The following is a 57,671-nucleotide window of genomic DNA, read 5'->3' on the forward strand; positions in this document are numbered from 1 at the left end:
CGGCTCGGCGCTGGCGGGCCTGGCAGGGGGCGCTGAGGACGCGGATGGCGGCGCGGGTCATGGGGGCGGCGCGTCCGGCGCCCGGCCCGGGGCGTGGGTGCCGCCCGAGCCGCGCGGCGCCGTCCGGCTGCGCCTGCTCGGTGAGCACGGGGTGGCGGACCTGACCGGGCCGAACGCCTGCGAGGTGCTCGACGCCGAGGGCGTGGCGGCGGTGCGCCGTCGCCTCGGCCCCGACCCGCTTCGCGCCGACGGGGAGCGGGAGGCCTTCGTGGCCTCGGCCAAGGCGCGCCGCAAGGCGATCGGCGAGTTGCTCATGGATCAGTCGGTGCTGGCCGGCGCGGGCAACATTTACCGCGCCGAGACGCTGTTCCGCTGCGGCATCAGCCCCTTCAGGGCGGGCAACCGGGTGAGCCGGGAGCGCCTGAGGGCGGTGTGGGACGATCTGGTCCCTCTCATGGAGTACGGAGTGGCCACGGGGTTCATCACGACCGTCGACCTCGATGACGTCCCCTCACCGCTGCCCGAGGATGATCCGGAGGCCGCCCGCTGGTACGTGTATCACCGCACCGGGCGCCCCTGCCTGCGCTGCGGGACGCCGATCGCGGAGCGGGAAGTCGCCGGGCGCCGTCTCTTCTGGTGCCCGGCCTGCCAGCGCGCCTGAGGCCGCCCCGCTCTGCGCGGGGCGGAAGGCGATCAGATGTGGAGGGTCCGGTCAGATGTAGATCGTCGGATCGGTCATGAGCTCGGGATCGACCTTGGGGTCGCGCACGCGGCTGGGCACGCCGACCGCGACATGCCCCTGCGGGACGTTCTTGATGAGCACCGCGTTGGCGCCGATCTTCGCCCCGTCCTCCACGGTGACCGGCCCCAGTACCTTCGCGCCGGCCCCGATCTGCACGTTGTTGCCGATCGTGGGGTGGCGCTTGCCGGGGTTCATGGAGACCCCGCCGAGCGTGACCCCGTGGTACATCAGGACGTCGTCGCCCACCTCCGCGGTCTCGCCGATGACGACCCCCATGCCGTGGTCGATGAAGAAGCGCTCGCCGATCTCGGCTGCGGGGTGGATCTCGATGCCGGTGAGGTTGCGGGCGGCCTGGGACAGGGCGCGGGCGGCGAAGCGGTGCCCGCCGTTCCACAGCCGGTGCGCGGCCCGGTAGGCCCACACGGCGTGAACACCTGGGTAGAGGAGGGCGACCTCGGCGCTCGTACGGGCGGCCGGGTCCCGGCGCCGCGCGGTGGCGAGGTCCTCCTTGGCCTGCGCCAGTAGGGAGCGGTGGCTGTGGGACATGACTCTCCTCGGTCGGTGGGGCGCTCTGATCGGGCGCGGGGAGCGGCTCGCGCCGTCGGCTCATGCCCCAACGCCGACGGCGGCGATCCTGTTCCCGGGACCACCGCCGTCGGCGCTGGGGCGAGCCCTCGGGCGCCGTCGGGCGACTGGTGGCTCAGTTGAGGTACTCGGCGTACAGCGGCGTGGAGAGGTAGCGCTCGCCGGTGTCCGGCAGGACGGTGACGATCGTCTTGCCCTCCAGCTCCGGGCGCTGGGAGAGCAGGTCGGCGCCCGCCAGGGCGGCGCCGGAGGAGATGCCCACGAGCAGGCCCTCCTCACGCGCGGCGCGGCGGGCGTAGGCCAGGGCCTCGTCGGAGGAGATGTGCAGGAGCTCGTCCCAGATCCCCTGGTCGAGGACCTCCGGGACGATGTTCGCGCCCAGGCCCTGGATCTTGTGCGGGTTCCAGTCGCCCTCCTGGAGGAAGGGGGACTCGGCGGGCTCGATGCCGAATACCTTGACGCCCGGCAGCTCCTCGCGCAGCACCGTGCCCACGCCGGTGAGCGTGCCGCCGGTGCCGATGCCCGCGACGAAGGCGTCGATCCTGCCGTCAGTGGCCTCGAGGATCTCGCGGGCGGTGGTCTCGCGGTGGACCTTGGGGTTGGCCGGGTTGGTGAACTGGGACGCCAGGATCGAGTTCGGGGTGGCGGCCTGGATCTCGGCGGCGCGCTTGGCGGCCCCGGCCACGCCGCCCTCGGAGGTGAGGACCAGCTCGGCGCCGAAGGCGCGCATGAGGGCGCGGCGCTCCTTGGAGAAGGTCTCCGGCATCGTGATGATGACCTTGTAGCCCAGGGCCGCCCCGACCATCGACAGGCCGACGCCGGTGTTGCCGCTCGTGGCCTCGATGATCGTCCCGCCGGGCTTGAGCTGCCCGGAGGCCTCGGCCGCGCGCACGATCGACAGGGCGATGCGGTCCTTGACGCTGCTGGCGGGCTCGAAGGCCTCCACCTTGGCCAGGACCGTGGCGGGGCCGGAGATGATGCGGTTGATGCGGACCAGCGGGGTGGAGCCGACGAGGTCGGTGACGTTCGCGGCGATGCGGGATGCGTGGGACATGGGTTCTCCTTGAGGTGTGTATGGCGCTCCGGGCCCACCGCGCTGGTGCGCTCAGGGGCGTCCGGGAGACGGAAGAGGGTGAAGGATGACGGGGCGGTTCGCGGCCGCGATGGTGCAGGGATGGTCGAGGGGCCTGCGGTCCCGGAGCGCCGGGCATGCGCGCAGCGACGCGCGCACGTCTTGAGGAGCCTGGCGCTCTATCGACACAGGCTGCAGGAGGTGGACATCTCGCGCATGAGGCACGTGGCCGGCACGGGCATCATGGGGGTCCTCCTCTCGCGAATGGCGCCGTGACTGGGAAATGCCAACGGGCGCTGTGGAACAGACCCTAATGCCGCCCCGGTGGGTGACGTCAAGCGGCTCGGACCGTGAGCCGGCCCGATCCGCCGTCAGCGGAGCGGGGAAGCCCCGGACCCCGCTCAGGCCGGTGGCCGGAGGGGCGACTCGACCAGCCTCGTGCCGGCCGGGGACGGCCTGGCACTCCCCGAGGTGAGCGAGGCGATGAGCTCATCGGGGGAGGGGGCGCCGACCGGCGTGGACAGGAGGACGACGGCGTCGCTCGCCCCCCAGGACGTCCCCTCCACGGCCAGTGCGCCGTCGGCCGCCCCCGCGGCGCGCAGCTCGGCCTCCAGGCGGCCGGCCCGCGCCACCGGCACCCGCACCTCCCACAGCGCCCGCTCGCTGATGCTCACGCGCGCGGCCGCGGCGAGGGCCTTGGAGGCGGCCTCCGAGTAGGCGCGCACGAGCCCGCCGGTTCCCAGCAGGGTCCCCCCGAAGTAGCGGGTGACGACGACGGCCGCTCCGGTCAGCCCGCTGCCCCGCAGGACCTCCAGGATCGGCTGGCCGGCAGTGCCCGAGGGCTCGCCGTCGTCGCTGGAGCGCTCGATCGCGGGGGAGCCGGGGGCGGCGCCCGGTTGGGGGACGATGAAGGCGGAGCAGTGGTGGCGGGCATCGGGGTAGCGGGAGCGGATGCGGGCGATGAAGGAGCGGGCGGCGTCCTCGTCGTCGGCCCGCTCGGCGCGCGCCAGGAAGTGGGATCGCTTGACCTCCAGGTCCGTCTCGGGCTGCTCGCCCGGTGTGAGCGTGATCCGGCAGGGCGCTGCGCCGTCGGCGGGGGCGGGGGAGGCGGGCGCGGGGCGCTCTGCGGGCATGTTGGGCACGGCAGTATGGTCCCATGAGCGCCCCGGCGATCGCCGGGCCGGTCGCGGGCTCGCGGTGGGGAGTCGCGGAAGGGCCGTGGAAGGGCCGTGGAGCAGCGGCGGTGGAGGGCTGACGGGACCGATGTCACAGCTCTGGGCGCCGTTGCCAACTGGAAGCGGCTCGCGCTGACTGGCTATGGTGTCCCCTGGTCCTGTTTGCCGGGATCGGAAGATCCCAAGGAGACTTTGAGAGGAGCGGGCCCATGGCAGTGCCGAAGCGGAAGATGTCCCGCAGCAACACCCGCAACCGCCGCTCGCAGTGGAAGGCCGAGCTCCCCCAGCTCGACACCATCAAGGTGAACGGCCGTGAGATCAGCGTGCCCCGTCGTCTGGTGAAGGCCTACAAGACCGGTCTTCTCGAGCACTGACGTGCGCGGAGCGGGCGGCAGCGCCGTCCGCCTTCTGCGGGTGTAGCTCAATGGTAGAGCCTCTGCCTTCCAAGCAGATTGCGCGGGTTCGATTCCCGTCACCCGCTCGATGAGGCCAGCGGGGCGCCCTTCACGGAGGGCCGCCCCGCTGCCGCATCCTCGGGCTGTAGCGCAGCTTGGTAGCGCGCCTGCTTTGGGAGCAGGAGATCGCGGGTTCAAATCCCGCCAGCCCGACCATTAACCTCACACTCAAACCCGCGTCATTAACCTCACACTCAAACCCGCGTCATGGTTGACCCATGACGCGGGTTTTTGCTTGCCAAGGGGTGTTTGAGAGGTCTGCGGGGTAGGTTCGGGCATGGTCTGGCGGGTCTGGTGGCGGGGCGAGGCTCGACCCGGGCATCGATGGGCCCGTCGTGAGCACCGCAGGGCCAGGACCATCGAGGACGTGCCCCGGGGTTGCCGACGTGCGGCGGGGTTGCCGACGCGCCCCCGGGGTGCGTCCGCAACCCCCGGGCACGTCCATAACCCCAACGCACGTCGGCGACCGGGCGACGACCAGCCCGGCCAAGTCACCCTTGACCAACGGAAAACGCCCGACGATCCCAACGCTCGGGCGGTGGCTGTTCGAGGTGTCGTGGGCCACTCGCCCTACTCATCCGCGGACGCCCCTCCCCACCGCCCGGTCGGTCGGCGTTGGGCTCGCGTGTGGCCCTGCCGCGGACGTTGAAAGCGCTTCCGGAGTGCGTCCTGGGGGCCTCCAAGCCGTCACACAATATTGAGTGAGCATGACTCAACTTCTGGGAATACCTGCCCGGGCGGTCCTGTTGTCACGGGTGTCAGCGGTCAAGGACCTGGCCGGAGGCCCTCAGCGACCCCCGGGCCGGTCCGAGGCCGCGAACCATCCGACAACAACCGTGAGCTGCCGCAGGAGGAACATCATGGCTCGCACCCTCAACCCCTTCCAGGACATGGACCGTCTCTTCACGGACCTGACCCGCACCCCCGCCGCCGTCGGCATGCCGATGGACCTGTTCCGCGAGGGCGACACCTTCTACGCGGAGATCGACCTGCCCGGTGTGGACCCCGCCAGCGTGGACGTCGACGTCGATGACCGCACCCTCACCGTGCGCGCCGAGCGAAAGGCCACCACGGGCGAGGGCGAGCGCTCCTGGCTGACCCGTGAGCGCCCGACGGGCACCTTCGCCCGCCAGCTCACGCTGGGCAGCCGGGTGGCCCTCGACCGCATCGAGGCCGAGTACTCCGACGGCGTGCTCCGCCTGACCATCCCCATGGCCGAGGACGCCAAGCCCCGCAAGATCAGCGTCGCCCACGGCGACAGCTCCAAGGTCATCGAGGCCTGAGCGAGCAGCGGTCCATCAGGTCCGGCAGGGCCCGGGACCGATGATGGGCCGCGCCCCGGCGCAGGGGGCGCGGCCCACATCGTCGCGCATCGCCGAGGGGGCCCGGTCGGCGGGTGGACGGCCGAACAGGTCCTCGCCCCGTCTGGTCGGTGCTAAGTTGAGGCGGACACTTGTCCCATCCCTCCACCTGCGTCAGGAGCCCTGCCATGGCCACTGAGACCGAACGCCAGTCCGTTATCGCCACCGCCCACCGCCGTTACGCGACGAAGGCCTTCGACCCCGACCGCCGCGTCTCGCCGGAGGACCTGCGCGCGATCCTGGAGGCCGGGCGCCTGGCCCCCTCGTCCTTCGGGTACGAGCCGTGGAAGTTCCTGGTGGTGCGCGATGAGGACCTGCGCGCCGAGCTCGCGCCGCTGGCCGTGGGCGCCGGCGCCGTCCTGCGTGGCGGGGCCGAGCTCGTCATCGTCCTGTTCAAGAGGGGCGTAGTCCACGACAGCCCCCACGCCGCGCATATCGTCAACGACGTCCTCGGCGTCGACTTCGACCCCGACTCCGAGCTGTCCCAGATGTTCAAGGGCTTCCAGGAGCAGCTGCTCGGCCTGTCCTCGCCCGAGGACGTCGACCACTGGGCCCAGAGGCAGACCTACATCGCGCTGGCCAACATGCTGTCGGCCGCCGCCGCCCTCGACATCGACTCCGTGCCCATCGAGGGATTCGCCGTGACCGCCGTCACCGACCTGCTCGCCGCTCGGGGCATCATCGACCCCGCCGAGTGGGGCGTGTCGGTGATGGCGGGCTTCGGGTACCGGGCCGAGGAGATCCACCCCAAGCGCCGCCGCGAGTACGACGAGGTCGTCCAGGTCATCGGCTGAGCCGTGGGTCTGGACGGTGAGATGAGCGGCGCGGCGGTCGCAGCGCCTGCGCGGGCGTGCAGGTCGACGGCGACGGGTGCCTCGTACCGGGCTCGGGGGTGCTGTCCTCCTCCCTGTGGGCTGTCGCCAGGCTCGCCGTGCAACCGCAGAGGCCGAACCCGTCATGGGTCACCGAGTTCGACGCCACTCAGCAGAGCTTCGCCGAGATGGCTGACCGTAGTGATGTCGCACCGTCCGTGCTCACCACTCTCGCGCACCGCGTCTCGGGGATCGATGCCGTAGCCGAGCTGGCGAGCCGGCGCGTGGTGATCGAATCCGTCCGCGTGCGCGAGACTGACACTGGGGACGTGGATATCGACTTCCTCAACAGCTTCTTCCTCAAGGACCTTGCCGCCGTCCGCGCGGACGTCGCGACCGGGCGGTGCCCGACGGCATTGGCCTCATACCTTGCCGACTCCGGGCATCGCCGCCCGGAATCGCCCAGCGACGCGAGGATCGACGTTATGAAGGATGACGACGTCGTCAACGCAGGGGTGGGAGCGGACAGGATTCCCGCGGGCCGATGGCCCTCGGCACCGCAGCACACGCTTGCTCTCAGGCAGCAGTTCGCCGTCAACCGGGCCCTACTCGACCTCGGCCCGACGCACGGCCTCATGGGTGTCAACGGCCCTCCCGGGACGGGTAAGACGACCATGCTGCGCGACATCGTGGCGGGCAACGTCGTTGAGCGGGCCCGGCGCCTGGCTGCGCTGGAACGCGCAGAGGACGCCTTCGTCGGGGAGCCGCTGCGGTGGATCTCGGGCAGCTACCCGCGCATCGTGCACAGGCTGCGTGAGGAGCTGACCGGTTTCGAGATGGTGGTGGCGTCGGCGAACAACATGGCCGTGGAGAACGTCAGTACCGAGATTCCCGGTGCCAGCGCGATCGACGAGCGGTGGCGGGGCCGAGCCGACTACTTCTCGGATATCGCGTCAGCGCTACTCGCGGCGTCCGCGCCGCGGCGCGAGGACGATGACGAGGGACCGGAGAACCCTGGTGCCGACTGGGGCGGAGTCAGGCGACACCTGGATGACGAAGGACGAGACGACGAGGGTGCTCGTAGCCGGTCAGGTGGTAACCCTGCCTGGGGGCTCGTGGCCGCGCGCCTGGGCAGTAAGAGGAACCGGGCGGCGTTCCGTAGCGAGTTCTGGTTCGACAAGATCGACCGGCGAACCGGGCAGCGCCGATTCGGCACCGTGCCGCGCATGCAGTCACGGCTCAGGGACTGGAGGGGAGGAGCGGCGCACCCGACCTGGCAGCAGGCGTGCGCCTCGTTCCGGTGGGCCGAGCAGCGCGTGGCCGACCTCGTGGACGTGCGGCGCGAGGCCCAAGCCTGCCGTGAACGCCTCGAGCAGCTCCGCGATGAGCAGGTTCGGGCCGATGACGAGATGCACCGCCTGAGCGGTCTCCTGGCGGAGACCGCCGAGGGGCTGCGCAGATGCGAGCAGGCCCTCAGTGAGGCCCGGGCGCAGCGCGACACGGCCGCGCAGGCCCGCAACCGGCACGTGGAAACCCGTCCCGGTCTCCTCGAGATGCTGCTGACCCTGGGGCGTTCGACCCGCGAGTGGAGGAGTGCCCTGGTCCCGCTCGAGCAGCGTTTACGGGCCGCGGAGGAGGCCGAGCAGGGCCTTCGGGAGCAGGCGGCGCACTTGAGCCGGCAGGAGGAGGCTCTGCGGCGCGAGATGCTGGGCGCCCAGGACGTCGCCGAGCGGGTCCGTTGCGAGGAGAGGGAGCTGCGCGCCCGATTGGCTGACCTGCGTGAGCGACTGGGACAGGCGTACCCCGGCCCGGAGTGGGAGGGGGAGCAGCGTGAGCTGCGCGCTCCCTGGCTCAACGTCGAGATCGACGAGGCCAGGTCGGAGCTGTTCCTCGCAGCGTTGCGGTTGCACGAGGACTTCCTGGCGAACGCTGCCGGGAAGATGCTGGAGGGGCTGCGTGCTGCGATGGACGTCGTGAGTGGTGAGGCCCCGAGAGAGCTGCCTCGGGAGGTGGTCCGTGCCGCCTGGCAGACCCTCTTCCTCGTCGTCCCGGTGGTGTCCACGACTTTCGCCTCTTACGGTCGTATGTTCGCGGCGCTCGGCCCGGAGGACCTCGGGTGGCTGCTGATCGACGAGGCGGGCCAGGCCGCCCCGCAGTACGCCGTTGGAGCGATCTGGCGCTCGAAGCGTGTGGTGGCCGTCGGCGACCCCTTTCAGCTCGAGCCGGTCGTGACGATGCCGCGCAAGGCCATGCTCGACATCGCTGCCGCCTGCGGTGTTGATCCGCTGTGGATCCCGCCACGGGCGTCGGTGCAGACCCTCACCGATCGGGTCTCCCCCTTCGGGACAACCCTTCACCAGGCCGAGCGCCCCGTATGGGTCAGCTCCCCGTTGACGGTGCACCGGCGGTGCGATGAGCCCATGTTCGGGCTGTGCAATACGATCGCCTACGACGGCATCATGATCAGCGGGGTCGGGTCCCGCGCGAGCCGGAACGACCTCTTCGACGGCCCTGACGGCCCTCGCGTTCCGTGCAGCCAGTGGATCGATGTCCCTGCTGACAAGCCCGGATCGCACGCCCAGCCAAACCAGGTCAGGAAGCTGCGCATGCTCATCACCGACCTCGGGCGTTGAGACGTGATCCCGTCCCAAATCATCGCGATATCCCCGTTCCGGGAGATGGCCGGTGAGCTGGAGGCCCTGAAGCGCCAGTACCCGGGGTTTCGTGGCGGCACGATCCACACCGCGCAGGGGCGGGAGGCCGACGTCGTCTTCCTCGTCCTGGGAGGCGATCCCGATCGACCGGGGGCGAAGGCGTGGGCGGCGCAGACGGTCAACCTCGTCAATGTCGCCGCGAGTCGTGCGAAGCGACGGCTGTACGTCATCGGGGACCGGGCCGCGTGGGCGCAGCACAACTACTTCTCCCAGCTGTCGGCTGTGCTGTCAGAGGGAGGGGGCGGAGCCGGCATGACCGTTCGACGCAACGAGGCGTAGCCAGGTGGAAGAATGAGGCGGTGGACACACAGGGACGTGAGTCAAGAGCGTGTATAGACGCGAACGAGACGACGATCGACAGCGGCCCCGCGCACGACGGCGCTCTGGTCGAGCCGGAGCCCACCGGGGCTCTCGTCGAGGTCCTGCCCGGACTGCTGATCGCCTACGGCGGGATCGACCTGAAGGCTCTCGACGGCGCCCAGCTGCTCGACGTCGATGTCATGGCCGTGCCCGGCCTGACAGATGCGGCCGCCGGCGCCCTCACCGGGGCGAACCTCGTGGTGCAGGGGGCGCGGTCGGCGCTGAGCGCTCGCGGGCTCGTGAGGCTGGCGCCCGAGACCATGCGGGCGTTGAGGACCGCCCAGCCCGTCGTCTCGGGCGGGTGGAACCTCGGAACGCTGGCCGGAGGGGGAGGGCGCTTCGTGCAGTCCGTCCGGTGGCTGCCCGCCACCAGTGCGCAAGCGGTGACGATCCTGGCGGGCATGGGACCGGCCGTGGCGCTCGCCGCGATCAGCGCCCAGGCCTCCGCCCTCGCCTCGACGGCGAAACGGATCGAGAACAAGCTCGACGCGCTTCGTGCCGAGCAGGAGCAGCGGGACCTCGACAAGCTCCGAGCGCTTCTGCTCAGAGTGCATGAGGTGTACGACGAGGTCTTGCAGTGCGGGCTCGAGAACGGCAACACACGGCGGAGCATCGAGGCGCTTGCTGAGAACCGCGACCTGGACGAGATGTACAGGCGTTTCCTCCGCAAGACCCGTGCGTATCCGACCAAGGACATGCAGAATGCAACGGAGCTGATCGACGCGCGCGGTGGGATCGCCTCCGACCTCAGTGCGCTTATCGCGGTCTGGCAGGCGCGCGATCTTGTCGGGATCATGAGCATCGGTGCGCTTCTCGCCGAGGGACCGGAGGAGAACCTGCTGAACCATCGAGCCCAGAAACTGCAGAGGGATCTGCACAGACGTGAGGCTGAGGTGACGAATGCCGTCTCCTCCATCCACTCGCGGGCCCACCTCCTCATGATCGAGGAGGAGAACCTGGGCCTTGTCGATGAGGCGAGGAAGCGTTTTGAGGGCGTCGTGAAGAGTCTGCCGTTCGGAGGGGGCTCCGACGCCCCATCGCTTGGTGACGCCGTCGGCATGATCGACGAGGCCGTTGACGCTTTCGACGACGTGCGCCTCGCTGCTCCCGAGCCGCTGGCCCCTGAGATCCAGGACGGCGAGGCCAACGCGGCGCAGAACGTGCGCGAGGCGCTGCGGTGGCTGCTGGAGGCGGGCGAGGAGCTCCTCGCCCTGGTGGAGGTCGGCCAGGAGGCGCGCCACCTCGTCGTCACCACGAGCCGGTGGGGGCGTATCACGCTTCATGACCTGACGATGACGCGCGACGCTCTCAGGCCTCTTGAGGACCTGCGGTACGTCGTCGACGACGGGCTCAAGGACTCCGTACGAACCGTGCATATCGTGACGCGAGCCGATGTCGTTTCCGTCACGTTCAAGAAGGCCGAGGCCGGGACCAGCCGGGAGACTGCCGTCGACCGGACGCTCTCGCTGCTGCGAACCGCGATGAACCTGCCCGACGACGAGCGCGAGCACGACCCGCTCCTGAGCCTGCCGCGGCCGGCTCGTGCCGCGCTAGGAAGCCGCTGAACTGGGTGGCGGGAGCCGATCCGCTTGACTGGAATCATGTGAGACTAGTAACATCTCGTACGGTAGTTTAGTCCGCCCTGACTCCGGTTGGGAGTGGGCTGGATCTCTTTCTGGCGCAAGGAGCGCGACGGTGACGAGGCCGCTCAAGTCAGCTATGACGATCGCCGACTATTCACTATGAGAGGCAATATCCGTCCTAGGTGCTTGCGGTTCATGTATGGCGAGGATGCTGGTCCGGGTCGGCCGGGAGTTCCTTCGGTCGCATTGCAGTTTCTCGCCCATGGCTCAGCCAGTTGTGCGCAGAGATCTGGTGATATCGAGCGCTCCTATGACCTGTGAGAAATTGACGTCTGGCAGTGCGTCGAAGTGACCGGTGAGATAGCGCTTGTTATCGCCGACGCGGATGTCAGCGCCTACCAATGAATGATCGCGCATCCGTCTTCTCCTCCAGGTGAGGGGCCTCAGTAACGGCCGAGGCCCTCCTCGTTGGTGCTTCGTCCTCTATCGAGCTCGTTGAGGGCGTTGCGCGCGGTCTCTGGATCATCGCGCACGGCTGAGGCCAGTTGGAGGTGCCGCCATGCGATGCGTCCTGTGGTAAGAGCCTCTTGCCAACCGTCGACCGTGTCTACTCCGAACTCGTTGATGATCAGTTCGAGAATGTCCTCCAGGCATGGGCGGAAGCGCGTTCCACCGACGGGGAAGTGGATCATGCCGACTCCCCGAGGAGAGGACGGGTCGAGATCCTTCCTCCGGGACGGCTTTGATTTTGCCCGATTGGAGATGTACATGGCATGGAGTAGATCGTCCCGATGGCCGTAGACCTGCAGGTGCGCCGTCGGGACGGTCTTTGAACGGGGTGATGCCAAGAAGTCGTAGCGGAAGAAGGGCTCGCGCCGAGGGACCATGCCTCTGACCTGGAAGGATGATCGTGTCGTGCGAAGGTACTTGCCGTCATTCGTGAGCTCGAGCTGGTAGGACAGGTCGAGGCGCAGTAGCGGTCGGCCGTTGACATGCGCGGTGACCGGCCTGTTCTCATCGGTCCTCAGCGTCACGCTGCGAGCCTGGTCGTCCTCGCGCTGGCGCGCGATAAGGTCAATCTCCCTTCCGACACCGTCCAAGGTGCTCGTGAGGAGATCCACGATCTCGGAGGCGAAGGTGTCGGTCTGGTTATGAAGCGGCCCGCGCGTCATGGCTCAGGAACTCCAGATCCTCGAGTTCGTCGAGAAGGGCCTGCTCCCGGGGGAGAAGAAGATCGCTGTCCCGACGCTCCTGAAAGTCCGGCTCCGCTATGAGCCGCCTGATCTCCGCACGGCGCTCATCCAGCTTCTCGTCGGTATAGGTCTCGTATCGCACCGTCATTCTCAGTCCCCTCTCGGAGAGTCCTGTGCTGTCCGTGCCAGGATCTCACACGTTCCGGTCCTGTGTCATCCCTGAGGCCCGGGCCTGATGGGCTCGCCCGCAGCGGGTGGCGGGAGGGCATGGGCGGTCGGTTTCGCTGGTGCTCCCGCAGGTCCGCCGCACCCGCTCCGTGACCGAGGCGACCGAGGGGCTCGCCGACATCGAGGCCGCCGAGGCTGCCCGCGCCGGGATTGCTGAAAACGGCACCGTCCCCTGGGACGAGGTCAAGGCGGAGCTTGGGCTCGCGTGACCTGCAGGATCACGTTCAGGAGCTTGTCGGCGGGGTCGTGGCCCACACCGCTGCCCCTGGGCGTCACGGATGAGTGATGTCGAAGCGAGGGGAGCCGCATGAGTTGGCTGTGCCGTCAACGAGGTGGAGCGGGAAGCAGGTGCCCGGAGTCCCTGTCGTGGATGGGCCCGATGTTCGCGTGTCTGTGATGCGTGGCATCTGGCTCTCTTCTGCTTTCCGCCGCCCGATCGTCGACCGCCCAGAGAAGGTCTGAGGGGCGGGTGCTTTGCTGAGGAGGTCGGAGACGATGACTAAAACTCGTTGAGATAGTGTGGGCGAGCCTTCATGGCGTGAATGATCAACTCATAGCCGTCGTCGTAGACGAGGGTGACGAGCTCCAGGAGGCGACCGGCAGGATCGACGGCGATCATGAGCCAACGACGTGGGTCGTCCTCGTCGTCAAGCGGGCGTGAACTCAGCACGTGGGAAGCAGCGTAGCGAACGGCCTCGTCGTCGAGATGATCACGGCGGTAGTGCTTGCGAGCCGAAGAATGCAGGTCAGGCACTGTGCGCCCACTCGCGCACGGCTGCTCGGACTGCGTCTGAGCGAGTGGCCAGGCCCTCGGCCTCGGCCCTCGCCATCAGCGCCGCGAGAGTGGCCTCGTCGAGTCGGACCGGAACAACCACGCCAGGCCCCTCGCCCACCGGTGGGCGGCCCCGACGCGCTCTGGGCAACTGGGACAGGTCGTAGCCGGCCTCGGCCTCGTCAGCCCAGGTCTGAATCTGCTCGTCGCTCACGATCCTGCCGTGAAGGAGGTGCTCACCCACACACATAGTGTATACGAAATACCTTCGAGGTGCGGTGCGGCGAGCACGTCATCCCTACCCCGCAATCCCCTCCAGCAGTGGGCTGGCCTGCCCGCTCCAGGAGATGGCCAGCTGGTCGCGGGCGCGGGTGGCGGCCACGTACAGCAGGGAGCGCTCGCGCAGGAGGGCGTCGGCATAGTCGGCATCCGAGTACTGCTGGTCGCGCAGCGCACGGGGGATCGAGGCCTCCGAGACGTCGAAGAGCAGAACCTTGCGGAACTCCAGGCCCTTGGCGCGGTGCATGGTCATCACCACCGGGCGTCCCCGGCCCATCGCCTCCCTGTCCACCGGGCGCACGTCGACGCCCCGCTCAGCCAGGCCGGTGACAACCGCGTCGCGCTGATAGCGGTCGCGCACGAGGACCGCGATGGTCTCCGCGCCCGCCTCGCGCTGCTCGCTGTCCTCCATGAGCCAACCGCGCAGCAGCTGCGCCGCGAGGTCGAGCTCCTCGGCCCGGGAGCCGGCGCGCAACAGGACCGGTTCCGGCCCGGATCGCGGTGAAATGTATCGGTGCTCCTCGGCGTGACCCTCCAGGTCCTCATACGACCCGGCGTCGAGGATTTCGAAAGCGGCGCGCAGGTTCTGGCGGGTCGTGCGGTAATTGCGGGTCAGTCGCCGTGACCGGCCGCGCACCTGGATCCCGTAGTGGCTCAGCGTGATCTTCTTGCCGTAGATGCGCTGGTGGGAGTCCTCGGCCAGGAAGAGGTCGTCCGGCCCGGGCTCGACCAGTGCGCGCAGGAGCAGCAGGTGCGCCGGGGTGAGGTCCTGCGCCTCATCGACGAGCACATGATCGAAGGGCCGTGGCCTCTCCTTCTCCGCCTCGTCGTCGAGCCAGGCGGCGGCCAGGGCGAGCTGCTCGGCGAAGGAGGTGACGTCCAGTTCCGCGCTGCGGTCCCGGTAGCGCTCCATGACCGCCCACACCTCAGCGCGCTTGCGACGGTCAAGCGCCACGCCCCTGCCCGGACGGCGCACGCGCAGATACTGCTGGAGAGTCGTCACGTGCTGCGGCAGCACGACGAGCTCGTACTCGGAGGCGAGGAAGTCCGCCGACTGGAGGTCGGCGGGCAATCCCTCACCAGTCAATGCGAGAACGTCGCCCCATAGGTTGTTCCGGGCGTAAGCGAGGACTCGGGCGCGGCGCCGGCCCAGAACGCGCTCGGCGACCGGCGCGATGTTCTCCCCGGCCCGCTGGAGGATGGCCCGGGCCACCCTGTCCAGGCCGGAAACGAGCACACCCGGTTCACCGATCTTCTCCGCGAGGGCGAGGCCCGGGGCGAGCTGCGCCAGCTGACGGCTCAGGTCGTCAGCGAGGTTGCGCGTGTAAGTGGTCAGGAGGATGCGCGTCTCGCCCGCTCGTTGGCCGTCGTGCTCGCGCCCGGCATCGCGGGTGCGGGACAGGCTCATTCCGGTCGCTCGCCCGGCCAGGGCGGCCGTCCGGTGCACGGTGACAACGGTCTTTCCCGTCCCCGCCCCGCCGGAGATCCGCATCGGGCCGTTGGAGCGCCGCTCCACCAGGTGGCGCTGCTGGGGGTGGAGGAAGAGCTGCCATTGCGCGAAGGTGAGGCCCTCGATGGCTCGGCGCAGGTCCTCATCGGTCTCCAGCCACGTGAAATCAGCGCGGGAGGCCCTGCGGCGCAGGCCCGCGATGACCTCAGCGTCGGTGGGCTCAGCGGTGACATCCCGCGGGTGGAGGAGTTCGAAGTCCTCACGCACGCCCTCGATGCTCGTCCCCGTGGCCAGTGCCAGCAGCGCCTCGCCCTGCCAGGAGGGGGAGGTGGTGGCCGCAAGGTCGAGCAGCTCGGACTCGCGGCTGGCGGCGAGCGCCGCGGCGGCGAGGCGGACGTCGATGCCCAACTCGTCGCGCAGGGACTCCACCGTCAGCCCATCCGGCCACACCGGACGATCGTCGCGCGTTGCCACGACGACGCCGGGCATCGCCGCCTTCACCCCAGGTGCCGGTGCCCCACTCTCAGTCCCGGGCCGCACGGGGCCGGAGAGCGCAGGGGGAGCGGAATCGGCCTCCATACGGCGGCGCGCCTCGGCATTGCCGGCTTCGAGGCGCGCGGCCTCGCGGGCGATCTCCTCGGCTTCCCGCCGGGCGGCGTCCAGTCGCCGGCGGGCGTCGCGCCGTGCCTGATCAACAGCATGATCGTCCTGGCCCGTGGCGTCACGGAGATCGGTGATCTGGGCGGCGCCGTTGTACGGGTTGATGCCGACCGTCACGGTCCTGGCGATCTCGATGGCCTCGTCATGCGGCCAGATCCCGTGGATGACGTAGACGGGCTCCCCGTCGCCATCGAGCTCGAAGAGCACGGCCCGGTAGAAATCGGTGACCCGAGCGGTGCGCACCCTGCGGTCCGCCGACTCCCGGATGGGCTCCACATGGAGACCTGCGCTCGTGGTCCCAGCGGAGAGCTTGGTGATGAAGGGGCCGATCTTCGAGCGCAGGGACGGATCCTTGTGAGTGGCGTCCTTGGCCTTGTTGCCGGGCCACACGATGGCGGGCATATTAGCGTCCTTCCAGAAGCGAGCGGATCTCGTCGGCGGTGACGGCAGCATCATGCCCCACCCTCACGACACGCCAATCGGCCGCGGTCAGGGCGGCGACCTCATCGTCGCGGGGATCGACGACGACGGCGACGCGCTTGTCCGGCCACGACAGATCGGTCATGACGCCGTCGGCCTCCTCCTGGCCCTCCCGCCCGAAGCGCACACCGGCCTCGGCCAGGTGGGGCAGAAGGTCGAGGACCTCCTGGGCGGCGAGATTCCGGTCGACGCCGTCCCAGCCGAGAGCCGTCATCGCCGAGTCATCGGAACCCGGCCCGCCGGCGACGGCGGCGCGATCGTGCAGCTCCGTAAGGGCGAGGCTCGTCGTCGTGATCGTCACGGGGGCGCCGGAGAACGGAAGGACGTTGCTCAGTCGCAGCCAGCTCAGCCAGGCGTCCCGGTGCTCGGGTGAGGACAGTGCCTCCTCGGAGTCGTCGATGACCAGGGCCATACCGGTGGTGCTCGTGCCGCTCAGCTGGATGGCCAGGGCCAGGTGCGGGCCGTGGAAGACCGATCCTGAGACTGTCGTCGTGGGGGCGAGCGGGGCGGGCAGGGCCTGGGTGGGCGCGAGCGCGTGGACCGCCTCCCACAGCGGATTCGCCTCGGAGCGCTCAGCAGGGGAGTACCGGAGCGTGGCGTCGCCGAAGAAGGCGGCGTGCCCGGCGGCGCCATGGATGAGTGGCACCCCGACCGAGGCGGCGAGGGCGGATAGCGCAGTGGATCGGGCGCGAAAGCCACTGTCATCATCGCGCAGCATGGTGGCCAGCAGCGCCATGGGCCCGCCGCGCCAGACCTCGATCGCCTCATCGGTGATGGCCGCGGTGCCGGCTGCGACCAGGTGGCCGTTCTTGAACGCAGTAGCCGTCTCTTCTCCGAGCCACTGCGGGTTCCAGGCGCCGTCGAGATCCTCTTTGGCCACGGAGATGACGCGGTATCCGTGGGCGCGCAGGTCGGCGCGCTTGGCGGCGTCGTCGGCGAGGCGATTGTGCCGGCGGCTCGCGTGATACCTCAGACCGTCGGTGTAGATGGCGATGGGGGCGCGCCCGCTGACATGCAGCGCGGTGAAGTCGGGACGGGTGCGTCCCACGTCGAGCTGAGGCCGCAGCCGCCAGCGACCGCCGTCGAGCTCGAGGGCCGGCGCCCCGGAGGCGTCGCCGATGACTCGCACGCTCATCCGGGCCGAGAGCAGCTCCTTGAGTTCGGTGCGGAAGCGCGCCTCCAGGGGGCTCTCCCCGGAGCCGGCGCGCACGGGCTCTTCGGTCACTGTCCAGCGGGGCGCGGCCGGGTCGAGGTCCGCAGCGGGCTCGTCCGCCTCCAGGCCGAGGATGAGGCGCAGGGCGTGCAGCGCGGAGGCGCGGGATACCTCGCCGGGGGTGCCGCGCATCGGGTAGGGCTGGAGGCAGCGGTGGCACATGTCCTTGCCCTCGGCCGCGCAGGGGCAGGTCTCCAGGCGCTGGGCGGCGCGCGTCAGTAGGGTCCAGATGACGGCGGGATCCTCGAAATCGGTGAGGTAACCAGTGCCTCCGGGGACGAGGTCGTGCAGGAGCAGAGCCAGGCGAGTCTCCCCGGGGGAGCCGTGGGGCACGGGGTAGGGCACGGGGATCACGCCCAGGTGGTCGGGGGCGCCGCCGGTGGCGATCTCCAGCCCGAGCATGAGGGCACTGGCCAGGGAGGCGGCCCCGATCGGGTCGGAGGCGAACTCCTGGGGAAGGATGAGAGCGAGGGCCTCGGTGACGAGGTCGCGCATGAGATCGATCTGGATGACGTGCTCGCGCGGGTCGCTGCGGTGCTCGCACCAGGCGCGGTGCTCCCTGGCCGAGGAGGTCCCGGTGCTGGTGTCGAGCTTGCCGCAGGCCTCGCACAGGCGGAAGCCGCGGGCGCGCACTGGTTCCCCACCGATCTGGTCGACGGTCTGACCGGGGAGGGTCCGGCCCGTGTTGAGCCAGCGCAGGCTCAGTCCCCGGAAACGGCTGAGGCCGAATCCGGTGGCGCCCACGCTCCACTGCCGCTGGGCGCGAGTGGGGTCGAGGTCGGCCAGGGGGAGGACCTCGAAGCGCGTGGACTCCCGCTCGTCGCGAGCGTCGCCGATCCGGGCGTCGTCCTTGGCGACGTCGGCGAACACGCGGGTCAGGCGCAGGACGCGGCGCGCCCGACCGACGTCGGCGATCCCGGTGTCCCCGCAGCGCGGGCACCGCCCCGGGGCGGCCGGTGGACCCTCCTGAGGCTCGTGGGTCTCGACGTAACCGCAGCGCTCGCAGGTCAGCCACCATTGGGCCTGCGCGGCCAGGCCGGCGGAGTCCACCCCGTCGATGCGCATCTCCATGCCGTGGGTGTAGAAGGCGGCGCCGGGGGCGAGCTCGCGCAGGGCATGGGTGGAGGCGCGGTCGAGGTCGTAGGGCTCGGTGGTGAACTCGTCGGTCTCCGGGTCGCGCCAGGACACGCGGGCGGACAGCCGGACGGTGTCGTCGATGAGGGCGTAGTTGGGCAGGACGCCGTGGCGCTCCAGGGCGGCGATCCAGGGCTCGTTCTCCAGGTCGATGAGTCGGGCGTTGATGGCCTTGCGGGCACTATCAGCGGCCCGCCAGGCGCGCTCGTCCTCCTCGGTGGCGTTGGGGCGATCTCTGGCGGCGATGAGTTCGGGCAGGGCCGCCTCGATCTGCTCGTGCTGGTGCCGGAGCTGCTCCGCCTCAGCGCGGTGCTCCCCGGCGGCCTGCTCGAGCATGAGGCGGGGGCCGGCCCCGCCGTCGTCGGATGCCCAGGCGGTCAATCGCTTCAGGGCCGGGGCCCGATCGGCGAAGGTCGCGGTGAATGCTGCGGCGAGGAGGGCGCCGTCGCGGGCGATCCGCTTGATGACGGCGGTGAGGAAGGTGCCCTGACCGCGTGTGTCGAAGACGGTTCGGGCCGTGGCCCGGCCCCTGCCGCCACCGGGGACGGCGGGGTGGCCCTCACGGGTGAGGGTGTCGATGACGTAGGCGAGGAACTGGCGGCGCAGGATCTCCTCGGCGCCCAGGTAGGTGGATGGCGGGGCGACGGCGCCGTCGAGCAGGTGGGCGGGGTCCTCCAGGAGGCGGATCTGGTTGGGGCGCCCGGGCACGTAGGCCAGGGCGAGGGCGGAGCCGGAGCGGCGGCCGGCGCGACCGACCCGCTGCACGTAGGAGGCGACCGTGCTCGGCAGCGAGCCGAGCATGACGGTGGACAGGTCCCCGATGTCGATGCCCATTTCCAGGGTGGGGGTGGCGACGAGGACGTTGGGGTCTCCGGGTTGCTGGATGGGGCGCTTGAATCCTTGCTCGACGGCGGCCCGCTCGTCGGCATCGAGCAGGGATGTGTGCTCGTGGGCGTCCACCCGCCGCACGTGCGAGGCCTCGTACATGCTGCGGTAGAAACTGTCTGCGGGGTGCCGGGTGGCGACCAGGTGCCCGGGGCAGCGGGCGACCATGCAGGGGGCGGCGTCGAGCAGTCCGACGGTGGCGCGCGCGGCGGGCAGCTGACTGCGGCAGGTGTCGCAGACGAGGAGCAGCTCATCTGTGCTGTCGGTCGGCAGCGGGGTGACAAGGATCCGGTCGGCGGGGATGCCGTAGACGGTGCCGCCGGAGGCGGTGGGGGTGGTGGACAGGACGCCGGCCTCGGCGAGGCGGGCGAGCAGCAGGGCGGCGAGGCGCGCCGAGTGGGAGCCAGTGACGCTCAGGCACGCGCGGGCCCAGGCGGCGTACCAGGACTTCGGGGAGACGACCGGTGTGAAAGCCGAGTAGCGAGTATTGATATTCCCCTTGACCTGCGGGAAGGAGGGTGCGGAGCGCCCGGTGGGGAAGGCGGGCTGCCCCTGGTTGCGGCGTCGTTTGTACCAGATCCACAGGCGCTTGCCGTCCTCCTCCTTGTAGCGCGTCAGCCACTCGTGGTCGATGGCGCCGTCGCGGCGCATGCGCTCCACCGTCCCGCGCACCCAGGCGAGCAGGTCGGCGTCGGTGAGGGTGCTCAGGCCGGGCAGGGCATCGGGGGCGCCGTCCTCACCGAGAGTCGCTCGGGCGATCCTGATCAGGTCCGCGGGCCGGCCGGCGTCCACGTGGACGGTCAGGGATCCGGTGGCCTCCAGGGTGCGGCCGTAAGTGGACTGGAGGCCCACCTCCAAAGCGATGTCGAACAGGAGCCGACGGCGCACGTACTCGGCGGCTCGCCGGCGCTTACTGGTGGTGGCATCGGGGTCCCAGTAGGGCTTGAACCGCGGGTGCTCGGCGAGGGCGGCGGGGACCAGGCGGTAACGGTCGAAGGCGTCGTTCGCCGCGTCGTCGAGGGTGGCGTCGGCCCAGTCGGACAGGGTCGTCTCGGCGTTGAGGGCGCCGCGCAGTGCGGAGCGCAGGCTCATGGTGTGGGAGCGCTGGTCGACGAAGCCTGCCCGGTGGGCGGCGTCCTGGACGGAGTCGGTGAAGATGAGGGCGCGCTTGTCGGCGTCGTCGAGGGCGTCGTCGCCGAAGAGGGTGGTGAGGCTGACGGACAGGAGGGTGGCGACGGCGGAGCCGAGGAATCGGATGGAGTCCGTGGCCCCGCAGGAGGGGCAGACGTCGTGGGTGGTGTCGTCGGCGATGGCGCGCTCGTCGCCGGTGAGGACGAGGACGGGCAGGTAGCGGCCCTCGCGGGCCTCCAGGGAGCCCTCCTCGGGGATGCGGGTGAGCAGCTCGCGGTCGGCGACGGAGTACCAGCGCAGTCCGGGGTGGTGGCGGGCCGTGTCCGGCTCACCGGCCTCGAGGCGGCGGTGGTAGTCGGCCTCCTCCCCGGGGGCGGCGAGCAGCGCGCGGAATCGGGTGTCGCCGGTGAGTCGGTCGCGGCGCACCTCGCTCTGGTCGACCTTCTCCCCCTGTCCGGTGGGGGCGAGGCTGATGCCCCATCCGGATCGGCCGCAGGAGCGGCAGTACAGGGCGGGCCGAGCGGGGACGGTCTGCGTGATGTGCTGGTCGGTGGTGTCGGACCAGCGGAAGGAGGGGCGGGTGTCGAGTAGCCGGTCCACGCGGGTGACCTCGCGGATCCACAGGGTGACCTCGACGCCGACGGCGCTGCGGTCCGGGGCGCCGTCGAGGCCCGCCCGGATGGTGGAGAGCGCGGCGAGGAGGGCGGCCAGGGCTTGGCGGCTGACGGCGGGGTCGGTCAGCTGGGCGGGGGAGAGGAGAGAGGCGGCGAGCCCGGCCAGGGGCGTGGCCCGGTCGGCGAGGCGGATGAGCTCGACGACGTCGGGGTGAGCCTGGATGGCGTGGGCGAGGTCGGGGGCGGCGAGGCCTGCGATGGGGTCGGCGGGCCGGCCGTTCTGCGGCCGGTAGAGGATGGCGGCGACGTCGGCGAGGAGCCGCTCGGGGGCGGTGACGGGTTGGCGGGCGAGGCCGGCCAGCTGGGTGAGGTCAGTGGGGGAGAGTGCGGTGAGGCGGCGGGCTGTGAGGCCGAGGGACGCGGTGGCCGCCTGGTGGGGCTCGGCCCAGGTATCGAGGCCGGCGCGGGTCTCGGTGATGACGGCCTCGGTGGGCAGGTCGGCGCCGAAGACGTCGCGGGCGAAGGTGAGCATGCGGGTGGGGTCGCCGCCGTCGCCGAGGGTGGCGGAGGTGGCCACGGGGCAGACGGGCCCCAGCGGAGAGCGGGCGTAGTCGGCCTGGCGGGGGTCGTCGTCGGCCAGGTGGGCGCGCAGGGTGAGGCCGAGGCGGCGCAGGAGCATGGCGACGTCGGTGCCCTGGGCGCCGTCGTAGGTGTGGAACTCGTCGAGGACGAGGTAGGTGAGGGATGAGGCGGAGGCGCTCCACAGCTCGCGGTCCTGTGGGCGCAGGAGGAGCTGGTCGAGCATCTTGTAGTTGGTCAGGAGGATGTCCGGCGGGTTGTCGCGGATGGCGTAGCGGTCGGTGATGAGGGAGGCGGGGGTGACGCGCGCGGTGGGGGTCTCGGAGGCGTCTCCGGTGTAGAGGCCGGCGCGGATGCCCGCCAGGGCGGGGTCGGAGGTGAGGAGGCGGGCGAGGCGACCGGCCTGGTCGGAGGCCAGGGCGTTCATGGGGTAGAGGATGAGGGCCTTGAGTCCGGTGATGCCTTCGGCCCGGGCGCGCAGGACGTGGTCGAGGACGGGGTGGAGGAAGGCCTCGGTCTTGCCGGAGCCGGTGCCGGTGGTGATGAGGGTGGGCTGGGGGCGGTGGCCGCCCTTGGTGGTGAGGCGCTGGTAGGCCTGCTCCTGGTGGTGGTAGGGGGTGAGGCCGGGGTCCCAGTCGAGGGCCTCGGAGCGGGCGCTCGCGGGCACGTAGGGCAGGCGGAGGCGGACGAAGGGGCCGACGAAGACGCCGTCCTGCTCGTCGACGAGGAAGTCGGTGAGGGCGCGCCGGGGCTCGGCGTCCGTCAGCGCGAAGGTCGTCGACAGGTAGTCGACGACGGCGGCGCGGATGCGCTCGGCCTGGAGGCTGGGGAGCAGGAGGGGCATGGTGCTGAGGTGTTGGGCGGAGGGTGGCAGGCGGGCCGGGGCTGGTGGGCGGGCTTGTGGCCCTGAGGTGAGGCTAGCGCAGGGTCACAGCAAGTGCTGGGCGTGCGGTCGGAAGCGGCGCATCGGGCGGAGACTTCGCCGTCGACGCGTTGACGTTCGGCAGTTGCATAAAATATCATCAGTTTCGTCTGCCGAATAATCGGAATGCGTGCGGTGGGGGCGCGTGAGAAATTCCTTCTTCGGAAGAGGTGAGATGCTATGGCAATCAACATCGATGATATGGATGACGCTGAGATTGCAGCATGGTTCGAGAATGCCGAACCTGAGGACTTTGATTCCGTCGTCGACGGAGAGGCTCTCGTTGCCCTGGCGCGCGCGAAGGCTCTCGAGGTTCGGGCTAGGGAGAGTATGCGAGGCGCCGTTGATCTGGCGAGAGAAAATGGGTTGTCCTGGCAGGAGATCGGGCGCGTGCTAGGTATGAGCCGCCAAGCAGTGAATGAGCGCTTCGCACACAGGTGAGTGGTTGTGAGACCTGTTGAGGCGCTGCTCGACGAGGCCGTAATGGCCGCGCGCGAGTCCGGTCTGGTCGCCCCTGGCCAGCACGATCGTCTTTGGATGCTTCAGTAGAATGGTCTGGGAATGTGGGGAGGGGCTCGCCGTGGCGGGAAATCGTGAAAGTGAGGAGTGTGGCATGATCGACGACGCGAAGAGCCGCAATCGTTCTGTGCCGACGGCGTCGCGGTAGCGGATGTTCTTCTCCGACGTGAAACCGTACGAGGTCCCGGAGAAATTGGATGACTTGAAAGGACCGATTTCTGGTGTCGTCCACCTGCCGCACAGGGTGCTGTGGACGCCGGGCGGTGGCCGCGTTGATCTTGATGCGGAGGGCGGCGTCGAGTTGGCCTATCGAGCAGTGCTGGCTGAGGGCACTGCTGCGGATCAGGCAGCCGTTGTCAATCGGGGTCGGCTTGTGGAGGTGTGGCCTGAGCTGCTTCTACCGCACCGGGTGCGGCAGATGTGGGAGGAGCGATTTCCCGAGCTACGTACTGGGGTGAGCGCATGAGTGGGAGGAAGGACGTGCAACCGGGGCTCTTCCGGTTTGAGGATGAGGATGGGGTCGGGTGGCTGGTGGCTTGGCGGTAACCGGTGAGGGGTGTTGAGGCACTGCGCTGGTTCTTCGCCCGATGTCCTGCGCACTGTTGCCGGGGCCTCTGCCGTGCTGGCCCGGTATGGCATGCGTTGGGTCTGGGGTGCATGTGCTGGATCACCCTACGGTCGGTGAGTCGTCTCGGTGGTACTCTGTCGGAAACGAAAGTCGGGCGCGTTCCGCGGTGCGCCATGCGGCGTCTCGTTCGCCCCGTGGGGTCGCCTTGCTGACGATCTGATCGAACATGTCGCACAGTGGTCCGAAATCCCGCTGCTCGGATGCCGCTCGGCTCGCCTGATCGTTGGTTTCGCCGCGCACTGTGCGCCAGTCGAGCTGCCAGCCGGCGTCGCGGGCGACGCGGTTCCAGAACACTCGTTGCGTTCTGCCATTGCCTTCCCGGAACGGATGAACATAGTTGAACTGATCGTAGTGGAACGCCAGGCGGTCGATGAATTGATCACGGCTCATGCCGAGTAAGTCGTTGTCCGCGCGGAGCTCGCGCTCGGCGTAGCTGGCGGCGCGAACGATCATTGAGACGGGGAGGAAGAACTGAGCTCCGTCCACGTTCTTACGAATGTCGACGGTACGTAGCTCTCCCGCCCAGTCGTAGACATCTTGAAATAGGTGTCGGTGAATCGCGCACAACTCATGAAGGTCACCGGTCGACTTGACTGGGTTATCCATGAGCTGTATCAAGCGGGCAAACGAAAGGTAGCCCTCAGCTTCATCGAGGGCAGCCTTCGTCCGTGCTCCGACCTTGTTTCGCAGCAGGCCCGTTTCGGGATCGAGATATGGGTCGACGAACTCAGTCGAGGCCATAGCGGGCGCGGGCGCGGGCCACCAACTCGTCAGAGTCGATGCGACCGGCGATGTACTCGCGGGCGTCCTGGCGGCCGGCTTCCGTCACTGTCAGGCCCTCCATCTCAACGCTGTGGATTGCCTCGGCTACGCGCAGGTCCCGCTCGGCTTCGGTCGTCGCGATCTTTGCAGTCTCAGTAGCCACGGGACACTCCTCTCCTCCGGCGCTAAGTACATCATACCCGGTTCCCAGAAAACCGGCCAAGAACGGCTTTGGGCCGTTGAGTCTTCGGTCCTGAGTCTCGGGCGGGAGTCCTGTGCGTATCGTCCTGTCATGCGTGGGGTCGTACACTCCCCGGGGCGCGCATGTGGCGTTCAGGCGGCGCGCCGGACCACCGGGCGCTGGGCTGGGCGCTCAGCACCCTCCGGGTCCGCCTGGCACTCAGTGAGCCTTTCTCACCAGGTGTCTTTGTTGGGGTTGATGATGACGAGGGCTGTGGCGGTGATGTGGGTGATGGTGTGCGGGCCTGGGGGTGACGTGTTGGAGGGCCTTGAGGTGCTTGAGCATGGTGTTTGCTCTCTCGGCAGGCGAGCGCAGGCTGGCGTGCAGGTGGTTGTAGGTGGCGTCGTCGGGGCAGGGGCTGGTGCCTTTGACGGGTGTGAGCACGCCGATGCCGGCGCCGATGTAGCCCTTGTCGGCCAGGGTGGGCATGCCCTGGGAGGCGGCCTTGTACAGGGCGGGCAGCGCGTGGGCGCGCGCGGCGGTCAGGTCGTGGGCCGAGCCCGGCTCGACCGGCCAGACCCACACCGGGAGGCCGGCGAGAGTCGGTGAGGACCTGGGCGTTGCCGCGTGAGGGCCTTGTGCAAGACCTGCGTACCACAGGTGGTGACCGGTACCCGGGTTGCGGGCTGTGACCGGGTCGGTGCGGATCAGGGTGGCGCCTGAGCGCACGAACGGCTCGCCCTGGTCCTTCAGGCACCGCAGGACGTCGGGCAGCTGTGGGGCCTGGTCGGCAACGACCTGGAGGGCCTCGTGCAGATACCTGTAGGCGGTGGCGGGCGAGATGCCGGCGTCGCGGGCCAGGGTGCGCATGCTGGTGGCCTCGATCATCCAGCGCAGCAGCATCACAGCCTGCACCCAGGGCGTGGCGGCGCGCTGATGGGGCCGGGAGTCGTGGGCGCGGCGGTGAGCCGACAACCAGGCCGACACGGTGCGCACGGTAGCGCACGGACGCGCCCGAGGGTGGCACGATAGGAAAGCACGCGGAGCCTCCTTGCGAGCAGGTTTTCTTGGTCGAAACCCATGCTGACGCACGGCTCCGCGTGCCCTCGTCTACGACACACCCACCTTCCCGCACCACCCCAACGATCCCCACCCACCCGCCCTCACTCCCGGTGAGAAAGGCTCGATGAGCCTCCACAAAACCCGGGGCCTGACAAACCGTCACCGATGTCCTGAGGCAGAATTGTCACCCATGTCCTGAGACATCACAATCAGTTGGCTGATGGGCGTGGCGGGAAAAGCCACCCATCGCCAATCTCCGGCAAGACGTCGGAAAGAACGGCGATTTCTGTGGCAGTTGTCACGTGGTGAGCGGAATAGCGCAATTCGAATTCACGCCGTCTGCGGTACCTATATAGGTCCGCAACTGGAGGCGCGTTGTCGTAAGTGAGGAGCCAAGGGCTGCCAGAGTGTTTGTTGAGTACTTGCGCCAAAGCCTCATGGTTAGCAGAACTGAAAGCATTGAGGTATAGCGAGCCTGCCTTCTCAAAGTATGGAGGGTCGGCATAAATGAAGGTATTGTCGCGTTTCGAGTACTCACGAATTACATCTATGCCGTCGCATGAGGTTACGACAATGTTATCCGAATAAAGCGAGAGGAGTCGAATTCTTTCTGCGAGACTTTCTCGGTTGAATCTAGCATCAATCTTATAAGTGCCTGTTTGGTCTAGGCCACCAATCGGCCCGCCGTTAAGTACACCAGATCTGTTGGTGCGATTAAGATAGAAGGTTGCGAATCCTAATTCCGAGATCCTGGAAGTGTCTGCAGTAGTATATACTTCGCGCTGTCGCCTCCACTCTTTGACACTCAACTCCACTCTTCGGATACGCTCGATGAGCCACGAGGGGTTGCTTTGAACTGTTGACCAGAAAGCGTAGATTGCGGGATCTAGATCGTTGATAATAACGCGCTCAACCTGGCCTGTAACTAGAAGTCCGAGCCCGGCGCCGACGCCACCCGCATAGGGCTCAACATAGGTGCACCCAGCGAGGTCGAGGTCCCGTATTAGCCTCCGTATACGCGGGTACAGGGCAGACTTGCCACCCGGATACCTGAGCGGTGAAACCAACGGGCGTCGCATAGACACTCCTTTCGTTCTCACGGCTTCATCAGGTATCTCATTAGGGAATCAGTCGAATCCCACATCGAGAAAGCTTCGTCAGCATCGACACTGAAATGATGATTATGGTTGACTGCATTAAGTGAGTCGCCGGAACTCGTGTAGGCTACGAGTTTTCCCGTCTTCAACCTTTCGATAACTTGAATCAAGTAGGAAGGCCCTTCGGATTTTACATAAGCTGAAAGCCAGTTTAAAGCGTGCCAGAGTTGCACTCGACCGTTAGTGTTGTTGCCTGTACCTTTAATGTCAATAGATTTCGCATCGGCGAAAGCTTTGATGGATTTTTCCAGTAGCGCACGGATCATCAAGAAGGTTCCGTTCGGGAACTTCCTGACATTGATCTCTGATAATTCACCAAGGAGATTCTTTAACGCATTCGGATATGAGTCCGGAGGATTTACTTGACTGAGGTCGAGGTTGCTGGGTTTCTTTCTCCTGCTGGACGACTTTATCTTTGTGTCCTGCTTACCTGTATGGTTTGACCCCGTAACTTCGGTTTCGGTTCTCGTTGTTTCTCCAATATTGGTTCCCGCTGTGGCTGATGACTCGCTGGCTCTTCCGCGCGGATCTTCCGTTATTGGCGGCCTTCCATCCTGTGGCGGCTCGGTGAGCTCGGCTGTACTGCTGGCGGTCGGCAAGGGCTCATTGTTCTCCAATACGATGTGACGAATTTCGTTCATCAGTTGTATGTAGCGCGGGCTCCTGATAGTGTTCAAGCTTCGGGTGTTGATGTTTTTCTCGTACATGCCTCGTACGATAGTCGTTGCTATGTCTTTGAAGACTGCTTCGGAAACGGTCTTCGTAATAGTTCCGTTCGTGTCCATACTCAGGCCGATCAGTTCGAGAAACTCTTTGGATTCGTAGATTCGAGCCAATGTCGATAAACCGCGTGCCCATTGTTTAGTGCTCAGGAAATCTTGAAGTTCTGTATCTTCATACCTGACCGACCTGAACAGATTAACGACGTGAGCCCTGAATACGAATTTGCGGACGTCGATAGTTGGATAGCGAGTCAGTAACTCGCTCAATTCCCTTCCGGAATCGATCTGTGCTTGGAAGAATGCTGCCTGCCTGCTTGGACTCCATGGTTTTCTGAGGTTGCCTGTATGGATAGCCGCAATGAGTTGTTCAGCTTCGGTCTGGTTGGGTGCAACCATGACTCGTATCTTAGCTAGGCTGGAGCGGTTGGGTAGCTCGGAGGCGAATGCAGAAATCCTCGCCTGAAACTGTGGTACCAACATGGGATTTTGGATGGCCTTGAGGGCCGCAAGGCGACGATTCCCTTCGACCATCAAGTACCTGTCACGTTGTTTTATGACTATAGGCGTCTCATGAGTCAGGTAGCCGACTTTACAGATACCCTCGACGAGTTGCAAGGCATGCTCATTGGCGAACAAGTCTTCAATGATGTCGGCTTCGACCTTAGCGTCCGCGCTCTCTAAGCGCACGTTTTTTGGATCGAGTTGCACCTCCTTGATGACATCCAACTCAATCACTGGCCACTGTGATGTATCCAACATTTGGTTGCTCCTAACTCGTTTTGTATCGGTAGGTCGAGCACTTCGCCCTTCTTTTTTGGGTTGCTCCTCTCTCTTTGCGATTTATCGAGTGGTGCCCGTAGGGCATGTCCAGAGTGTAGCGCATACTTGGTACGGCAAGGTGCGGCGTTGAGTTCCGCTCGTTGCTGTTGACCTCATTGCGGTTCGTGTCTTGGTTTGTGATGACCTGAGCGTATCGCCAGGTTGGACTGGTTCGGTCGAGATGTGCGTTCGGTGGGCAGGTTGGCATAGGGGTAAAGGGGTCTTTCTTGACGTCATGTGAAGATAGAGGTGGCTAGTAAAGTCAGTGCAGCAGTAATGCGGTGGAAGTCGGATTCGCGGTCGCGGGTGCTGAAGGGGAGGGAGTAGACATAGTTTACTCCCGAGCCGGGGTGGGGGTGAGTGCGCTCAGATAACGGCATCGCATCGTTCGAGTCCGGGCAGCCTCGCTTCGCCCAGGCCTGGCGCACCGGAGTCGGGACCTGCCTACCATTCACATCATAGACGTACGCACCCTGGCCCCGGCCATGGTCATAGTCGTACAACACCGCGAACTGAGTCCGATAAATCGTGCACAAATCCTCGATCGGCACACCCAACATCACCGCCACCATCACGTCGACCTCCGCCTGAGCATTCCGACGATCTTCAGCCCGACGCAACGGCACATCCCGCGTCCACACCGGACCCACCGGACGCTCGTCATGACGCCCCAAGATCGGCGAGTCATCCAAGAACGAGTCATCCCAGCACTCAGCCCAGAGGTCCGCGTAAGCCTCGGTCACGCAGTTGAGGCGGAGTGCCCGCAACGCGATGCGTGGCGCCAGAAGGTGGTCGAAGGGGAGGGCGGGTAGGCGGCAGAAATCGGGGAAATAGATACCTGACTTCGGCAAGGCGCGGAGAGTAAAGTCGACGAGAAGCGAGGATGTTCCGGCCTGAGTGACGACAAATTCCGGAAGTGATGCGCGTGGGGACCCAGTTGAGAAGACTCCGTTGGGATGGGCGGCGCCGGGTGGAATGAGCGCCGTGATCAAGGTTCGTTCCCCGGTATTGGCCGCCATCGCTCGCCAGGCGATGCGGTAGTGGTCGCGGGCGGAGGACTCGCCCCAGTGAGTGTAGAGGCGGTCGTAGGCGGCGCGGTCGCCCGCAGGCTTGTACTGGGTCACCGGCAGCGCATGCGCAGGAAGCACCTCAAGGTCCGTCGGGGTCCAATCCTGGTTGTGCTTCATCGTCGCATTCGGGCTCTTGTACAGCGGCGTCGAGACATGGAGGTGCGGCCCTTGGAGGATCGCGGCCTCCCACGTGGCCTCGCCCCAGGTCCTGGTGAAGAGGCCCTTTGAGAAGTCTGCTGTCTCATGCCATCCCGCGGAGAACTCCAGCCCGAGGCTGCCGATCCGTGGATGCGAGGCCAACGCGGCGAGCGTGCGCGCTGCGGCCGAGTTGACGGTCGAGACCATGGGCGTGGAACGCCAGTCCTCTGCTTCGGTCACCGCCTGCCAGGTCTGCAGGACCGCCTCGTCCACCTGCTGGATACGGGATGCATGCGGGCGCAGATCCCACGTTCCCGTGTGCGGATCCTTGAAGCCGGGCTCCTCGCCGCTGCCGTCGTGAACGAGCGACCGGAGGACTGTGTCCGGATGGTAGAGCGACGTCGCATGGACGAACGAGGGCGCACGCTCCGCCCCGTAGACGTGGACGCCGTACTGGACCAGGTGATGGATGTCGAACAACTGGATCTCGTTGATGAACTGCCAGTGGCGACGCAGGTGCCGGTACGTGGCGGCGCGGAGTCCAGGAGTCTTGGCATCCGTGAAGTGCGTCTCCATATGGATGAGGGTAGAGATGCCTCGGTCGCTCTGGTGCTCCCATGCCTGGCACATGAAGGCTCGGTAGAGGTCGGGCTGACCGCTCAGCAGCGGGTAGACGGTCGAGTCACTCAGCAGCTCGGACTGGACGATGACCTCCGCCGTACCGTCGATCACCAGGTCTCGTACGCCGTCGCGCTTCAGTGTCATAGGCATGCGCGCGTTCTTGGCTGCGACCGAGGGCTTGCTCGTCAGGGCCCACCACGGGTCGCCTTCCGACAGCAGGGCGTTGACATCGGTGCGTGGGCGCACCCACGGCGGGTTCCCCACCTGGAGGTCGAAGCCGCCCCGGGCGAACACCGTGGCGAAGTCGAGCTCCCAGTGGAAGAAGCCCTGCTCGGCCGCCGTCGTCCGCACCACCTGCAGCCAGCGGTTCTCCGGGTCGGCAAACACGGCCTTCATCGGGCGGGCGCCCGCGAAGGCGAGCTCCACCGCCTCCACGTTCTCCAGCTCCGCCCAGGTCGAGGCCTCGGCCAGCGTCCCGTCAGTGCCCTTGGCGTCCTTGGGCGCCCTCCCGAGAATCCCCTCCAGAGCGTTCAGCCAGTGCTCCAGCGTCGGCGGGGCCACGTTCGTCGTCAGCGGCCAGTACCACAGGGCGCACCACGCATCCATCACCAGGCGCAGCCGCCGGTACGCCGAGTCCTCATCGGCCAGGTATGCCTCGATCTCCTCACGGCTCACCGTCGAACCAGCATCGGGTGCCGTCTCCCGGCCCCACAGGTCGATCCGCCGGGAGGCCTCCGCCTCCGCCACCCGCAAGCGGCGGAGCGACAGCTCCCACAGGACCTCCACACGCCGCGCCAGCGCCGTCAGCCGGCGCGTCTGCACCGCCGTCGGCGTCTTCGCCACCTCCTTGCGCCACGTCTTCAGCGCCCTCAGGCGCTCAGCGTCCACGAGCTCGCGCACCTGCTTGGGCACCTCCACCGCACTGCCCCAGCCCTTGGCCGGCAGGAGGAAGTGGTGGATGCGATCCGACACGTCCACGGCCCCGCCCAGGCGGCGGGCGCCGTCGTCGGCGTCCAGCGCCTCCGCCACCGCGCTCAGCGGCTCAGCCACCGGCGCGTTCTTCAGCCACGCCCCCTTCTTCAGCTGGGAGACCGAGTACAGGGCGCGTTTGGCGCCCACGAGCGAGTTGCCGCGCCGCAGCCGCAGACCGAACCACGGCGCCGCCAGGCCCTCCACCATCGTGTCCAGCCACAGGGAGACCTCCGCCAGCTCCACCGCCGTCGCATTGAGGTCCACCCCGTACACCTGGTGCAGCGCCAGGTAGGCCTTCACCTTCGCCAGCTCGCGCGGACGCTCCTCCGGGTCCACCCGCTCACCCAGCTCCCGCTCCCGGCGGGACAGGTACTGCTCCGCCAGCTGGCGCACCGCCTCGATCGCGAAGGCCCCCGAGCCCAGCGCCGGCTCGCACACCGTCAGGCCCAGCACCTCCTCCGCCGTCGTCGTCCGTTCACCCTGGTCCAGCAGCTCGGCCAGGGCTTGCTGCACCGTGAACCGGGTGAGCACCTCCGGGGTGTAGAAGGAGGCCGACCGCTGCCGGTCCCGGCCCGAGAGGCGGAAGACGAACTCGCCCGCCTCATAGGTCACGTTGCGGCGCTCGCCCGTGTCCTCGTCCGTCACCGTCACGAAGTCCCGCTCGTCCAGGCCCTCCATGACGTCGCGCGGCACCACCCACGAGCCCTTCGAGGCGTCCCCGCCCGGGGCCACCTCCCACAGGCGCTCCGTCGCGAAGGAACCCGTGTAGCTCATGAGTCCCTCGTAGACCGCGCCCAGCTGGTTGATGCCCAGCTCCACGTAGGAGATGAAGCCCCGGCCCGCCTTGCCGCCCTCCTTCGTCAGCAGCAGGCTGCGCAGCACTCGCAGCATCGCCGCGTTCCCCAGCCCCACCTCGTCGATAAGCGCCGTCGCCTCCGGGTGGAACAGGTCCGCGCGCATCGGCTGGAACACCAGGCCGTCAACCGGCTCTGTGGCCTCCTCGCTCACTGCCCGCGCGTTGTGGCCGCGGTCCACCAGGGTGAACAGCAGGTTCAGGGACTCGTAGACGTGCGTGCCCGACTGGGAGGACTCCTCATGCAGCTCGCGCAGGCACAGCTCGCGCAGGCGCTCCAGGCCGTAGCCGGCGTCGTACTCCGCCGCGCCCACCGGCAGCACGCCCAGCTCCGGGCTCGCCTCCGCGTACAGCAGGAAGATGATCCGGTAGATGAACCGCAGCGACTGCAGGGCCAACGGCTGCGCCTCCTCCTGCGGCAGCGGGGCCAGGCCCGCCGCCGCGCGACGGCGCACCACCTCGTTCGCGATGACCTCGATCGAGGAGCGCACCCCCTCACGCAGGTCCTTCGAGACCCCCACCGTGTGCGCCGCCGACTCCGCGAGCGTCGCCGTCCACCACGTCTCGCCCTCCGGCCCGGGCACCAGCGAGGCCGCCTCCAAGCAGGCCAGGGCCCGCTCCACCTCACCGCCTCGCCTCACGTCATGGCGCTCGACGACCAGCTGGACGTCCACCGCCAGCCACCGGCCCTCCGGCCAGCGCTCCTTCTCCGCGATGAGCGCCCACCGCCCCGCCAGCACCAGGGCGAAAGCCGGACCGTGCTCGTCGGTCATGAGCGTCGACAACGCTCGTGACACCGACTCCACCGGCTCGGCCCCCTCCACGGGCGGGGCGTCCGGGTCGGCCAGGTCCACCGGCTCCCACGGCTCGGTCAAGGTCGGGGCGTCCTTGACCAGCAGGTCCTCCACCGCCGCGGCCGGGCGTGCCCGCAGCAGGGCCACCGGGGCCGGGCCCTCGTCGCCCACAGGGCGCACCAGCGTCACCGGGCCGCAGTCGGTCAGCCGGTATTCGGCCGAGGTGAAGCCCAGGACCTCGCGCAGGAGGGCGTCCAGCTCGGCGGATGCCTCCAGGGCCGACGCGGTCAGGGCCACCGGCCCGTCCGCCGCGTCGCCGCCGGCCGGCCCACCGCCGTCGGAGGCGGGGAGCGCCGCCAGCAGCTCCTCCAGCCGAGGCCGGGCCGAGCGCAGGCGCGTGCGCGGCGTCGGCACGGGCGCCGCGCCGTCGGCCGGCTTCTCCAGGCCCTCCCACTCCTTGCGGCGCTCCAGCACCCGCGCCAGGAAGGAGCCCTTGGCGGCGTCGGTGGTGAAGTAGTGCTCACTGATCCAGTCCTCGCCCACGACGAGCGCGTCCGATACCGCCATCAGTGGCCCCCTTCCTCAGCGGTCTCCTGCGGTACGACGACGAGCAACGGCCTGATGAGACTGTGCGCGGGGGAGTGTTGCGCGATGAGCTCGCGCTCCTGGTCCACCGTGAGGCGCTGAGCGCGCAGCTGACGGTTCTGGATCAGGCGGCCGGCGTCGTCGTCCCACGAGTCCACCCGCTCAGCCCAGGCGGCCACCCGCGCCTCGGCGTTCGTCGTGGCCGCAGCCACCACCGTCCGCATCTGGGCCTGGGCGGCGTCCACCGCCGGGGCGATGAGCGCGCTCAGCAGGTCCAGGTCCGCAGGCGCGCCCGTATTCGTCTGCTCCTGCGCGACCCCGACGGCCGCGAGCATGGCCGCCGGGGAGTCGTGAACCGTGGCCATGGGAGTGGCGGTGGCGGTGGGCGCGCCGCCTGCCGCCATATCCGCGCGGGCTGCCTCCACGCCCAGGAAGAAGGACACGCTCGTGCTCACCATCGACACCGTCCGGCCCGCCCGGTTCGTCAGCGTCCCCAGGAGCAGGACGGTGGGCGAGTTCACCTCGCCGTGAACGGTGAAGATCGAGGAGCGGCCCAGGCGCGCCAGCACCCGGTCGCCCGCCCATTCCAGCACCGGGTGCAGCGGCCCCAGGTAGTGGGCCTCCGGCCAGGAGGAATCCGACTCGTCCCGCAGGGCCTCGGCCAGGAGCTGGGCCCCTTTGCGGACGGTGGTCGCCAGCAGCAGGTGCTCGCGCACCCGGCGCTCCTGCAGGTAGGACTGCGGCAGGACCGCCAGGCGATCCCGCAGCCCCGGTGGGGGCGCGAGCTCGGCCACGTGCTCGACGCCGTGCTCGCGCCACGACACCCCGCCCCCGCCCGTCACCGGGTCGGCCTTCTCCTCCGGGCGCTCATAGAGCTCGGTCAGGGCCTGGCGCAGGTAGTCCACCTGTGAGGCGTACAGGGAGGTCGGCTCGGAAGAAGGGGCGGTCGGAGGCGTGGGCGGAGGCGCTGAATGCGCCGGTTCGCCGTCGGTGCGTGCGGGCTCCGCGGCATCGGCGCGCGCCGATGCCGCGCCGGTCAGCCGGGCGAACAGGGCCGCCATCGGGTCGCGCTCCAGGGCCTCGTCCACGTCCGGCACGACGGCGTCGATATCCGTGCCCGCCGCCAGCGCCTCACGGATCGCCTTCTCCTCCTTCTCACCGGAGTACAAGCCCATGAGGGAGGCGGCGTCACCCAGCGCACGGTGCGCCTGGTCCTCCTTCTCCATCAGGCGGGTCAGCACCCGCACATCACCGGAGAACCCCGGGTCCTCGGGGCTCAGCAGCAGGGTCGTGATCTGGGGGGAGACCTCCTGGCCGTAACGGTCGATACGACCATTGCGCTGCTCGATGCGGATGAGTGACCACGGGATGTCGTAGTGGATGAGCTCATGGCACTGGGCGTGCAGGTTGACGCCCTCCGAGGCCACATCACCCGTCACCAGGACGCGCACCGGCGTGTGCGACTGGCGGAAGGCCTCCACGATCTCCTGCTGCTCCACATCCGACAGGCTCCCGTGCATCACCCGCACAGCCTCGGCCGGCAGGCCCAGGTCCTCGCGCAGGTGCTCCGCCAGCCAGTTCAGGGTGGCGATGCGCTCGGCGAACACCACGACCCGCTGCGGTGACCGGCGCCCGATGCCGATCCGCGTCAGCTCCTCCAACAGCGCCCGGTACTTGCCCGAGTCCGTCGTGTTCGCCGCTGCGGCCAGCTCGCGCAGCCGGGTCAAGGCCCGTGCCTGCTCCGAGGAGGCCAATGCCTCCTCACTCGCCGCCCGAGCGCGGCGCCGCGCCATGCGCTCGTCGATCGTCTGGATGAGAGCCGCCGGGGAGGACAAGAAGGCCTTCGCCAGCGTCCACGAGAACAGAGCATCGCCGCCCCGGCCCGCGCCCGGGACCAAGCCGGGTGCCGCGGCGCCGTCGGGCCGGTGCAGCCACGAGCGGGACAACTCCGCGGCCACCGCCTCCTCCGCCGGGGACGGCTCCACCAACCGGTTGACCGGGGTGAGCCGCTCCTGCCACCGGCCGCCCACGACGTCGCGAACCTCGGGGGAGTGGCGATGGCGGCGGATGACCAGGCGCTTGACGGCCCCCTCATCCAGGGCGCCGTCCGGGCGAACCGCCGTCGGCTCCAGAAGGCGGATGAGCTCGGCGAAGGATGCTGGATCCCCATTGTGCGGGGTGGCGGAGGCCAGGATGAGGGCGTCGGTCTGACGGGCCAGGACGTCGGCCAGACGGTTGTTGAGCGTGCCGCGGTTGGTGACGTTGTGCGACTCGTCGATGACGACGGCATCCCAGCGCTGGCGGCGCAGATGGCTGAGATAGCGGTCGGACTTCAGCGTGTCGATCGAGATGATCGCCCGGTGATAGACGGAGAAGGGATTGCGGGTGGCCGGCACCGAGCGCCGCACCCGCTGGATGCCCAGAGAGTCCAGGCGCACGAAGGGCAGGGCGAAGCGCGACCACATCTCGTGCTGCATCTGCTCCAGCACATGGCGCGGGGTGACGATGAGGATCCTCTCGCCCCTGCCCCGGCGCACCAGCTCGGCCAGGATCATGCCGATCTCCAGCGTCTTGCCCAGGCCGACCGCGTCAGCCAGCAGGATCCGGGGGCGCAGGTTCTCAGGGTCCAGGGCCTGGCGCACTGCGGTGAGCTGATAGGGCAGGGGATCAGCCAGCATGCCGCCGACCACCGCCAGGTCCGTGGAGACCGCCGGCAGCGGGGTCTTGCGCAGCGTCGCCTCCAGCCACAGGCGCGCCAGCCTGTGGCGGGGGGAGCCGTCCGCGACGACGCGGGTGCGGCGCGGGTCCACCGGGATGATGCGGTCTAGGCCGGCGCTGAACTGGGCGGTGGTGTCGCGCACCAGCTCGGACAGGCCCTGGACGGTGACGAGCAGACCGTCGACATTGTGGGACACCTGGGTGACCAGCCAGTCCTCATCGCGCACGCGCACCACCGAGCCGGGGGCGACGTCGGGGGAGGCGGAGGCGGTGCCTGGGGAACCGGACGGGGGAGGGGCGGGTATGGCCGTGGTCACGGACATGATCCTAGGCAGCGGGGAACGCCTCCGGGGCCTCTCGGGGTGTGCGCCGCGGTCATCGGCGCCCGTGTGCGCCCAGGGCCTGCGTGTGAGCGCTGACGCGACGGGGCATCTGCCGTCTCTTCCCGGGGCCCGGTTCCGATTCATGTCCGACCAGGTCGGTACAATGAGCTTTACCCACGGAAGGAGGGGTCGCATGTCGACGAGCAACCTGGTTCGTGTCTTCACCGAGCAGGAGCTTGAGGATCGCAGGTCCGCCGTGGTCGCCGAGTGAGCCGGGCGTTCGCTCCGGCGAGCCCATCGGTCGTGTCGTACGCCTGCCATAGGATGGTGGTCGCAACTTTGAAGTCAGCGTGGGAGGGGGCCCAGTGGCCGGTCACGGCTCGCACATCACGGCGTTGGTACGCTCCCACGCCGCTGGGGATGAACAAGCCTTCTACGCGGTCGCCCTCCAGGTAGCGGCTCGGGAGGCCCGCCAGGGGCATCACCGCCTAGCTACTGACATCAAGAAGGCGGTCGAGTCGTCCCGTCGTGCTGCTTCGCCTGCTCCGCTGGCGGCTGTGACGACTCTGCCGCGTCCCCAGGGTGAGGCTGCCGACCTCGTCGAGGTGAGCAGCCCTCGAGCGCATCTGCGTGACCTGGTCATCAACGCAGAGCTGGCCGGACAGGTCTCCCAGGTCATTCAGGAACAGCGACAACGAGCTGTTCTCCTCGAACACGGCTTCCTCCCCATGCACCGGCTGCTTCTTGAAGGGCCGCCCGGAACGGGGAAGACGATGACCGCCTCGGTGATTGCCTCCGAACTGTCCCTGCCCATGTACACGGTCCGCCTCGACAGCCTTCTCAGCAAGTTCATGGGTGAGACGGCCTCAAAGCTAAGGGTCATCTTCGATGAGATCGCCGTACGCCGCGCGGTCTATCTCTTCGACGAGTTCGACGCTCTTGGCGGGGACCGAGCCGGCAACGACGTCGGAGAGGCCCGGCGTATCCTCAACTCCTTCCTCGTCTTCCTGGAGGGAGCCAGCGCAGAGTCCATCGTCATCGCCGCGACAAACCACCGCACCATCCTCGACCGCGCTCTCTTCCGGCGCTTCGACGCCGTCCTCACCTACACCCTGCCCACGAGCAAGCAGGCGCAGTCGGTTATACGCAAGCGATTGGGCAGCCTGGTCAAGGGTGTCAGTCTCAGTGGTCTCGGCCCGCTGACGGACGGGCTTAGTCACGCAGACCTGGTTAAGGCAGCCGAGTCCGCCGCGAAGTCGGCGCTCATGCGAGGTGGCAGTGGAGTGACCCGCAGCGATCTCGAGACAGCGCTCGCCACACGACGGTCGGCCAGTCTCACCTGAGGGCACCTATGTCTATGGCGGCTAGCAACCTCGACCACCTGCTCGTGGGAGACCGCGTCAGGTCGGAGAATTGGACGGCGCACGGCGGCGGAGCGCACGCGATTCGCGCGGTGGATCGTGCCGCCCACGGTCAGCGGATCCTTCACGACATCGAAGAGGTGTTCGCATCTGCGGAGAAGACTCGTGAGGAGAGTGGTCTCGAAGAGGTGCTTCGTGCTTCCGGCACGTACCTGACCCTTGAGGGGCATGCGGCCGAGTTCCCGCTTCAGCTTGACCGACTGACATCCTTGACAAGGCACCGCAAAAAGGCCAAGAAGCCTCAATGGATGTTGCTGTCCGTTCATGAGGCGACCGAGGAGACCCCAGAACGCGCCGTTATCTGGGTGGCTGACGAGTTCAGGTCCCAGTTCCTCAAATTGTTCAAGGAATATCTTGACCCTGACAAAGATACTCTATCGAAGGAAGGTGAGACGAGGAGTCCGAAGAACAGTCCTCTGGTTGCCAATATTTCTCGTGTTCAAGGCCTCTTCCTCAAGGACTTGTGGACCTCTCGAGATTCGCCACCTGCAGGAAAGGTGTGGTGGGAGCTGTGGCTCGATGCGCGCAGGGAGCGTCCCGGGCTTCTGGAACGAGTTCTCCGCGCGTATAGGTTGGAGGCTCTTGACGAGCGCGTTCGCATCCGTGATTCGCTCGTCGTTCATGTTCGTGCGACTTGGAAGGAACTCGAACCCCTGACGGCTACCGACCTTCCTCTGACGGAGGTGCGGGCTCCTTCCTTCGTAGATACGATTGAAGACCTCGATGGCGATGGCCAGATGGAGTATGTGCTTGATCTTGCAGCCAGAGTGAAGGCGGCGCGCTCAGATGCTCCCGCAGTGTGTCATCTCGACACCGGTGTGTTCCGAGGGCACAAGCTGCTCGATTCGTCCTTGGCGAGCGAAGATCAGCACACGGTGGTCGGCGACACCGGTAATGATGCTGACGGTCACGGCACGTCCATGGCGGGGTTGGCGCTGTACGGTGACCATCTCGATGACCTCTTGCAGGGGCTCGAGGGTGTCGCGTTGCAGCATCGTCTGGAGTCGGTGCGCATAATGCTTGGACGAGGTTCTGAGGCCGCAGGGATGCCGCCACGGACTTATGCCGGTACCACGATCGAGGCGGTATCCCTTCCGGAGATCGCCTCCCAGCGGCGGCGAACGTTCTGCATGCCGATCAGTGCCACCTCTGAGTCGGAACCAGGGCGACCGACCCTGTGGTCGATGGCGATCGACGCCCTCGCGGTCGGCACGGACATCGTCGTGAGGGAAAACTCGGTCAGCCTCCTCTCGGAGCCGGACCCCGAGGCCGCGCGGCTCATCATCGTCTCCGCCGCCAATGTCGATTGCTACGAGCAGGACCATCTGGCGAACTCTGATACTCAGCCGATCGAGGATCCTGGACAGTCGTGGAACGCGCTGACCGTCGGAGCGTACACGGAGCTCGATTCTCTACCCTCGGATCCGACCTATCGTGGGCATCTTCCACTGGCTCCCGCTGGCGAGTTATCGCCCCATAGCCGGACATCCTTGCTCTTTGGAGACAGTCCCTGGCCGATCAAGCCTGAGATCTGCCTGGAGGGAGGGAATGTGCTATCTGATGGGCAGGAGGTGACCGAGTTTCGCCATCCGCTGCTTTCTTTGCGCTCCATCGGTCGTAGTAATGACGTCGCTTTGACGTCGGCCAACGCGACGAGTGCCGCAACCGCCCAGGCGGCACGGTTGGCCGCCCTCGCGATGGCTCGTTACCCGTCGTACTGGCCCGAGACGATCCGGGGTCTCCTCGTTCATGAGGCTCACTGGACCCCTGTCATGCGAGATCATCTTGATGCCTGTGGCGATAAGAAGGGAGAACGTGCCCGGCTGCTCCGTCGATACGGATGGGGCGTCCCGACCGAAGAGTCGGTCCTCTCCTCGTCCCGAAGTGCCGTGACTATGGTGGTTCAAGACGAGATTGAGCCATATGCCGACGATTTTACGATGCCTCGGCTCCGCCTTCACTCTCTGCCGTGGCCGCGTGAGGTCCTTGAGGGGATTGGTGACAATGACGTTCGCCTGCGTCTGACGCTGTCGTACTTCATCGAGCCGTCGGGTACGCGTCGTGGGTGGAAGGGCAAGTACACCTACTCCTCTTATGGGCTTCGGTTCGATCTTCAGGGGCCGACCGAAGGAATCGATGACTTTCTTGCGCGAGTGAACAGGGAGGTTAGGGATGAGGAAGGAGGTAGCCGGGGGAGCTCCAGTGATTCTGACAGATGGTTCCTCGGGAAGCAGGCTCGGAGTTTCGGGTCGCTGCATCAGGACGAGTGGATCGGAACGGGCGCGGATCTTGCTGCCTGCAGCCATGTTGTCGTCTATCCGACCGGAGGCTGGTGGAAGAACAATCGGCGACGGGATCGATTGGGTATTCCTGTCCGCTATTCCCTTATCCTGTCCTTGGCTAGCAGCGAGCAGGATGTCGATCTGTACACACCGATCGCGGTTGACCTCGGCGTGCGTGTCGCGACGACTGTTGGAATTAGCTGACAGGTGGTCGTCACGTTCGCCGGTCCACCGAGAATCATGTTCGGTCGCCTATATGACGGCCGACCGGACCTACGAGTCGTCAACAGATGTTGCCGAAAAGGAATCCTGTCTTCATGCACCTAAGGTCCGAGGAGCGCGATGAGGATGACGGCGGCGCCGCCCTCGTCGCGGTAGGCAACACGATCCTGTTGCGATGATGACGACGGCAGAAAGGTGCTCGCCAGGGGGGTGGACCCTCAACCACAGGAGATGGTGCGTCTCCTCACTGCGCGAGGTGGACGACACTTGTGCCGACCGATATGGATCGCGAGCGCCTTGAGGAGGTCATCATCGCCGTGTATGTGGGGGTTGACCATTAAAGGGCGTGGAGGGCCGGAGGTCCGGATATATCGAGAAGTGGTCGCGGAGGGTAGGGAGAGCGATTGTGGTATTGTCGGCTACTTGAGTGCCGCCTTGGCGGTGGCGACGAATGTCGGTAACTGCTCCCGTTCCAGTTGGCCAAGAATGTTCGCATGGGTCCACCGGGGCCCTCTGCGTCCGGATCGTGCGCGAATGGTGTCAATGGCGTTGAAGATCCGGTCCTGATCGAGGCCCCACAGGTCCATGAGAAAGAGGAAGTTGCCCGGATACTGACTGAAAAGGTCGCGCGGAACGCTGGGCACGAGGACGCACGTGTCCAGCAAAGCGGAGAAGGTCACTGGCGCACCCCATGGCGGGCGTGGTCGAGTGCCTCTCGGACCGCTGCCGGGTCGTCGTCGTAGTCGCCGAAGTACTGGGCGTCGGCCACCATGTCCGACAGAGCCTCCCCGGCCTGCCGGCGCGGGCGCTGGTGTGACGGAGGTGCTCGCCATCTCCCCCGGGGCCTGGTCCCGATTCATGTCCGACCAGGCCGGTACGGGTGGTGAAGCGCCCTGGGGCGTGCCTGCAACCTCCAACACTCTGCGGCAACCGGGTGACGACCAACCCGGTCAAGAAATCACGATCAACAGAACACGGCCTATTAGCCGGCGTGCGCAGCGTGGGCGCCCACGGGGCCATCAGCGGTGCGTTCCGCACTGAGCGGTGCCGTTTGCATCCACTGGTGCGTCCTGCCCGCACCAGTGGGTGCAAACAGCGCCACTCGGTGGGAGCAGCGCCATTTGAGGACGAGGCGGGCCCTCTCCTCGATTCACGCGTCGAACTTGGGGGCGTTCCGCCGGGTGGTCTCGTCGCCCCCGCCCACCCCTGCCCTGCCGGCTCCGCCCAACCCCGCCCTGCCCCACCTCGCCCCGGGCCGCCGCGCCTGAGCAGGCCGAATGTGTCGCGCGCGGGCGAGGCGTTTATCCTGGCGTGATGCGGCACGGCGCGGGGAACAGACGAAGGTCGGGGTGGTGGCAGATCGCCCCCTCCTGCGCGCTCGTGCTCAGCGGGGCCGCGATGGTCGGAGGCTACGCGCAGGCCCACGACGACGTCGCCCTGCCCGGCACCACCATCGCGGGGCAGGACGTCACCGGCCTCGACCACAACCAGATCGTCGGCCTCGTCTCCCACCGCTTCAACGAGGCCCAGGTGACCATCCGCGTCGGCGACAGCACCCGGACGGCCACCTTCGCCCAGGCCGGGGTCGTCCTCGACGCCGACGCCACCGCCAGGGCCGCCGTCGATGGCGCGGGCTCCTTCGGACCCACCCTGCGCTCGATCATCGGCCCCCGCGAGGTCATCCCCGCGGTCAGCCTCGACGAGGACGCCTTCACCGACTTCCTCGCCTCCACCCAGGCCCTCGCCGGCACCGCCCCCGTGTCCGCGCGGATCCGGCTCAGCGCCGACGGGAGCGCCTTCGAGGTCGTCCCCGACTCCTCCGGCACCGGCGTCGACGGCGCCGCCATCCGCGCCTCCCTGACCACCTCGGCCCGTTCACTGAGCGGCGGCGACATCACGGTGGCCGCGGCCCCGCAGGAGGCCCCGACCACCACCTCCCACGCCGAGACCGCCGTCACCGAGGCCAACGCGCTCATCGCCGGAGGCGTCATCCTCACCGGCGCCGGCTCCTCCTGGACGGCGACCACCGCCGAGAAGGCCTCCTGGGTCACCACCACCGCCACCGATGAGGGGATGACCGCCCAGATCGACCCCGCCAAGGTCCGGGCATGGGTGGACACCCACGCCGCCGAGGTGGACAAGGCGCCGGTCGACGAGATCACCAACGTCGACGCCGCCGGCAACGACCTCGGCCTGGCCCGCCCCGGTCGGCCCGGCACGCGCACCACCAACGCCCAGGAGATCGCCGACGGCATCGTCTCCTCCCTGAGCGCCGGCACCGACTACTCCGGGTCCCTCGCCTCCGAGCCCGTCGCCCCCTCCACCCAGACCCGCACCGTCCCCTCGGGCCCCGAGCGCTTCGCCTACCAGGCCGCCGACGGCGAGAAATGGGTCGACGTCAACCTCACCGACGACACGATGACCGCCTACGTCGGCACCACCGTCGTCCACGGACCCGTGAGCATCAACCACGGCGAGGAATCGGGCGAGTGGGCCACCAAGCTCGGCACTCACCACGTCTACCTCAAGAACGAGTCCCAGGACCTCGGCTGCACCCCCGGCTTCCCCTACTGCCAGAAGGACGTCCCCTGGATCGCCTACTGGGACGGCAACTTCGCCATCCACGGCGCCCCCTGGGCCACCGATTTCGGCTACGACTCCGGTCAGACCAGCCACGGCTGCGTCAACGCCCCCGTGGAGGAGGCCCACTGGTTCTACGACTTCGTCGAGATCGGCACCACCGTCGTCACCCACGAATGAGCCCCGCCGCGGTCGGCGCACCCCGCCGCCGTCGAGACGGGCGGGCCCGCGCCGGGCGCCCGGGAGGTCCGCCCCCAGTTGTGCCCAGCGCCATAGGCGGGGGCTCCCGGCTGTTTTCACCGCTCACCGGCGAGTGCCATAGGATGACCGGGATTGACGCCATCCATGGGCGTCCGCCGGACGACGGCGCACCTGCAACCCAGCATTCGGAGTAGATCCCCCGTGAAGAGCACTGTCGAGAACCTAGACCCCGCGCGCATCAAGCTGACCGTGGAGGTCCCCTACGAGGAGCTCAAGCCCAGCCTCGACGCCGCCTACAAGGAGATCGGCTCGCAGGTCCAGATCCCCGGCTTCCGCCGCGGCCACGTCCCCGCCCGCATCATCGACCAGCGCGTGGGCCGCGCCTCCGTCATCCAGGAGGCCGTCAACAACGAGCTGCCCGACCGCTACCGCGACGCCATGGCCGAGTCCGGCCGCGTGCCGCTGCTCCAGCCCGAGGTCGAGGTCACCGAGCTGCCCAACGTCACTGGCGAGAACGGCGGCCGGCTCACCTTCACCGCCGAGGTCACCGTGCGCCCCGAGTTCGATCTGCCCGAGCTCGACGGCGTCGAGCTGACCGTCGACGCCGTCGAGGTGGGCGAGGAGGACGTCGACTCCGAGCTCGACTCCCTGCGCGCCCGCTTCGGCTCGCTGAAGTCCGTGGGCCGCAAGGCCAAGACCGGCGACTTCGTCACCATCGACCTCAAGGCCGTCATCGACGGCGAGGAGGTCGACTCCGTCTCCGGCGTCTCCTACGAGATCGGCAAGGGCAACATGCTCAAGGGCCTGGACACGGCCCTGCGCGGCCTCAAGGCCGAGGAGTCCGCCACCTTCACCACCGAGCTCGCCGGTGGCGAGCACGCCGGTGAGGAGGCCGAGGTCACTGTCACCGCCTCCGCCGTCAAGCAGCGCGAGCTGCCCGACGCGGACGACGAGTTCGCCCAGATGGCCTCCGAGTTCGACACCATCGCCGAGCTGCGCGAGGACCTCGCCAAGCAGGTCACCGACCGCAAGACCGCCGATCAGGCCGTCGCCGCCCGCGATGTCCTCCTCGACCTGCTGCGCGACAAGATCGACTTCGAGGTCCCCCAGGCCGTCATCGACAACGAGATCACCCAGCACCTGGCGGCCGAGGGCAAGGAGGGCGACGAGGAGCACGCCGCCGAGATCCGCGACGACGTCACCAGCGGCGTGCGCGACCAGATCATCCTCGACGTCCTCGCCGAGACCCTCGACGTGCGCGTCGACCAGAACGAGCTCCTGGACTTCCTCTTCCAGACCGCCCAGCAGTACGGCATGGAGCCCGGCCAGTTCATGCAGGGCGCCCAGCAGGCCGGCCAGATCCCGGCCTTCGTCTCCGAGCTCGCCCGCAACAAGTCCCTCGCCCTGGCCCTGCGCCAGGTGACCGTCAAGGACTCGGCGGGCAAGGAGCTCGACCTCAGCGAGTTCATCGGCTCCGATGAGGCCGACGCCGCCGCCATCGTCGACGAGGTCGAGCGCATCGCCACCCCGGCCGACGCCGACGAGAAGAACGGCTCGGCCGGCTCCGGCTCCTCGCCGTCCAGCCCGTCATCGGCCTCCTCCGCCAGCGCCCCGAGCGCCGCCAGCGCCGAGTGAGCTGAGCGCGCCGCATCATCCCCGTGGGGCCCGGCACCGGCACGGTGCCGGGCCCCACGTCTGCGCTCGGCGCCTCCAGCCCCACAGGACCGGTGCTGTTCCCCACGAGGGCGCCCGGGCCGTGCGCTGCGTCCCCGAGCATCCTGAGCTCCCGGCTCCCCTTGTCGCGCGGCACGAGCTCGGACTACCGTATGACTCATCAGTCATATGACTGGCGAGTCACACGGTTGCGAGGAGGCCCGTCGTGCCCACGCCCACCTTCGCCAACCTCTCGGAGGACAAGCGCACCCGGATCATCGAGGCGATGAAGCAGGAGTTCGCCACGTACTCCTACACCCGCGCCTCCATCGACCGCATGACGGCCGCCGCGGGCATCTCCAAGGGCAGCTTCTACCAGTACTTCGAGGACAAGCGCGACGCCTACGCCCACCTCGTGGAGGGGCTCATGCGCGACAGGCTCGCCGTCGTCGACACGCCCGTGCCCGAGGCGAGCCTCGAGCAGGTCCTCACCGCTCTCGTCCGCGGCAGCCACGGCTTCCAGGTCCGCGACCCGCTCGGCTGGTCCGTGCTCGCCCGCGCCTTCGCCGCCGACTCACCGCTCGACCCGGCCGCGCTCACCCAGGACGACGCCGACCTCACCCGATGGGTGGAGCGGGCCGTGCGCAGCGGTCAGGACGACGGCGAGCTGCGCGCCGACGTCGACCCCGCCACCGCGGCATGGATGCTCGTCCACGTCATGGCCGGCCTGCCCGACCACGTCATGCGCCGCTTCGGCGTCACGGCCGAGCGGGCGGCGACGGACGGCAGCGCCTTCGACCGGCCCGAGATCGCCGAGGTCGCCGCCGACACCGTCGCGCTGCTCACCGCCGCCCTCGCCCGGGAGGAGCCGTGAGCGCCCCGGCCCCCGCCCCCGCCCCAGCCGTGGCGACCCGAGGGCTCGGCTTCACCTACCGCGGCGCGCAGCGTCCCGCCCTGGAAGCGGTTGACCTCACGGTCGAGGCAGGCGAGGTCCTCGGTCTCCTGGGGCCCAGCGGTGCGGGCAAGTCCACCCTGCAGCGGGTGCTCATCGGTCTGCTGCGCGGCTATACCGGCACCGCCCGCGTCCTGGGACGGGAGGTCTCGTCCTGGGGCAGGGAGCTGTACGAGGCCGTCGGCGTCGCCTTCGAGCGCCCGGTGTCCATCGGTCGGCTCACCGTCAGGGAGAACCTCGCCTACGCCGCCCGCCTGCACCCCGGAGCGACCCGCGACCCCGATCGGCTTCTGGAGGCCGTGGGCCTCGACGACGACGCCGCCACGAGGGCCTCCGCCATGAGCAAGGGCATGGGGATGCGGCTCAACGTCGCCCGCGCCCTGCTCGCCCGTCCCCGCCTCCTGTTCCTCGACGAGCCGACGGCGGGCCTGGACCCGGCGGGCGTGGCCCGCATCGAGCGGATCATCGCCCGGGAGCGCGAGCGGGGGTGCACCGTCGTCGTGACGACCCACGACATGGCGCTGGCGCAGCGCGCCTGCGACCGGGTGGGATTCGTCGTCGACGGCCGCCTCCTCGAGCTCGGTGCCCCCGACGTGCTGCGCAGGAGCCACGGCACGCGCCGGGTCCGCCTCACCTGGGACGGGGGCCATGGGACCTACCCCCTGGACGGCCTGGCCGACGACGAGCTCTTCCACCGCGACCTGCGCGAGCACGAGGCCCTGTCCCTGCACAGCCAGGAGGCGGACCTGGGCGCCGTCTTCCGCGACGTGACGGGACGGGACCTGCGGTGAGCGCGCCGGCACTGCGCCGTACGGCCGCGACCGTGCGCCTCGACCTGCGCCTGCAGGCCGCCGGCGGCTACTGGCTGGTCGCGGTGGCGGTCGGCCTCGTCATCGCCCTGCTCCTGCGGGGACTCACGGCGCTCCCGCCCCGATGGTGGCCCGTTCTGCTGCTGGGGGAGATGACGATCACCTGCTTCTACTTCGCCGCCGTCCAGGTGCTGGCCGAACGGGGCGACGGCTCGCTCATGTGCCGGGCGGTGAGCCCGATGCGGGTGGGGGAGTACCTCGTCGCCCTCACCGCCTCCCTCGGCCTGCTGGCCGTTGTCGAGTCGGCGGTCCTCGTCCTCGTCTCGGGGACGGCGGTGGCCTGGCCCGCCTTCCTGGCGGGCGTGGCCCTGCTGGCGGTGCTCGAGGTCCTCTACGGGGCCGCCGCGGTGGCCGGCTACCGGTCCGCCGCGTCCTTCCTGCTGCCCTCGGGGGTGTGGACGATCGGCTTCGCGGTGCCGGTCCTGCCGCTGCTCGGGGCGGCGGAGGGCTGGGGGTACTGGCTCCACCCCCTCCAAGGGCCGGTCGTCCTCCTGCGCATCGCCGTCGGCCAGGCGCCTGCAACCCTGGCCGCTCCCGCGGTGCTCGCGGCCGCCGTCTGGTCCGTGGCCGGTCTCGCCGTGGCGGGCCGGCGGCTGCGCGGTGCGGTAACGGACGACGGCGCCGGGGGGAGCCGGCGGCGCGCCGCCGGGAGCACGGTGCACTGGGACGGCCTCGCGGGCGACCGTCCGCGCCGAGGGCGCCACCCGCTCCGCCTGCGGCGCCGGCAGTACCCGGACCACACGCTCCGCCTCCGAAGCCCGCAGTGCCTGCGGCGCCCGGGCGGACGGCGTTCGAGGACGGTCGGGGTGCTGGCGGCGCTGGTTCCGATGGACATGCGCCGTCTGGCGCGCGACGACCTGCTGTGGTGGCTGGCCCTGCTGCCGCTCGTCATGATCCTGGGCGTGCGCCTGGGGGCCGGTCCGGCGGCAGAGGTGCTGCGCGCCCACGGCCTGGACGAGGCGGCCTGGCTGGAGCCCCTGGTCGGTCTCGTCCTCACGGTGGTACTGCCCGTCATGATCGGCACCGTCGTCGGGTTCATGCTGCTTCAGGACAAGGAGGAGGCGACCTGGCAGATGATCGCCGTCACCCCGCTGTCCCTCCACCGCTACCTCGGATGGCGGGCCGGGCAGGTGGCCGTGATCAGCGTGCCGGCCGTCGCCGCGGGGCTGGCATGGTGCGCGGGCACCGGGTGGGGGCGCGCCGCCGGCATGGCCCTGGCCTGCGCCCCGCTGGCCTCCGCCACCGCCCTGGCCCTGGCCGCCTTCGCCACGGGCACCGTCCAAGGCGTGGCCGCGGTCAAGCTCGGCCTGCTCATCCTCGTCCTGCCGGTCCTCGACCACGCCGGGAGCGGGGGCCGGGCCCCGTGGCTCGCCGTCGTGCCGACGTGGTGGCCGCTGCGGGCCCTGGACGCCATGGGCGGGGGCGCCGCCTGGCTGCCCTGGGCGGCCGGGGCCCTCGGCTGGGGGATCGCCCTGGCGACGGGGTGCCTGTGGTGGGCGGGGCGCAGCCGCGCGGCGGCGCGCACGGCCCCGTGAGGTCGGCCCGGGCGGGGCCCCACCGTAGCCCGCCCGGAGCGCGATCACTGGCCGCCGACGTCGACCATGACCAGCTGCATGCGGCAGGCGGTGATGGCCGTGAGGGCATGGCGGTCGCCCGGGGCCAGGTAGACGACGTCCCCGGCGGCCAGGCGCTCGGTCCGCCCGCCGATGGAGAAGTCCATCTCGCCCTCCAGCAGCGTGACGACCACCGCCTTGGGGGAGGCGTGCTCCGTGAGCAGCTGGCCGGCGTCGAAGGTGAAGATGACGGTGCGCAGGACGTCGTTGTTGACCACGACTCGCGACGTCGTGGCCTCCTCGCTCACGGGAAGGGCCTCGTTGAGACCCAGACGGAACAGGGATTCGGTGACGGGCGTGGTGGGCATGGTGCTCCCTTCGTGGTCGGGTGCTGGCGGATGGATGGGATCGTGCCGGGGCATCGTGCGGGGCTCGGCTCATTCTCAGCCGGGGGCGGGCTTGCGCGCGACGATGCCGACAGCGCTCAGCAGCTCGCCCTGCGCTCGGAAGGTCTCGCGCATCGCCCTGATGCGCTCCAGGGCGCCGGGCGTGCGCCGCACGGCGCGCCAGAAGCGCAGGGCCCCGAGGACCCCCTCATCGGCGATGAGGCGGCGGGGCTCGAGCAGGCGCATCGGGGCCGTCCCGGTCCACACGACCTCCAGTCCGGCCCCCGTCATGAGGGCGCGCCACTCCTCCTCGGGCAGCGGCCTGGCCCCGACCTTGATGATCCGGGACAGGCGCTTGCGCGCGGCCTCCCTCTCCTCCTCGCCGCGATCGGCGCGCAGGGCGAGCTCGTGTATCGCATACCGGCCCCCGGGTGCCAGGAGCCGGGCGGCCTCGGCGATGATCGCCCTCTTGCCCTCCTCCGACTGCATGGTCAGCATCGCCTCGCCGACGACGAGATCGGCCTCGCCCGTGGGGAGCCCCGTGTCGGCGGCATCGGCGACCACGTAATCGGCCCCCGGGTGCCCCGCGAGGACGGAGGCGACCTGCTCGCGGCCCTCCGGGTTGGGGTCGACGGCCCGGTACGAGGCGGGGGAGGAGCCCAGGAGGAGCTCGGCGGTGCGGCCCACGCCCGGCCCCAACTCGACGATGCGACATCCCGGCCGGATGTCGGCGGCCCTGAGGAGACGGCGGGTGAGCTCGATGCCGCCGGGGCGCAGCACCCGCTTGCCGAGCTTGGCGAGCAGCCAGTGCCCCTGCATTCGGGCCGCCTCCGGCCCCTGGCGCCGGCCGTGCTCGACGGGGGTGCTCGTCCCCTCGTCCCGGGGCGGGCGGTGCTCCGACGCCATGATTAATTCCTATCGCAGTCGAGAAAAATAAGGATGAGGTCAGACTAACCTGATCCCCGGGTTCGTGCCACCCCTCCAGTGAGAGGGTCGGCCGCCCGGCGGACCCTGTGCCGTGAGCGAAAAGGCCGCGGGGGCGGGCATGGCGCCCGGCCGGCTCGCGTTAGCGTTGGCGTACCGACACGAGAGGACAGACGTGAGCGAGCTCCACACGCGCCCCGGCGCAGTCGCCGCCCCCAGTGCCCACGAGGGCCAGGGCGCCGGGCTGGGCCTGACCGACTCCATCTACAACCGGCTCCTCAAGGAGCGCATCATCTGGCTGGGATCGGAGGTGCGCGATGACAACGCCAATGCGATCTGCGCCCAGATGCTGCTGCTGGCCGCCGAGGACCCCGACAGGGACATCTACCTCTACATCAACAGCCCCGGCGGCTCCGTGACCGCGGGCATGGCCATCTACGACACCATGCAGTACGTCCAGCCCGACGTCGTCACCGTCGCCACCGGCATGGCCGCCTCCATGGGGCAGTTCCTGCTCAGCGCCGGCGCCAAGGGCAAGCGCTACCTGACCCCGCACGCCCGGGTCCTCATGCACCAGCCCTCCGGGGGCGCCGGTGGATCGGCCACGGACATCCGCATCAACGCCGACCTCATCATCAAGATGAAGCAGGAGCTCGCGGAGATCACGGCCGCCAACACCGGCCATTCCGTCGAGGAGATCATCGCCGACTCGGACCGCGACCACTGGTTCAGCGCCCCCGAGGCCCTCGAGTACGGCTTCGTCGACCACATCGTGCGCTCCAGCCGGGAGATCGGCCAGCAGAACGGGGAGAACTGATATGAGCACTCGTCCCTACTTCGAGGCCGTCGCGCGCCAGATGGGCCCCGCCGGCGCGGTCGGCGCTGCCGCCGCCATGCCGCAGTCCCGCTACGTGCTGCCCCAGTTCGAGGAGCGCACCGCCTACGGCTTCAAGCGCCAGGACCCCTACGCCAAGCTCTTCGAGGACCGCATCGTCTTCATGGGCGTCCAGGTGGACGACGCCTCCGCCGACGACATCATGGCCCAGCTCCTCGTCCTGGAGTCCCAGGACCCCGATGGGCTCATCACCATGTACATCAACAGTCCCGGCGGCTCCTTCACGGCCCTGACCGCCATCTACGACACGATGCAGTACATCAAGCCGCAGGTGCAGACCGTCTGCCTGGGCCAGGCCGCCTCCGCTGCCGCCGTGCTGCTGGCCGCGGGCAGCCCGGGCAAGCGCCTGGCCCTGCCCAACGCCCGCGTGCTCATCCACCAGCCCGCCATGGAGGGCATGCACGGCCAGGCCAGCGACATCGAGATCGTCGCCGACGAGATCGACCGCATGCGCGCCTGGCTGGAGGATACCCTGGCCGCGCACACCGGCCGGGACCGCGACCAGATCCACAACGACCTGGAGCGCGACAAGATCCTCACCGCCGCCGCCGCCAAGGACTACGGCATCGTGGACCAGGTGCTCAGCCCCCGCAAGGCCGCGCCCTCCCCGCACTCCTCCTGACGTCCCCTGGCGCCCGATCGCCCGATCGGTGCCATCCGCCCCGAGCGGTGCGCGCTGCCCCGAGCGGTGCGATCCGCACCCACTGGTGCGGGCAGAACGCACCTGTGGGTGGAATCGGCACCACTCGGTGCGGAAGGCACCGCTCAGGGCGGATGGCAGCCGTCGGCGCGGTGGCCCCCCGGCGTCGAGCTTGCGATCGCAGGTCACCACGGGGGAGTCGAGGCTCTCCGCGAGGGCGAGATAGGAAGCGTCGTACGCGGTGCACTGGTGCCGCAGCTCCCAGATCCTCTCGGCGAGGGGAGCTCCTTCGCATCGCCAGATCGTGAGCTCGTAGAAGAAGCGCCGGGCCTCCTGCGCCTCATCGAGGGGCAGGAGGCCGCCGAGCACCATGCCGCGCAGGGCGGAGAGCACCTCGAAGTCGATGACCTGAGGAGCCGCGAGTTCCCCCGTGAGCAGGTCAAACAGCCGGGCGCTGGGTGTACGCCCCACAAGTCCCTCGATGAGTGCCGAGGTATCGATGACAATCACCGGGCCCGCCCCCGCGCCGGCCGAGTGGGATGAACGGAGGTCCTGCTCACTCCCGCCCCTCGCGCACTGCGGAGACGATCTGCTGCGTCGTCGGCTCGGTGCGACGGGCGGCGCCCCGCCACCGGGTGGGCAATCGCGCAGGGGCTCGCCGGGCCCGGCCCTCGCGCTGGGACGCTCCACCTAATAGGCTGGCAGTACCCCGTTCCCTGATTCCAGCGGCGCTCCCCGCGCCGCCTGGGAGCGGATCCGACGACACAAGGGGGACACGTGCCACGCAATGCCGAGAGCGTCGATCTGCTCAAGTGCTCCTTCTGCGGCAAGAGCCAGAAGCAGGTCAAGAAGCTCATCGCCGGCCCCGGGGTCTACATCTGCGACGAGTGCATCGAGCTGTGCAACGAGATCGTCGACGAGGAGCTCGGCTCCGGCTCCGTCGGCGTCCCCCTCGAACTGCCCAAGCCGCAGGAGATCTTCGACTTCCTCAACAGCTACGTCATCGGCCAGGAGGGCGCCAAGCGCGCCATGAGCGTGGCCGTCTACAACCACTACAAGCGAGTCCAGGTGCGCGAGCGCGCCGTCGCCGAGGGCGACGGCCTGGAGCTCGGCAAGTCCAACATCCTCCTGCTCGGCCCCACCGGCACCGGCAAGACGCATCTGGCCCGCACCCTGGCCAAGCTCCTGGACGTCCCCTTCTCCATCGTCGACGCCACCGCGCTCACCGAGGCCGGCTACGTGGGCGAGGACGTGGAGAACATCCTGCTCAAGCTCATCCAGGCCGCCGACGGCGACGTCAAGCGCGCCGAGAAGGGCATCATCTACATCGACGAGATCGACAAGATCGGCCGCAAGGCCGAGAACCCCTCGATCACCCGCGACGTCTCCGGCGAGGGCGTGCAGCAGGCGCTGCTGAAGATCATCGAGGGCACCACCGCCTCCGTCCCCCCGGGAGGCGGGCGCAAGCACCCCCACCAGGAGTTCCTCGAGATCGACACGACGAACATCCTGTTCATCGCCGCCGGGGCCTTCGCCGGCATCGAGGAGATCGTGCGCGCCCGCCAGCGCAAGGAGGCCGGCGCCCAGCTCGTCGGCTTCGGCGCGACGCTGGCCAAGGACCAGGCCAAGGACGTCTTCACCTCCCCGGTGCGCCCCGAGGACCTGCACACCTTCGGCCTCATCCCCGAGTTCATCGGCCGCCTGCCCGTCATCGCCACCGTGCAGGACCTCGGCGTGCCCGAGCTCGTGCGCGTCATGACCGAGCCCAAGAACGCCCTCGTCTCCCAGTACCAGTACCTCTTCGGGCTCGACGGCGTCGAGCTCGTCTTCACCGACGAGGCCATCGAGGCCATCGCCGCCAAGGCCCTGGAGCGCAAGACCGGCGCGAGGGGCCTGACCTCCATCGTCGAGGAGGTCCTGGGCGAGGCCATGTTCGAGGTGCCCTCCATGCCCGAGGTCGGGTGCGTCGTCGTCGACGCCGACGCCGTGCGCGGCACCGCCCGCCCCCGCTACGAGGCCGGCACCGGCTCCCTCAGCTCCACGCGCAAGGCCGAGCAGTCCAGGAGCCGGACCGCATGAGCGCCTCCGAGGCCGTCGAGCGGGACATCCCCGGGGTGCCCGCCGACCTCGCGCGCTACCGCGTCACCATCGACAACCTCGACGCCGCCCTCGTCCACCTCCTCGCCGAGCGCTTCCGCTGCACCCAGCAGGTCGGCGAGCTCAAGGCGCGCCTCGACCTGCCGCCGTCGGACCCCGAGCGGGAGGCCCGCCAGGTCGCCCGCCTGCGGGCACTGGCCGAGGACTCCGGGCTCGACCCCGTCTTCGCGGAGAAGTTCTTCGCCTTCATCGTCGCCGAGGTCATCCGCCACCACGAGGAGATCCGCGACGAGCTCTCCGCCTGAGAGGCCCGGCCCGGGGCGAGAGGCCCCGGCCCGGATCCCTCAGACCACCGGCCTGCTGTAGAGCGCGTCGATCTCATCGGCGAAGCGCTCCAGCGCCTCCGCCCGGCGCACCTTGAGCGAGGGCGTGAGCAGGCCGTTATCGATCGTGAAATCGCCCGGCAGCACCGTGAAGGTCCGGATCGACTCCGCCCGGGAGACCGCCTCATTGGCCCGGGCCACCGCCCGCTCCAGGGCCGCGCGCACGCGCGGGTCGCTCACCGCCGACACGGGGTCGAGGTCCTCGATCCCGTGGGAGGCGAGCCACAGCGGCAGCATCTCCGCGTCCAGCGTCACCAGGGCGCCGATGCAGGGGCGGTTGTCGCCCACGACGAGCACCTGGCTGACCAGCGGGTGGCCGCGCAGTCGGTCCTCCAGGACGGCGGGCGCCACGTTCTTGCCCCCGGCGGTGACGATGAGCTCCTTCTTGCGGCCCGTGATGCGCAGCGAGCCGTCGTCCTCGAACGCGCCGATATCGCCCGTGCGCAGCCAGCCGTCCTCCGTCAGCGCCTCGGCCGTGGCCCCGGGGTTGGCGTGGTAGCCCCGGAACAGGCCGATGCCGCGCACGAGGATCTCGCCGTCGTCGGCCAGTCGCAGCTCAGTGCCCGGCATTGGACCGCCAACCGTGCCGATCCTCATGCTCGCAGGCAGGGTGACGGCGCAGGGCGCGGAGGTCTCGGTCAGCCCGTAGCCCTCCAGGACGGTCACCCCCGCGCCCCGGTAGTAGTGGCCGAGCCTCTCCCCCAGGGGGCCGCCACCACTGATGACATGCGAGACCCTCCCGCCGAGCAGCGCGCGCAGCTTGGAGAACACGAGCCGGTCGAAGACCCTCATCTGGGCCCGCAGGCCGCGACTGGGCCCCTCCGGGGTATCCAGGGCGCGCGAGTAGGCGATCGCCGTCTTGGCGGCCAGGCGGAAGACCTTCTGCTTGTTGCCGGTCGAGCGCGCGTCCGCGGCGTTGTAGATCTTCTCGAAAACCCTCGGCACGGCGACGACGAAGGTGGGGGAGAAGGTCGCCAGGTCGTCCACGAGGTGCTTGACATCCGGGGCGTGGCCCATGACGCCGCGCTCGGAGCACACGATCGCGATCTCGATGAACCGCCCCAGCACATGGGCCAGGGGGAGGAACATGAGGGCGCGCACCTCATCGGCGGCCAGGACCTCGGGAACGTGCTCGCAGGTGTTGACGCCCAGCTGGATGAGGTTGCCGTGAGTGAGCTCGACGCCCTTGGGGCGCCCCGTGGTGCCCGAGGTGTAGACGATCGTCGCCAGGTCCGCGCTGGTGAGCGCGGCGGCGCGGGCGTCGAGCCCGGCCCGGTCCACGCCCTTCCCCGCGGCGATGAGATCCGTGATCGCGCCGCGCGACAGGCACATGACCCGCAGCTCCGCCAGGGCCGCCTGATCGGCGCCGCGGGCGCGGACCGCCTCGACCATCTGCTCCATGCCGGCGTTCTCGACGACCACCAGCCTCACGGAGGCGTCGGTGAGGATCCACTCGGCCTGCTCCGCCGAGGAGGTCTCATAGATCGGCACCACGACGAGGCCCGCCTCCCAGGCGGCGAAGTCCAGGAGGGTCCACTCGAAGCAGGTGTGGGACATGATCGCGATCGCGTCCCCGGGGCGCAGCCCGAGCGACATGAGCCCGGCCGCCACCTCGCGGACCTGGGCGCGGAACGCCGTCGCGCTCATGGGGATCCAGCGGCGGCCGACCGAGGGCTTGCGGGCGACGAGCGGGGCGGACGGTGAGCGGCGCACGCGCTCGGCCAGCGCCCACGGGGCCGTCATCCCGTCGTGGACGGGGACCGCCAGCGGGGTGGAGCGGATGGTGCTGGCAGCGTGCTGCTGGAGGGCCGCCGGCTCGGCGCCGGGCTGTGCGGGGCTCGTCATGACCCCATCATCGCCCGCCGATGCGCCCGACGGGGCCCGAATGCGGCCACGTACGGACCCCGCGCCCCGCCGGTGGCCCCGGAGCGCGCCCCTGACCTGCGACTTCCGCTGACGGTGAGCGCGTCAGGCCTCCGGGCCCCGGCGCTTGCCGGCGTAGATGGAGGCGATGGCGTCGGCATGGGCCTCCATGACGGCGGCCCGCTTGACCTTCAGCGAGGGCGTGAGCAGGCCATTGGCCTCCGTGAAATCCGTGGTGAGCACGCGGAACTCGCGGATCGACTCGGCCCGGGAGACCGCCTCGTTGGTGCGGGCCACGGCGCGCTCCAGCGCGGCGAGCACCTGCGGGTGGGACGCGGCCTCGACCACGCCCATCTCCGGCAGGCCGTGGTTGCGCAGCCACAGGGGCAGCATCTCCGCATCCAGCGTGATGAGCGCGGAGATGAAGGGCTCGTTGTCCCCCAGGACGAGGACCTGGCTGACCAGCGGGTGCCCGCGCAGTCGGTCCTCGAGAACCGCCGGGGCCACGTTCTTGCCGCCGGCGGTGACGATGAGGTCCTTCTTGCGGCCGGTGATGCGCACCCAGCCGTCGTCGTCGATGGCCCCGATGTCACCGGTGCGGAACCAGCCATCGGGGGTGAAGGACTCGGCGGTGGCGGCGGGGTTGTTGTGGTAGTTCCGGAAGACGCCCAGGCCCCGCACGAGGATCTCCCCGGTCTCGTCCACCCGGATCTCGTTGCCGCACACGGGCGGGCCCACAGTGCCGATCCTGTTGCGCACATCGAGGTTGACGCAGGTGGGGCCGATCGTCTCGGTGAGCCCGTAGCCCTCGAGGATCTCCAGGCCCATGCCCCGGTAGAAGTGCCCGAGGCGCTCGCCCAGCGGCCCGCCGCCGGAGATCGCGAAACGGGCGTTGGGCCCCAGCAGGGCGCGGATCGTGCGGTAGACGAGGCGGTCGGCCAGCGCGTGCGAGGCGGCCAGCGACTTCGAGGGGCCGGCCGGGGCGTCCAGCGCGCGGGAGTACTCGACGGCGACCTTCGCCGCCCAGCGGAAGGTCCGCAGCCTCATGCCGCTGCCCGCCTTGGCGTCTGCGGCGTTGTAGATCTTCTCCAGTACGCGCGGCACGGCCAGCACGTAGGAGGGACCGAAGGCCTGCAGGTCCGGCAGGAGGGTCTTGACGTCCGGGGTGTGCCCGAGCACGCCCTGGCCCGCCAGGGACAGCAGCTCCAGGCAGCGCGCGTAGGAGTGCGCCAGCGGCAGGAAGAGCAGGAGGCGCGTGTCCGGGCGGTAGAGGAGGTCGGGGATCCAGTGGACGCCGTTGTGCGCCAGGCCCGCCGCGTTGCGGTGGGTGATCTCGACGCCCTTGGGGCGGCCCGTCGTACCGGAGGTGTAGATGATGGAGAAGATGTCCTCGGGGCTCACGGCGGCCGAGCGGTCCTCGACGACGGTCCGCGAGATCGCCCGCCCGGCCGTGGTCAACTCGGTGAGCGCATCGCGGTCCAGCGACAGGACCCGGGGGCTCTCGGCGCCGGGATCGGCGGCCGAGCGCGCCCTGATGGCCGCCTCCACCACGAGCGCATGGCCGGAGGTCTCGGTGATGACGAGGCGGACGTCGGCGTCGTCGAGGATCCACTCGATCTGCTCGGCCGAGTCGGTCTCGTAGATGGGCACGGAGACCAGCCCGGCGCGGGCGATCGCCATGTCCAGGAGCGTCCACTCGTAGCAGGTGCGGGACATGAGCGCCACGCTTATTCCCGCCTCCAGGCCCAAACCGATGAGCCCCGCGGCGATACGGGCGACCTCCTCGCCGAAGGCCCGGGCGGTGATCGGCGTCCATGTGCCCAGTGAGCTGCGCCGCTCGATGATGGGGCGCTCCGAGGTGCGGGCGATGCGGTCGGCCAGCAGCCACGGGACGGTCCACTCAGACTCCGTGTCGCGGCTGTCGCAGGTGCCGGAGGCCCCCATGGTCAGGGGGCTGGAGGTGACGCCGTCGGCGACGGTCGTGGCCCCCAGGGACGGGTGGGGCGCGGCGCCGGCGGGCGCGGGGATCCGTTGCGGCACTGCTCTCAGCCCTTCTTCGGCTTGGCGGGGGCCTCGCCGAGCTCGACGGCGGTGACGATCACGGCCGGGGCGGGCTCGTCGTCGTCGCCCGCGCGCAGCTCGGCCGCGGCCAGGGTCATCGGGCCCGTCACCTTCGCGGCCTCGAGGAGATCGGCGCGAACCGCCTCCACGCTCGCCTCGGCCTCGGGGGCCACGGCCAGCGCCACGGAGAGGATCGGCGTCTTCTGGCTCGTCTTGGCCTCCGACTTGACCTTGCGCAGCGCCGCCAGCGCCTGGCCGGCGCGGGCCACGAGGGCGGCGTCGGCGCCGGCCGAGGCCTCGCGCAGGGGCGCGGCCTCGGGCCAGGCGGCGCGGTGGACGCTGCCGGTGCGGTACCAGCTCCACACC

General features: G+C 69.0%; 40 protein-coding genes, 2 tRNA genes and 2 pseudogenes (1 of these 44 running past the window's edge). 22 read left to right on the top strand and 22 right to left on the bottom strand.

Features of this window, described 5'->3' with window-relative positions:
• On the top strand, positions 1-661 hold a 661-nt coding region (locus tag B1H55_RS02670; protein ID WP_276205175.1), incomplete at its 5' end, for an Fpg/Nei family DNA glycosylase.
• Between the two features lie 51 nt (positions 662-712).
• Here the strand turns inward: B1H55_RS02670 and epsC are convergent.
• From epsC to B1H55_RS02685, 3 genes are all read right to left on the bottom strand, one after another.
• Entirely contained in the window at positions 713-1,288 is a 576-nt protein-coding gene (gene epsC / locus B1H55_RS02675) for a serine O-acetyltransferase EpsC (RefSeq protein WP_077239910.1), read from the bottom strand.
• A 154-nt stretch (positions 1,289-1,442) separates the two neighbouring features.
• Entirely contained in the window at positions 1,443-2,381 is a 939-nt protein-coding gene (cysK, locus tag B1H55_RS02680) for a cysteine synthase A (RefSeq protein WP_073451188.1), read from the bottom strand.
• Between the two features lie 419 nt (positions 2,382-2,800).
• Positions 2,801-3,532, bottom strand: a complete 732-nt coding sequence (locus B1H55_RS02685; RefSeq protein ID WP_077240157.1) for an IMPACT family protein — start codon at positions 3,530-3,532, stop codon at positions 2,801-2,803.
• A 251-nt stretch (positions 3,533-3,783) separates the two neighbouring features.
• Between B1H55_RS02685 and rpmF the strand changes: the two genes are divergently transcribed.
• From rpmF to B1H55_RS02720, 8 genes are all read left to right on the top strand, one after another.
• Positions 3,784-3,948, top strand: coding sequence for a 50S ribosomal protein L32 (gene rpmF / locus B1H55_RS02690; RefSeq protein ID WP_073451189.1), 165 nt, complete (start codon positions 3,784-3,786; stop codon positions 3,946-3,948).
• A 36-nt stretch (positions 3,949-3,984) separates the two neighbouring features.
• Positions 3,985-4,055 (top strand) — tRNA-Gly (locus B1H55_RS02695).
• A 53-nt stretch (positions 4,056-4,108) separates the two neighbouring features.
• A tRNA-Pro gene (locus B1H55_RS02700) sits at positions 4,109-4,185 on the top strand.
• A gap of 704 nt (positions 4,186-4,889) precedes the next feature.
• On the top strand, positions 4,890-5,312 hold the full coding sequence (locus B1H55_RS02705; RefSeq protein ID WP_077239911.1) for an Hsp20/alpha crystallin family protein: 423 nt from the start codon (positions 4,890-4,892) through the stop codon (positions 5,310-5,312).
• A 206-nt stretch (positions 5,313-5,518) separates the two neighbouring features.
• Positions 5,519-6,184 (top strand): NAD(P)H-dependent oxidoreductase, encoded by a 666-nt coding sequence (locus B1H55_RS02710; protein ID WP_077239912.1) that lies wholly within the window; start codon positions 5,519-5,521, stop codon positions 6,182-6,184.
• 206 nt (positions 6,185-6,390) lie between these two features.
• Positions 6,391-8,835 carry an AAA domain-containing protein gene (locus B1H55_RS02715; RefSeq protein ID WP_240494175.1) on the top strand — a complete coding sequence of 815 codons (2,445 nt, stop codon included), beginning with the start codon at positions 6,391-6,393 and terminating at the stop codon, positions 8,833-8,835.
• 3 nt (positions 8,836-8,838) lie between these two features.
• Positions 8,839-9,195: an AAA domain-containing protein gene (locus tag B1H55_RS12755; protein ID WP_231952587.1), complete on the top strand. Its 357-nt coding sequence runs from the start codon at positions 8,839-8,841 to the stop codon at positions 9,193-9,195.
• A 20-nt stretch (positions 9,196-9,215) separates the two neighbouring features.
• Complete coding sequence (locus B1H55_RS02720; protein ID WP_073451192.1) at positions 9,216-10,841, top strand: hypothetical protein; 1,626 nt, start codon at positions 9,216-9,218, stop codon at positions 10,839-10,841.
• Positions 10,842-11,302: 461 nt separating this feature from the next.
• Here the strand turns inward: B1H55_RS02720 and B1H55_RS02725 are convergent, their stop codons facing one another.
• Positions 11,303-11,893 (bottom strand): hypothetical protein, encoded by a 591-nt coding sequence (locus B1H55_RS02725; protein WP_143163803.1) that lies wholly within the window; start codon positions 11,891-11,893, stop codon positions 11,303-11,305.
• A gap of 115 nt (positions 11,894-12,008) precedes the next feature.
• Positions 12,009-12,200 (bottom strand): hypothetical protein, encoded by a 192-nt coding sequence (locus B1H55_RS02730; RefSeq protein ID WP_073451194.1) that lies wholly within the window; start codon positions 12,198-12,200, stop codon positions 12,009-12,011.
• Between the two features lie 618 nt (positions 12,201-12,818).
• On the opposite strand from B1H55_RS02730, the gene B1H55_RS12980 reads away from it, so the two are divergent.
• On the top strand, positions 12,819-12,941 hold the full coding sequence (locus tag B1H55_RS12980) for a hypothetical protein (protein WP_256624027.1): 123 nt from the start codon (positions 12,819-12,821) through the stop codon (positions 12,939-12,941).
• 85 nt (positions 12,942-13,026) lie between these two features.
• On the opposite strand, the gene B1H55_RS02740 is transcribed toward B1H55_RS12980, so the two are convergent.
• The 3 genes from B1H55_RS02740 to B1H55_RS12985 are packed head-to-tail and all read right to left on the bottom strand — an operon-like array spanning position 13,027 to position 22,321.
• Positions 13,027-13,296: a ribbon-helix-helix domain-containing protein gene (locus tag B1H55_RS02740; RefSeq protein ID WP_073451275.1), complete on the bottom strand. Its 270-nt coding sequence runs from the start codon at positions 13,294-13,296 to the stop codon at positions 13,027-13,029.
• A 54-nt stretch (positions 13,297-13,350) separates the two neighbouring features.
• Positions 13,351-15,843, bottom strand: coding sequence for a 3'-5' exonuclease (locus B1H55_RS02745; RefSeq protein ID WP_077239914.1), 2,493 nt, complete (start codon positions 15,841-15,843; stop codon positions 13,351-13,353).
• Between the two features lies 1 nt (position 15,844).
• Positions 15,845-22,321, bottom strand: a complete 6,477-nt coding sequence (locus B1H55_RS12985; RefSeq protein ID WP_077239915.1) for a DEAD/DEAH box helicase — start codon at positions 22,319-22,321, stop codon at positions 15,845-15,847.
• Positions 22,322-22,579: 258 nt separating this feature from the next.
• Here B1H55_RS12985 and B1H55_RS02755 point away from each other — a divergent pair, with 258 nt between their 5' ends.
• Positions 22,580-22,840 carry a hypothetical protein gene (locus tag B1H55_RS02755; protein WP_197702453.1) on the top strand — a complete coding sequence of 87 codons (261 nt, stop codon included), beginning with the start codon at positions 22,580-22,582 and terminating at the stop codon, positions 22,838-22,840.
• Between the two features lie 745 nt (positions 22,841-23,585).
• Here B1H55_RS02755 and B1H55_RS02765 read toward each other — a convergent pair.
• The 7 genes and pseudogenes from B1H55_RS02765 to B1H55_RS02790 form a co-directional block, all read right to left on the bottom strand.
• The gene (locus B1H55_RS02765; protein ID WP_197702452.1) at positions 23,586-24,287 is read right to left on the bottom strand and encodes a Fic/DOC family protein; all 702 of its coding nucleotides are present in this window, start codon (positions 24,285-24,287) and stop codon (positions 23,586-23,588) included.
• A complete protein-coding gene (locus B1H55_RS12775) occupies positions 24,274-24,471 on the bottom strand; it encodes an antitoxin VbhA family protein (protein ID WP_077239917.1) in 198 nt (65 codons plus the stop codon). The genes B1H55_RS02765 and B1H55_RS12775 overlap by 14 nt, the downstream gene beginning before the upstream one ends.
• Positions 24,472-24,722: 251 nt before the next feature.
• A pseudogene (locus tag B1H55_RS02775) lies at positions 24,723-25,529 on the bottom strand (transposase family protein).
• A gap of 231 nt (positions 25,530-25,760) precedes the next feature.
• Positions 25,761-26,630, bottom strand: a complete 870-nt coding sequence (locus tag B1H55_RS13070) for a DNA adenine methylase (protein WP_077239919.1) — start codon at positions 26,628-26,630, stop codon at positions 25,761-25,763.
• Between the two features lie 17 nt (positions 26,631-26,647).
• Entirely contained in the window at positions 26,648-28,189 is a 1,542-nt protein-coding gene (locus tag B1H55_RS12130) for a hypothetical protein (protein WP_143221344.1), read from the bottom strand.
• Between the two features lie 293 nt (positions 28,190-28,482).
• Complete coding sequence (locus tag B1H55_RS02785) at positions 28,483-33,264, bottom strand: restriction endonuclease subunit M (protein WP_077239920.1); 4,782 nt, start codon at positions 33,262-33,264, stop codon at positions 28,483-28,485.
• A complete protein-coding gene (locus B1H55_RS02790; RefSeq protein ID WP_077239921.1) occupies positions 33,264-36,323 on the bottom strand; it encodes a helicase-related protein in 3,060 nt (1,019 codons plus the stop codon). The genes B1H55_RS02785 and B1H55_RS02790 overlap by 1 nt, the downstream gene beginning before the upstream one ends.
• A gap of 557 nt (positions 36,324-36,880) precedes the next feature.
• On the opposite strand from B1H55_RS02790, the gene B1H55_RS02800 reads away from it, so the two are divergent.
• Both B1H55_RS02800 and B1H55_RS02805 read left to right on the top strand, forming a co-directional pair.
• Entirely contained in the window at positions 36,881-37,666 is a 786-nt protein-coding gene (locus tag B1H55_RS02800; RefSeq protein ID WP_231952582.1) for an AAA family ATPase, read from the top strand.
• Positions 37,667-37,680: 14 nt separating this feature from the next.
• Positions 37,681-40,230, top strand: coding sequence for a S8 family peptidase (locus B1H55_RS02805; RefSeq protein WP_231952581.1), 2,550 nt, complete (start codon positions 37,681-37,683; stop codon positions 40,228-40,230).
• Between the two features lie 437 nt (positions 40,231-40,667).
• Here the strand turns inward: B1H55_RS02805 and B1H55_RS02810 are convergent, their stop codons facing one another.
• On the bottom strand, positions 40,668-40,928 hold the full coding sequence (locus B1H55_RS02810; RefSeq protein ID WP_073451203.1) for a VapC50 family PIN domain-containing toxin: 261 nt from the start codon (positions 40,926-40,928) through the stop codon (positions 40,668-40,670).
• 634 nt (positions 40,929-41,562) lie between these two features.
• On the opposite strand from B1H55_RS02810, the gene B1H55_RS02820 reads away from it, so the two are divergent.
• From B1H55_RS02820 to B1H55_RS12640, 5 genes are all read left to right on the top strand, one after another.
• Entirely contained in the window at positions 41,563-43,008 is a 1,446-nt protein-coding gene (locus B1H55_RS02820; protein ID WP_143222404.1) for a L,D-transpeptidase family protein, read from the top strand.
• Between the two features lie 222 nt (positions 43,009-43,230).
• The gene (gene tig, locus B1H55_RS02825) at positions 43,231-44,664 is read left to right on the top strand and encodes a trigger factor (RefSeq protein ID WP_077239925.1); all 1,434 of its coding nucleotides are present in this window, start codon (positions 43,231-43,233) and stop codon (positions 44,662-44,664) included.
• 244 nt (positions 44,665-44,908) lie between these two features.
• Entirely contained in the window at positions 44,909-45,556 is a 648-nt protein-coding gene (locus tag B1H55_RS02830) for a TetR/AcrR family transcriptional regulator (protein WP_231952580.1), read from the top strand.
• A complete protein-coding gene (locus tag B1H55_RS02835) occupies positions 45,553-46,425 on the top strand; it encodes an ABC transporter ATP-binding protein (RefSeq protein ID WP_096519490.1) in 873 nt (290 codons plus the stop codon). The genes B1H55_RS02830 and B1H55_RS02835 overlap by 4 nt, the downstream gene beginning before the upstream one ends.
• On the top strand, positions 46,422-48,038 hold the full coding sequence (locus B1H55_RS12640; RefSeq protein ID WP_073451207.1) for a fluoroquinolone export ABC transporter permease subunit: 1,617 nt from the start codon (positions 46,422-46,424) through the stop codon (positions 48,036-48,038). Before B1H55_RS02835 ends, B1H55_RS12640 begins: the two co-directional genes overlap by 4 nt.
• A gap of 44 nt (positions 48,039-48,082) precedes the next feature.
• Here B1H55_RS12640 and B1H55_RS02845 read toward each other — a convergent pair whose 3' ends face one another.
• Both B1H55_RS02845 and B1H55_RS02850 read right to left on the bottom strand, forming a co-directional pair.
• On the bottom strand, positions 48,083-48,424 hold the full coding sequence (locus B1H55_RS02845; RefSeq protein WP_077240160.1) for a cupin domain-containing protein: 342 nt from the start codon (positions 48,422-48,424) through the stop codon (positions 48,083-48,085).
• A 75-nt stretch (positions 48,425-48,499) separates the two neighbouring features.
• Positions 48,500-49,261 (bottom strand): class I SAM-dependent methyltransferase, encoded by a 762-nt coding sequence (locus B1H55_RS02850; protein ID WP_073451279.1) that lies wholly within the window; start codon positions 49,259-49,261, stop codon positions 48,500-48,502.
• 280 nt (positions 49,262-49,541) lie between these two features.
• On the opposite strand from B1H55_RS02850, the gene B1H55_RS02855 reads away from it, so the two are divergent.
• Both B1H55_RS02855 and B1H55_RS02860 read left to right on the top strand, forming a co-directional pair.
• Entirely contained in the window at positions 49,542-50,183 is a 642-nt protein-coding gene (locus B1H55_RS02855) for an ATP-dependent Clp protease proteolytic subunit (protein WP_073451209.1), read from the top strand.
• A gap of 1 nt (position 50,184) precedes the next feature.
• A complete protein-coding gene (locus B1H55_RS02860; RefSeq protein ID WP_077239926.1) occupies positions 50,185-50,883 on the top strand; it encodes an ATP-dependent Clp protease proteolytic subunit in 699 nt (232 codons plus the stop codon).
• A gap of 195 nt (positions 50,884-51,078) precedes the next feature.
• On the opposite strand, the pseudogene B1H55_RS13050 reads toward B1H55_RS02860, so the two are convergent.
• A pseudogene (locus B1H55_RS13050) lies at positions 51,079-51,591 on the bottom strand (type II toxin-antitoxin system VapC family toxin); the annotation flags it as partial.
• An 87-nt stretch (positions 51,592-51,678) separates the two neighbouring features.
• On the opposite strand from B1H55_RS13050, the gene clpX reads away from it, so the two are divergent.
• Together clpX and B1H55_RS02875 are read left to right on the top strand one after the other, a co-directional pair.
• Entirely contained in the window at positions 51,679-52,980 is a 1,302-nt protein-coding gene (gene clpX, locus B1H55_RS02870) for an ATP-dependent Clp protease ATP-binding subunit ClpX (RefSeq protein WP_073451212.1), read from the top strand.
• Positions 52,977-53,303 (top strand): chorismate mutase, encoded by a 327-nt coding sequence (locus B1H55_RS02875; protein ID WP_073451213.1) that lies wholly within the window; start codon positions 52,977-52,979, stop codon positions 53,301-53,303. The genes clpX and B1H55_RS02875 overlap by 4 nt, the downstream gene beginning before the upstream one ends.
• 39 nt (positions 53,304-53,342) lie before the next feature.
• Here B1H55_RS02875 and B1H55_RS02880 read toward each other — a convergent pair whose 3' ends face one another.
• The 3 genes from B1H55_RS02880 to valS all read right to left on the bottom strand — a co-directional run.
• Positions 53,343-55,226 carry an AMP-dependent synthetase/ligase gene (locus B1H55_RS02880; RefSeq protein ID WP_073451214.1) on the bottom strand — a complete coding sequence of 628 codons (1,884 nt, stop codon included), beginning with the start codon at positions 55,224-55,226 and terminating at the stop codon, positions 53,343-53,345.
• A gap of 123 nt (positions 55,227-55,349) precedes the next feature.
• Positions 55,350-57,188, bottom strand: a complete 1,839-nt coding sequence (locus tag B1H55_RS02885) for an AMP-dependent synthetase/ligase (RefSeq protein ID WP_231953015.1) — start codon at positions 57,186-57,188, stop codon at positions 55,350-55,352.
• Between the two features lie 101 nt (positions 57,189-57,289).
• Positions 57,290-57,671: the 3' portion of a valine--tRNA ligase gene (gene valS, locus B1H55_RS02890; RefSeq protein WP_077239927.1), read on the bottom strand. 2,423 nt of this gene lie beyond the right edge of the window; the window shows 382 of its 2,805 coding nt (coding positions 2,424-2,805); its start codon lies beyond the right edge, outside the window; its stop codon occupies positions 57,290-57,292.

Source organism: Actinomyces denticolens, from assembly GCF_002072185.1.
In the GTDB taxonomy this organism is placed as follows: domain Bacteria; phylum Actinomycetota; class Actinomycetes; order Actinomycetales; family Actinomycetaceae; genus Actinomyces; species Actinomyces denticolens.

What these genes read in the sequence shown, in the direction of transcription:
- B1H55_RS02705 (WP_077239911.1), top strand. Translation starts at nt 4,890, where the DNA reads ATGGCTCGCACCCTCAACCCCTTCCAGGACATGGACCGTCTCTTCACG.
- cysK (WP_073451188.1), bottom strand. Translation starts at nt 2,381, where the DNA reads ATGTCCCACGCATCCCGCATCGCCGCGAACGTCACCGACCTCGTCGGC.
- B1H55_RS02755 (WP_197702453.1), top strand. Translation starts at nt 22,580, where the DNA reads ATGGCAATCAACATCGATGATATGGATGACGCTGAGATTGCAGCATGG.
- B1H55_RS02715 (WP_240494175.1), top strand. Translation starts at nt 6,391, where the DNA reads ATGGCTGACCGTAGTGATGTCGCACCGTCCGTGCTCACCACTCTCGCG.
- B1H55_RS02765 (WP_197702452.1), bottom strand. Translation starts at nt 24,287, where the DNA reads ATGGCCTCGACTGAGTTCGTCGACCCATATCTCGATCCCGAAACGGGC.
- B1H55_RS12130 (WP_143221344.1), bottom strand. Translation starts at nt 28,189, where the DNA reads ATGTTGGATACATCACAGTGGCCAGTGATTGAGTTGGATGTCATCAAG.
- B1H55_RS02710 (WP_077239912.1), top strand. Translation starts at nt 5,519, where the DNA reads ATGGCCACTGAGACCGAACGCCAGTCCGTTATCGCCACCGCCCACCGC.
- B1H55_RS02850 (WP_073451279.1), bottom strand. Translation starts at nt 49,261, where the DNA reads ATGCAGGGGCACTGGCTGCTCGCCAAGCTCGGCAAGCGGGTGCTGCGC.
- B1H55_RS02730 (WP_073451194.1), bottom strand. Translation starts at nt 12,200, where the DNA reads ATGACGGTGCGATACGAGACCTATACCGACGAGAAGCTGGATGAGCGC.
- B1H55_RS02805 (WP_231952581.1), top strand. Translation starts at nt 37,681, where the DNA reads ATGGCGGCTAGCAACCTCGACCACCTGCTCGTGGGAGACCGCGTCAGG.
- B1H55_RS02745 (WP_077239914.1), bottom strand. Translation starts at nt 15,843, where the DNA reads ATGCCCGCCATCGTGTGGCCCGGCAACAAGGCCAAGGACGCCACTCAC.
- B1H55_RS13070 (WP_077239919.1), bottom strand. Translation starts at nt 26,630, where the DNA reads ATGCGACGCCCGTTGGTTTCACCGCTCAGGTATCCGGGTGGCAAGTCT.
- rpmF (WP_073451189.1), top strand. Translation starts at nt 3,784, where the DNA reads ATGGCAGTGCCGAAGCGGAAGATGTCCCGCAGCAACACCCGCAACCGC.
- epsC (WP_077239910.1), bottom strand. Translation starts at nt 1,288, where the DNA reads ATGTCCCACAGCCACCGCTCCCTACTGGCGCAGGCCAAGGAGGACCTC.
- B1H55_RS02685 (WP_077240157.1), bottom strand. Translation starts at nt 3,532, where the DNA reads ATGCCCGCAGAGCGCCCCGCGCCCGCCTCCCCCGCCCCCGCCGACGGC.
- B1H55_RS02860 (WP_077239926.1), top strand. Translation starts at nt 50,185, where the DNA reads ATGAGCACTCGTCCCTACTTCGAGGCCGTCGCGCGCCAGATGGGCCCC.
- B1H55_RS02880 (WP_073451214.1), bottom strand. Translation starts at nt 55,226, where the DNA reads ATGACGAGCCCCGCACAGCCCGGCGCCGAGCCGGCGGCCCTCCAGCAG.
- B1H55_RS02790 (WP_077239921.1), bottom strand. Translation starts at nt 36,323, where the DNA reads ATGTCCGTGACCACGGCCATACCCGCCCCTCCCCCGTCCGGTTCCCCA.
- B1H55_RS02885 (WP_231953015.1), bottom strand. Translation starts at nt 57,188, where the DNA reads ATGGGGGCCTCCGGCACCTGCGACAGCCGCGACACGGAGTCTGAGTGG.
- B1H55_RS02785 (WP_077239920.1), bottom strand. Translation starts at nt 33,264, where the DNA reads ATGGCGGTATCGGACGCGCTCGTCGTGGGCGAGGACTGGATCAGTGAG.
- B1H55_RS02845 (WP_077240160.1), bottom strand. Translation starts at nt 48,424, where the DNA reads ATGCCCACCACGCCCGTCACCGAATCCCTGTTCCGTCTGGGTCTCAAC.
- B1H55_RS12985 (WP_077239915.1), bottom strand. Translation starts at nt 22,321, where the DNA reads ATGCCCCTCCTGCTCCCCAGCCTCCAGGCCGAGCGCATCCGCGCCGCC.
- B1H55_RS02875 (WP_073451213.1), top strand. Translation starts at nt 52,977, where the DNA reads ATGAGCGCCTCCGAGGCCGTCGAGCGGGACATCCCCGGGGTGCCCGCC.
- B1H55_RS02820 (WP_143222404.1), top strand. Translation starts at nt 41,563, where the DNA reads ATGCGGCACGGCGCGGGGAACAGACGAAGGTCGGGGTGGTGGCAGATC.